Raw genomic sequence first — 57,671 nt, 5'->3', positions numbered from 1 at the left:
GGCACGCAGTTCACGGGCTCCTCGGTGAGCGGCGGAGCCGACCTCGGCGTGGTCGAGGGCTCGCACGTCATCGTCGTGACCGCGGGGGCGAAGCAGCAACCGGGGCAGTCCCGACTCGATCTCGCAGGTACGAACGTCCGCATCCTCGAGAACCTGCTGCCGGCGCTCCTCGAACGGGGCCCCGATGCGGTCATCGTGCTCGTCACGAATCCCGTCGACGTGCTGACGGTCGCCGCGCAGCGCATCACCGGCCTGCCGCCGCACCGCATCTTCGGCTCGGGCACCGTGCTCGACACGTCGCGCCTGCGCTGGCTGCTGGCCCGGCGAGCCGGGGTCACCACCTCGAGCGTGCACGCCGACATCGTGGGGGAGCACGGCGACACCGAGTTCCCGCTCTGGTCGAACGCCCGCATCGGGCCCGTGCCGATCCTCGAGTGGCGCGGCGCCGAGCCGTTCTCGGCGGCGGAGCTCGACGACATCGCGCACGAGGTGCGCGACTCGGCGTACACGGTCATCCGCGGCAAGGGGGCCACGAACTACGCCATCGGCCTCGCCGGGGCGCGCATCGTCGAGGCCGTGCTCCGCGACGAGCGGGCGGTGCTGCCGGTCTCGACGGTGCTCCGCGGCATCCGGGGTCTCGACGGCGTCGCGTTGTCGCTCCCGAGCGTCGTCGGCGGGGACGGCGCGGTACCGGTCGCCGAGACGCCGTTCTCGACCGAGGAGGAGCTGCTGCTCCGGGCCTCGGCCGATGCGATCACGGCGTCGGTCGCGACGCTCGGCATCTGAGGCCGGCGCTCGCCTCCCGAAACCACGAACGGCCGCCCCGAGGGCGGCCGTTCGATGTTCGAGTGTCGACGAAGGTCAGTCGCGCGCGATCGCGAGCATCCGCAGGATCTCGAGGTACAGCCAGATGACCGTGACCATGATGCCGAAGACGCCCGACCACTCGTACTTCTTCGGGGCGCGGTTGCGCACGCCCTGCTGGATGAAGTCGAAGTCGAGCACGAGCGAGTACGCGGCCATGATGACGACGAGGACGCCGATGATCAGACCGAGCGGGATGCCCATGAAGTCCACTCCGCGGAGCCCCCACGGGTCGTCGGTCGCGCCGAAGAGGATCAGACCCATGTTCACGAGCGAGAAGACCAGGTAGCCGACCATCGCGATGAGGAAGACCTTCGTCGCCTTCTTCGAGGCGCGGATCTTGCCCGAGGCGAAGAGGGCGAGGGTCACGCCCACGACGACGAGCGTCGCGATGACGGCCTGTGCGACGATGCCGCCGCCGTACGTCATCTCGTACCATGCCGAGATGCCGCCGACGAAAACGCCCTGAACGCCCGCATACGCGAGGATCAATGCCGGCGACGGCTCCTTCTTGAAGATGTTGACGAGCGCGAGCACGAAGCCGACGATGCCGGCGCCGATCCAGAGGAACGGCATCGACTCGGTCGTGACCCAGCCGAGGGCTGCGCCGACGAGGAGCAGGCCGAACGAGACGGCCGACTTCTGGACGGTGGTCTCCACCGACATGGTCTCGCCGGCGGGCGGCGTCGCGGGCTGGTTGTACATGTCCTGCAGCTGCTGGGCCGAGATGTCCTGCGCTGCGGCCACGCCCCCCTGCGCGGAGAACGCGGAGTTCCGCGAGAATGCGGGGTTGTCGAGAGCCATGGGTTTCCTCTGCTTTCGGCTGTGTTCGGGGGACGGGCGGCGGCCATGCGCGGCATCCGCTTGACAACCAACCTACCCGAGATATCCGTGACAACGCCTTGAGTTTCCGCGACATTCCCGGCTCGGCATGCCGGGCGCTGGCTACGCTGGGCGCATGCAGCACCACGACGTTCCGCGCCCGCTCGTGATCGGGCACCGCGGTGCACCCGGGTACCGGCCCGAGCACACGCGCTCGGCCTATGAACTCGCGTTCGCCCTCGGCGCCGATGCGGTCGAACCCGACATCGTCGCGACGCGCGACGGCGTGCTCGTGCTGCGCCATGAGAACGAGATCTCGGGCACGACGGATGTCGCAGCCCGCCCCGAGTTCGCCGGTCGCCGCACGACGCGCGAGATCGACGGCACCGCCCTCACCGGCTGGTTCACCGAGGACTTCACATGGGCGGAGCTCGCGACGCTGCGGGCGCGCGAACGCCTCGGCGCCCTGCGCCAGTCGAGCGCGAGCTTCGACGACCGGTTCCCGATCATCAGGCTGCGGGAGCTCTTCGAGATCATCGACGTCGCGTCCGACGAGCAGCGGCGGATGCTGCGCATGGTGGCCGAGTTCAAGCACGCCGCGCACTTCGACGCGCTCGGGCTGCCGCTCGACGAGCTGTTCCAGGCGGAACTGGATGCAGCCGGGTGGGGACGCGGCGATGAGCGGCTCATCATGGAGGCGTTCGAGCCGACACTGCTCGATCGGCTCGCCGCTCGCGGCATCCGGGGCAAGCGCGTCTTCCTCATCGAGGGCTCCGGTGCTCCGTGGGATCTCGCGCTCGAGCAGGGCCGGAGCGCGCCCGCGTACGACTCCTTCGTGACCGAGGCGGGACTGCTCCGGCTCGCAGGTCGTTTCGACGGCGTGAGCGTCGGAAAGGCGCGGCTCGTCGGCGGCGCGAAGGCGAAGCGAGCGGATGTCGCCGGCGCCCCGCTCTCGGGCGCCGAACTCGTCGACGCGGCGCACGCGGCCGACCTCGAGATCTACACCTGGACCCTCCGCCCCGAGAACAGCTTCCTCGCGGGCCGGTTCCGGCGCGGCACCGTGCGGGCCGCGTTCGGCGACTGGGCGGGCGAGTTCGGGGAGATCATCGCCATGGGCGTCGATGGCGTCTTCCTCGACCATCCCGACCTCGGGGTGGAGGCGCGTCGGGAGACCCCGGTCTCCTGAGGGAGCCCCCTCGGGTGCCTCACCAGGCGTCGACGAGTTCGATGCCCTCCGTCTCGATCGCCGTCCGGAACGCGTCGTCTCGAAGCAGCGCGAGCTCCCAGGCGCGGAGGATCCCATCGGGGCCCGAGACCGCGTGCTCGGGCGCCGGGTGCATGAAGATCTCGCTCGTGCCATCGGGGAGTGCTCCCAGGAGGCGCAGATACCCGTCGCGGAGCGAGCCGTAGCTTCCGAGCTGTGCGGCCGGCGTCCGGTTCGTGGCGATCGCGGCGGGGATCGGCACGCCGGCCGCGTCCGCGGCCGCGACGCCCGTCGCGTGGATCGACGCGGCCTCGACGGGGAGGGCTCCGCCGAGGTAGAGCGCCGGATCGCGGGGGAGCCGGAACCCCAGGCCGTGGCGCGCCGCGAGCTCGAGCGCCTCGGCGATGAACGGGCGCCCGGTGAGGCCGTAGAGGGTGCCGGCGTGCGAGTCGAGGGCGAGAGGGCGGATGCCCCAGCTCGTGAGGCGCTGCAACTGCGCGTCGAGTTCGGCGGCGACGTCCGCGGCATCCGCCCGGGCGCCCACCTCGGTGGGGTCGAACGGGAGTGTGCCGTCGGCCGAGACGAGCGAGGCGGCGGCTCGCACCGGCCGCCAGGCCGTGAGCCCGCGCTCGCTCGAGAGGGTCGCGTGCAGGCGCGGCACGATGCCGGCACGGGCGGCGGACGTCGCCGCGGCCTCGGCGCCGGGCGCGACGACGATGACCGTGGACGCCGTGATCGCGCCCTCGGCGGCGAGGCGTGCGATCTCGACCGACGTGCCCGGCTCGCGGCCGAGGTCGTCGGCCGTGAGCACGAGCCGACGGGTCATTGCGCGGTCTCGTCGTCGGCCGCGGTGCTGCGCACGGCGGCGAGCGTCATGCCGCCGTCGGCCTCGGCTTCGGAGAGGCCCTCGGGAACGCGGATGAATCGGGCGAGCACCGCCCCGATCGTGCAGAGGATGAACGGGTACACGCAGAGGTAGATGCGGAACGCGACATCCGGTTGACCGCCGGGATCGTCGCCGGAGTTGTAGCCGAAGAAGACGCCGAGCGAGGCGAGCGCGAGGCCGGTGATGATGCCGTTCAGGCGGCCGAAGAAGCCGAAGGCCGAGAGGAAGAGCCCCTCGCGGTGCTGGCCGTGACGCCGGGCGTCGTCGTCGAGCACGCGCGCCACGATCAGGTCGTTCGTGGCGAGCATGCCCGAGTAGCCGATGCCGACGAGGAGTCCGGCGAGCAGGGCGGTGACGAGGTCGGTGGCGAAGAAGAGCGGGACGAAGCTGAGCGCGAGGATCACGAAGGCGAGGCGCCAGGTGAAGGCCGCGCCCCTGCTCCGGATCACGCGGGTCCAGACGACGAGGCCGGCCGCGGAGCAGAGGATGACGGTGGCCTGCAGGTAGAGCGCGTTCGCGACGGGCAGGCCGAGGGAGTAGCGCACGTAGAGCTGGAGGCCCGCGAGCACGAGGGCCATGGCGCTCGCATAGCAGGCGCCCGCGACGCCGATCGACCAGAACTTCGGGTTGCGGATGATGGTGAGGAGTGTCGGGAAGAAGCGCGGCCGCGCACCCTCCGCGTAGCGGGGGTTCTCCTTCGCGCTGAATGCCATGAACAGGATGACCGCCGTGGCGATCGCGCCGTAGATGATCGCCGTCGTCGTGAAGCCGACCGTGGTGTCCTCGGTGCCGAACACCGAGGTCGTGAGCAGCGGGGTCAGCGCGAGCGAGATGACGAGGGCGACGAGCTGGAATCCCTGACGCAGCGAGTTCGCGACCGCCCGCTTCCGCTCCCGCGGGAAGAGTTCGGGAAGCAGTGCGCCGTAGTTGGCGTTGAGCATCGAGTCGAACGCCTCGCAGAGGATCGCGAAGATCGCGAACCAGAGCACGAGTCCGAGGCCCTCGAGCGAGTCGGGAGCGGAGAAGAAGGCGATCATGCTCGCGGCGAGGAGCGGAGCGCCGATGACGAGCCACGGCCGGCGTCGTCCCCAGCGGGTTCGGGTGCGGTCGGAGAGGAAGCCGAGCACCGGATTGTCGACGGCGTCGATGACGGCGTACACGATCATGACCCCCGCGTACACGCGCACGTCGAGCCCGAGGATGTCGACGTAGTACAGGATCATCGAGCCCTTGATCATGTTGATCGGGATCGAGGTGCCGAACATGCCGATGGCATATCGCCACGGGGCGGTGGCGCGGGCAGGGGTCGTCTCGGAGCGTTCGGTCATCGTCGTCCTTCGCTGGGGGTGCGCAAATGTTACGACATTCTGCGTTCGCCGTCGCGTTTCCGTCGAGATCGAAGCTCAGTGGCGGCCGCTTCGCCCGTTCGCGGCCTCAAGACGAGTGTCGGATGTCGCGCCTAGACTTGAAGGGATATGACGCTGATCCTCGACCCCGACGACCCGGCCGGCTGGCGCGAGGCGCCCCCCGCCGTCGGCACCGACGCTGCCGGCACCGGCGGCTCCCGACTGACCGATGGGCTGAACCCCGAGCAGCGCGAGGCGGTCGAGTATCGCGGCCCAGCGCTCCTCATCGTCGCGGGTGCCGGCTCGGGCAAGACGCGCGTGCTCACGCATCGCATCGCGAGCCTCATCGAGAGCCGTGAGGCGTGGCCGAGCCAGATCCTCGCGATCACGTTCACCAACAAGGCCGCCGCCGAGATGCGCGAGCGCGTCCAGGCGCTGCTCGGCGAGAGCGCCTCCGGCATGTGGATCTCGACGTTCCACTCGGCGTGCGTGCGCATCCTCCGCCGCGAGGCCGAGTCGATCGGGCTCTCGTCGACCTTCACGATCTACGACTCCGCCGACCAGCGCACGATCCTCAAGCGCATCATCAAGGAGCTCGACGCCGACACCATGGGCTTCACGCCCGCGAGCGCGCAGGCGAAGATCTCGAAGCTGAAGAACGAGCTCGCCGACGTCGAGACGCACGCGCGCAACGCGAACATGAACGACCCGCAAGAGGTCATGTTCCTCGAGATCTTCCGCCAGTACACGCGGCGGCTCCGAGCGGCGAGCGCGCTCGACTTCGACGACCTCATCGCCGAGACGGTCTACCTCTTCCGCGCCTTCCCGAAGGTCGCGGCGCTCTACCAGCGCCGATTCCGGCACATCCTCGTCGACGAGTATCAAGACACGAACCACGCCCAGTACTCGCTCATCCACGAGTTGACGAGGGCGGTGCCGCGCGAGGTCGTCGACGAGCTCGACGAGCACGGCATCCTCGTGCGGGGGCTCACCGATGCCTCCGGGGCGATCCCCGGCGCGAGCCTCACGGTCGTCGGCGACTCCGACCAGTCGATCTACGCATTCCGCGGCGCCGACATCCGCAACATCTCCGAGTTCGAGCGCGACTTCCCGGGCGCCAAGGTCGTGCTCCTCGAGCAGAACTACCGATCGACCCAGAACATCCTCTCCGCTGCGAACGCGGTCATCTCGAACAACTTCGACCGCAAAGAGAAGAAACTCTGGACGGCCGACGGCGATGGCGACAAGATCATCGGCTACACGGGGTACACCGCCCACGACGAGGCGCAGTTCATCGCCGACGAGATCGAGTCGCTGCACCGCGAGGGCGTCGCGTATCGCGACATCGCCGTCTTCTACCGCACCAACGCGCAGACCCGCGCGCTGGAGGAGATCTTCGTGCGCTCGGCGCTGCCGTACCGCGTCGTCGGCGGCACGAAGTTCTACGAGCGCGCCGAGATCAAGGACGCGATGGCCTATCTCATCGCGGTCGCGAACCCCGTCGACGAGCTCGCGCTCCGACGCATCCTGAACACGCCGAAGCGCGGCATCGGCCCGGCCACCGAGACGGCGCTCGCCTCGTTCGCCGAGCAGAACGAGCTCACCTTCCGCCAGGCGATGCGCGCCGCCGACGGGCTCGGACTCGGCCCCAAGGTGACGGGCGCGATCTCGGCGCTCGCGAACGTGCTCGACGAGGCGGCGGCGATGCTCGTGCCCTCGGCCGAGGGCCTCGCGGCCGGCACCAACGTGGGGGCCGCGAAGGTCTCCGACGTGCTGGTGTTCCTCGTCGAGCGCTCGGGCCTGCTCGACGCGCTCCGCAACAGCCGCGACCCGCAAGACGAGACCCGCGCAGAGAACGTCGAAGAGCTGGTCGCGCAGACCCGCGACTTCGATCGAGAGAACCCCGGTGCCACGCTCGTCGACTTCCTCACGCAGGTCTCGCTCGTGGCGGCGGCCGACGAGCTCGACGATGCATCCGGCACCGTCTCGCTCATGACGCTGCACACGGCCAAGGGCCTCGAGTACCACGCCGTCTTCCTCACCGGCATCGAGGAGGGGCTGCTGCCGCACCAGATGTCGGCCTCCGAGCCCGGCGGCCCCGCCGAGGAGCGCCGGCTCTTCTACGTCGGCATCACCCGCGCCCGCAAGCGGCTCTACCTCTCGCTCGCCATGAGCCGCGCGCAGTTCGGCGAGGTCGCCGTGGCGATGCCGTCGCGCTACCTGCAGGAGATCCCCGAGGGCCTTATCGACTGGCGCCAGTCGCCGGGCATGGCGACCTCACGCGGCGGCACGCAGCCGCGCGCGTTGAACGCCCGTCGCGGTGCGCCCGGCGGTGCGTGGGGCACGCGCGATCGCGACCTCGAACGGTTCAGCGTCACCCGCTCCGACAAGCCGAAGACCGAGTGGGCAAACCGCGTCACGGGCACGGTGCGCGACAACGGCGACCTCACGCTCGCGACCGGCGACCGCATCCGGCACACCGACTTCGGCGAGGGCAAGGTCACCCAGGTCACGGGCGAGGGCACCAAGCGCATCGCGCACGTCAGCTTCGACACCGCAGGCCAGAAGAAGCTCCTCATCAAGATCGCGCCCATCGAGAAGCTCTAACGATGGCCCGACCGCAGGGCGCACAGCGACCGGAGGGCCTCGTCGCGCGCCTCCGATCCTTGCGAGCGCTCGACCTCGAGGTGGCGCTGCGGGCCGCACTCGCCGCCGTCGTGCCGCTCACGGTGCTCGTCGTGCTGGGCCGAGTCGACCTCGCGGCCTACGCGGCGTTCGGCGGCATGACGGCGATCTTCGGTCGAAGCGAGCCGTATCGCACGAGACTGCGCACGGTCACCGCCGCCGGTGCGGTGCAGTTCGGCTCGATCGGCGCCGGCATCCTGCTCTCCGTCGTGCATGCCCCGCTGATCGTGGAGGCCGGCGTGCTGGCGCTCGTGATCGCGGTCGTGATCCTCGTCTACAACACGCTCGGCGTCACGCCGTCGGGCCCGCTGTTCGCGGTCTTCGCGGTGCTCGTCTGCGCAGCCCAGCCCGTCGACGACGGCAGCGGATGGCTGCGCTGGGGTGTCGCGGCGGCCGCGACCGCGTTCGCGTGGCTGCTCGCGATGTCGGGATGGCTGCTGCGCCGCGCGGTGCGCACGCGCGAGCAGGCGATCTTCAAGACGCTGCCGCGGCAGGCGCCGGTGCGAGCGCGTGCGTACGCCGACGCCAGGGTCTGGCTGAACATCGCGCAGAACGTGCTCGCGGCGCTCGCTGCCGGGGGAGTCGCGATCGCGTTCGGCATCGGCCATCCGTACTGGGCGGTGGTCAGCGCGGTCGCCGTGATTCCGCCGGCCCGAGCCGCTCACACCGTGCAACGCGCCTGGCACCGCGTCGTCGGCACGGCCGTGGGCGTGGGCGTCACTGCACTCGTGCTGTGGCCCGAGCCGCCGATCTGGGCGCTCATCGCGGTGATCGCGGTGTGCCAGTTCGCCGCCGAGATCCTCGTCGGCCGCCACTACGGCGCTGCGCTCGTCTTCGTCACGCCGCTCGCCCTCACGGTCGCGCACCTCGCTGCGCCGACGCCGATTCCCGTGCTGCTCGGCGATCGACTCATCGAGACCGTCGTCGGCGCGGCGCTCGGCGTCGCCGCGGTGCTGCTCGCCCGTCGGTTCGTCGAGTACGTGCCGATGCCGCCGCCGACGATGGCCACCCCGAGCATTCCACCAGAGGAGCGACCATGACCTGGCCCACACGCGAACGCCGCACCGTGTACGAGAACCAGTGGATCACCGTCACCGAAGACGACGTCGTGCGGCCAGATGGCACCGAGGGCGTCTACGGCGTCGTCGAGCTCCGCAACGACGCCGTCTTCGTCGTCGCGATGACCGACGACGACGAGGTGCTGCTCGTCACGATCGATCGGCACACCGTCGGCACCTCGATCGAGGTGCCCGCCGGCGGCACCGACGGCGAGGACCCGCTCGTCGCCGCACGGCGGGAGCTGCTCGAGGAGACGGGGCACGAGGCGGCCGAGTGGCGCGAGATCGGCCGCATGACCGCCCTCAACGGCATCTGTCGCGCCGCGGAGACGGTGTACCTCGCGACGGGCCTGCGCCACGTGGCATCCGTCGCCGGTTCGCAGGCCGAAGAGGGCATCAGTGCGGTGCGGGCGGTGCCCTTCGGCGAGGTCGTCCGCATGGTGGCCGCGGGGGAGATCACCGACGGCGAGACGATCGCCGCGGTGTTCTACGCGGCCGCAGCGCTCGGTCGCATCGGCTGACGCCGCCCCGCGATCGGCGCCCGTCGATCGGTACGGACCGATCAGACGGCGACGCCGAGGAGTGCGCCGACCACCCACGTCGCGGCAAGTGCGAGCGCGCCGCCGATCGTGACGCGCAGCACGGCGCGCGGCTTCGGGCTGCCACCGATCCACGCGCTCAACCAGCCGGTGATCGCCAGCGCCACGATCACGGCGGCGAATGTCGTCGGGATCCGCCATTCGGCCGGCGGCAGGAGGATCGCGAGCATCGGCAGCATCGCGCCGACCACGAACGACAGAGCGGATGCCCCGGCCGCATGCCAGGGGTTCGCGACGTCGTCCTGATCGATGTGCAGCTCCACCTCGAGGTGGGCGGCGAGCGCGTCGTGGGCCGTGAGCTCTCGGGCGACGGTCTCGGCGGTCGCAGCTGAGAGGCCCTTCGCTCGATAGAGCCCCGCCAGCTCGGCGAGCTCCTGCTGGGGCATGGTCTCGAGTTCCCATCGTTCCTTCGCGATGAGCGCGCGCTCGGTGTCCCGCTGGCTCGACACCGACACGTACTCGCCGAGGCCCATCGAGATCGCACCGGCGATCACGGAGGCCACGCCCGCGACGAGGATCGCGCCGAGGTCGTTCGCAGCGGCCGCCGCGACACCGACGACGAGAGCGGCGACCGAGACGATGCCGTCGTTCGCCCCGAGCACGCCCGCCCGGAGCCAGTTGAGTTTCGCGTGCACCGAACCGTCGTGCGGATCGGTCCGGTGGAGCGGTTCGTCCGTGTGCGTCATCGCGCCACTCTCGCATTCGGTCGGAACGGCCGCCAGCCTGCCGAGCCTCACCTCACTCGAGCGTTCTCCGAGGTCGTGATCGGCTCCCGGCATCGGCCCCCGCCCTCGGTTCGGTCGCGCGGAACGGGAGGAGTAGCATGGAACTTGGCCCAACTTATCTTGACGTCGAGATTCTTCGGCGGGTCGGGCCGACACCCACCAGCCCCTGTGCGCTCTCGCGCGTGCGGATCGATTGGAAGTAGAGCGTGGATCTTTACGAGTACCAGGCCAGAGACCTGTTCGAGCAGTACGGGGTCCCCGTGCTCCCGGGCATCGTCGCCGACACCGCCGATGAGGTGCGCGCGGCCGCCGAGAAGCTCGGCGGCGTCGTGGTCGTCAAGGCCCAGGTGAAGACGGGCGGCCGCGGCAAGGCCGGCGGCGTCAAGGTCGCGAAGAACCCCGACGAGGCGTACGAGGCCGCGAAGGCGATCCTCGGCCTCGACATCAAGGGCCACGTCGTCAAGCGCGTCATGGTCGCCGGCGGCGCACGCATCGCGCAGGAGTTCTACTTCTCGGTGCTGCTCGACCGGGCCAACCGCTCCTACCTCTCGCTCACGAGCGTCGAGGGCGGCATGGAGATCGAGCAGCTCGCCGTCGAGAAGCCCGAGGCGCTCGCGCGCATCGAGGTCGACCCGATCGCCGGCATCGACGCCGCGAAGGCCCGCGAGATCGCGGTCGCCGCGAACTTCCCGGCCGAGCTCGTCGACAAGGTCGCCGACGTGTTCGTGAAGCTCTACGAGGTCTACAAGGGCGAAGACGCGACGCTCGTCGAGGTCAACCCGCTGATCCTCGACGAAGACGGCAACGTCATCGCCCTCGACGGCAAGGTCACGCTCGACGAGAACGCCGAGTTCCGTCACGCGAACCACGCCCTCCTCGAGGACAAGGACGCCGCAGACCCCCTCGAGGCCGCTGCCAAGGAACTCGACCTCAACTACGTCAAGCTCGACGGCGAGGTCGGCATCATCGGCAACGGCGCGGGCCTCGTCATGTCGACGCTCGACGTCGTCGCCTACGCCGGCGAGAACCACGGCGGCGTCAAGCCCGCCAACTTCCTCGACATCGGCGGCGGAGCCTCGGCCGAGGTCATGGCCAACGGCCTCGGCATCATCCTCGGCGACCCGCAGGTCAAGAGCGTGTTCGTGAACGTCTTCGGCGGCATCACGGCGTGCGACCAGGTCGCCAAGGGCATCGTGGGCGCGCTCGCCGAGCTCGGCTCGGCCGCGAACAAGCCCCTCGTCGTGCGCCTCGACGGCAACAACGTCGTCGAGGGCCGTCGCATCCTCGAGGAGGCCGCGCACCCGCTCGTCACCCTCGCCGAGAACATGGACCAGGGCGCCGACAAGGCCGCCGAGCTGGCGAACGCGTAAGGGGCGCACAAGAAATGACGATCTTCCTCAACAAGGACTCCAAGGTCATCGTCCAGGGCATCACCGGTGGCGAGGGCTCGAAGCACACGGCGCGCATGCTCGCAGCCGGCACCCAGGTGGTCGGCGGCGTCAACGCGCGCAAGGCCGGCACCACGGTGCTGCACAACGACGCAGCAGGCAACCCGGTCGAGCTGCCGGTGTTCGCCTCGGTCGCCGAGGCGATGGCCGAGACGGGGGCGGATGTCTCCATCGCCTTCGTTCCGCCGGCCTTCACGAAGGACGCCGTGGTCGAGGCCATCGACGCGTCGATCCCGCTCCTCGTGATCATCACCGAGGGCGTGCCCGTGCAGGACTCCGCGGAGTTCTGGGCCTACGCGAAGGAGAAGGGCGACGCGACGCGCATCATCGGCCCGAACTGCCCCGGCATCATCAGCCCCGGTGAGGCGCTCGTCGGCATCACCCCGGCGAACATCACGGGCAAGGGCCCGATCGGCCTCGTCTCGAAGTCGGGCACGCTCACGTACCAGATGATGTACGAGCTGCGCGACCTCGGCTTCTCGACCGCCATCGGCATCGGCGGCGACCCGATCATCGGCACGACGCACATCGACGCGCTCGCGGCGTTCGAGGCCGACCCCGAGACCAAGGCGATCGTGATGATCGGCGAGATCGGCGGCGACGCGGAAGAGCGCGCGGCCGACTTCATCAAGGCGAACGTCACGAAGCCGGTCGTCGGGTACGTCGCCGGCTTCACCGCTCCCGAAGGCAAGACCATGGGCCACGCCGGCGCCATCGTCTCGGGCTCGGCGGGCACCGCGCAGGCGAAGAAGGAGGCCCTCGAGGCCGCCGGTGTCAAGGTCGGCAAGACGCCGTCCGAGACCGCGCAGCTGCTGCGCGAGGTCTACGCCGCGCTGTAGCGCGAATCTCGTCGAACGGCCCCGCAGGCTTCGCCTGCGGGGCCGTTCCGCGTCTGCGGGACTCGTGCCAGAGTGGAGGGATGAGCGAGCAGCAGTCGTCGGCGAAGGGCCTGAGCCAGGCTCACCGGATCGTGCGGGCCACCTTCGTGACCGAGGAGTCGGTCTACGGCGTGCTGCTCGTGTCGGGCATGATCGTCGCCTCGGGCGGGCACGGCGAGACCTCGTGGCGCGTGTTCTGGAGCGTCGCGGTCACCGTCGTAGTCTTCTGGGCCGCACACGTGTACGCCGGCACCGTCGCCCACCACGGACTCGACCACGACCGGGTCGTCGGGCTGAAGGAGTCGTTCGGGATCGCGTTGCTGCGCTCGCGCGGGCTCCTGCTCTCGGCGACCATCCCACTCGTCATCCTGCTCCTCGGCGCGACCCGGGCGATCCCTGACAACGTCGCCATCTGGGTGGCCCTCTGGGCGGGCGTCGTGGTGCTCGCGGTGCTGGGGTTCATCGCGTTCCACCGACGGGGCGCGCCGTGGCCCATCCAGGTGCTCGGATCGATCACCACCGCCGGGTTCGGCATCGCCCTGATCGTGGCGAAGGCCGTCATCCACTGAGCTGCACGACACGACGCGTCCACCGGCATGGGACCGATGTGCGCGGGCGCGACGCGCGCTAGGGTCGTGGCAGGGGTGCCTCATGGCCAAGAACGGTGACGACCAGCTCGAGGCGCGGATCGCCGCGCTCGAGTCCGAGAACGCAGCGCTTCGCGCGGGCCTCGAGCAGGGCGTGGCGGATGCCGCGGCATCCGCTGCGCCGAGGGCCAGGCGCCGCTGGGGCCGGAGCCTCACGGCCGTCGTGCTCATCGTCGTCGGGCTCCTGCTCGCGCCGGTCGCCGTGATCACCGCGTGGGCCCGCCTCGAGCTCGCCGACACCAACCGCTTCGTGGCGACCTTCGCGCCCATCATCGAGCAGCCGGCCGTCCAGGCCTACCTCGGAGACGAGGTGACGGCGGCGATCGAGGAACAGGTCGACATCCCGGCGCTGACCTCCGACGTGTTCGACGGCATCCGCTCGCTCGGGCTGCCTCCGAAGGCCGACGCGGCCCTCGGGCTGCTCGAGGGGCCGGCGACGCAGGGGATCCAATCGCTCGTCTCCGACGTCGTCGACCGGTTGATCACCTCTCCCGCCTTCGCCGACATCTGGGCGAACACCCTGCGCATCACGCACACGCAGTTCGTCGCCGCGATGGAGGGCGACCCCGATGCCGCGCTCGCGGTCGGCAGCGACGGCACGATCTCGGTGCAGCTCGGACCCATCGTCGAATCGGTGAAGCAGCGGCTCATCGACCAGGGCGTCGGATTCGCGCAGGCGATCCCGGCAGTCGACCGGAGCGTCGTCATCGCGCAGGACGACGCCTTCGCACTCATCCAGACCGTCTACGCGCTCGCCGTCGGCGTGGGCACGTGGCTGCCGTGGATCATGCTGGCGTTCCTCGTCATCGGCGTCGTCGTCGCCCGGAATCGCATCAGGGCGCTCGTCTGGACGGCGGGCGGCTTCGCCCTCTCGATGGCGCTCCTCGCGAGCGGTGTCGGCATCGGGCGCTGGTACTTCGTCGGAGCGGTGAGTCCCGAGGTCATGCCGGCGAACGCGGCGGAGGCGATCTACTCTGGGCTGATCGAGATCATGATGTCGACCGTCGTCGCCCTCCTCGTGCTCGGCGTGCTCGTGGCCGTCGTGGCCTGGTTCTCGGGCCCATGGCGCCCGGCGCGGGCGCTCCGCGGATTCGCCGAGTCGGGGTTCTCGACCGTGCGCAGAGCCGCGGCATCGCACGGTGTCACGACGGGCCGGTTCGGCATCTGGCTCGATCGCTGGCGGGTCATCGCCTACATCGTGATCGCGGTCGTCGCCTCGCTCGTCGTGCTGTTCTCGCGCCCCGTCTCGGCGGGCTTCGTCATCGGGACCGTGCTGCTCGCGCTGTTGGCGCTGCTCATCGTCGAACTCCTCCGGCGACCGGAATCCGAGGTGGAGGGCGCCGGCGACGAGTCGACGGCCGAGGTCGACGAGGTCGTCGAGGTCGAGGAGGCGGTGCTCGTCACGGTCGGTGCTGATGGCGAGGCCGTCGAGACGGTGGTCGACGAGGTCGACATCGAGTCGCCGAGTCGACCCGACACCGCACGTCCTGCCGACTGAGCGGCGCGCGGCGGGATAAGCTCCCGGTGGAATGAGACGCACGACGATCGCCCTGCTCGCCGGCCTCGAGGCATCCGTCGCCGCCCTCATCGGCCTCGGCATCGCGCTCGTGCCGCTCATGCTGCTGTGGGCCGTGCACTTCGGGCTCGCGGTCGACGTGACGCTGTTCCTTCGCGCCGCAGCCGACGTGTGGCTGCTCGGTCACGGCGTCGACCTGGTGCTGCAACTCGACCCCGTGACCGCGGAGCAGACGGGCCTGCCGGGAGCAGGCGACCCGTTCCCGATCACGATCGCGCTGCTCGGCTTCGCCCTCATCTCGGTGGCCTTCGCCCGTCGTATCGGGCGACGGTCGGCCGCCGAGGGGCATTCGTTCACGGGCGGCATCGCCGCCGTGTCGGTCTATGCGGTCGTCGGATTCGTGCTGGCATCCCTGGCGGGCATCGACGGCGCGCGGTCCTCGCTCTGGCAGGCGGCGCTGCTTCCGGCGTTCGTGATGGCCGTCGGCGTCGTGATCGGGGCGGTCGTCGAATCGCTTCGCGACGATCCGATGACGGATGCCGCGGGCGGCTTCGTGCGCCGCCGGGTCGCCGAGCTGCCCCCGGTGCTGGTCGACACCGCACGCATCGTGGTGCGCATCGGCGCCGGTGCGGCGTTCGGGCTCCTCGCCGTCGCCGGCGTGCTCGTCGCGGCGCTCATCGCGGTCGACTACGCGACGATCGCGGGGCTCTACCAGTCGCTCGGGAGCGGAATCGACGGGGGCATCGCCCTGACCGTCGCCGAGCTCTCGCTCATCCCGAACCTCGTCATCTGGGGCGCGGCGTGGCTCCTCGGCCCCGGGTTCGCGATCGGCTCCGGCTCCTCCGTGGCTCCGACCGGCACACTGCTCGGACCGGTGCCCGGCATCCCGCTGCTCGGAGCGTTGCCGAACGAGACGCATCCGTTCGGCGCCATCTGGCTCGTGGTGCCGGTGCTGCTCGGCTTCCTCGGCGCCTGGCTCGTCGGGACGGCGTGGAGCACGCGGGGCGGTCGTGATGACGTGCGCACCGCCTGGTGGTTCCCCGCCCTGATCGGCGTCGGGTCCGGCGCGGTCGCCGGACTCGTGCTCGGGCTGCTCTCGTGGTGGTCGGGCGGTGCCGTCGGTCCGGGCAGGCTCGCCGAGGTCGGGCCCGACCCGTGGGCCGTGGCGGGAGTGGCCGTGCTCACGGTGGGGATCGGTGCGATCGTCGGCGCCTATTCGGTGCGGACGCGCGAGCGCAGCGTCGACGAGGGCGGCGATCTCCTCGACCGCGCGGCGTTCGAGACCCGGGCGCACTGACGCTCGAGGGATGCCGGCGTCCGTGCGCCGGTGCTATTCTTCGCGTGTCCGCATGATCGAGGAGGATCAGTGTCGGCATCGAACGATCTCGTCCGCCCTCGAAGCGAAGGCAAGGGGCTCGCAGCGGGCACGCTGGGCCTGTGGGGCTCGACCGTCATCGGGCTCGCCTCCACCGCGCCGGTCTACTCGCTCGCAGCGACGCTCGGCTTCGTCGTGCTCACCGTCGGCGAGCAGGCTCCGATCGCATTCGTCATCGCCTTCATCCCGATGCTGCTCATCGCCTTCGCCTATCGCGAGCTGAACAACGAGGTGCCCGACTGCGGCACGACGTTCACATGGGCCACCAAGGCGTTCGGTCCCTGGGTGGGGTGGATGGGCGGCTGGGGCGTGGCGGTCGCAGGCACCGTCGTGCTGGCGAACCTCGCACAGATCGGCGGCATCTACTTCTGGCTGCTCGTGGCGCCCGACCTCGCCGAGAACGTGTTCGTCGTGACCCTCACGGGTGTGGTCTTCATCGCGCTGATGAGCTGGATCAGCTGGCGCGGCCTCGAGATCGGCGAGCGCATGCAGAACGTGCTGCTCGGAGTGCAGTACCTCGCGCTCGTGCTCTTCGTGGTCTTCGCCGTCTGGCACGTCGTCGACGGCACCGCCCCGGGGTCCACGACACCCGAGCTCAGCTGGTTCGACCCGTTCGCGTTCGGCTCGTTCGACGCCTTCGTGGAGTCGGTGCTGCTCGCGCTGTTCATCTACTGGGGCTGGGACACCTGCCTCGCCCTGAACGAGGAGACACGCGACCCGAAGCGCATCCCCGGCCGCGCAGCGGTGCTCACGACGCTCATCCTGCTCGTCACCTACGTCGGCGTCACCGTCGCGGCGATGTCGTACGCCGGCCTCGGCGATGCCGGAACGGGGCTCGGCAACGAGGGCAACGCAGATGACGTCTTCTTCGCGCTGAAGGATGCGCTGTTCGGTCCATGGGCGTGGCTGCTCGTCGTCGCCGTGATGATCTCGGCGATCTCGTCGACGCAGACGACGATTCTCCCCACGGCTCGCGGGACCCTCGCGATGGCGGTCTACAAGGCGCTGCCGAAGCGGTTCGCCACGGTGCATCCGCGCTACAAGACCCCGTCGTTCTCGACGCTGCTCATGGGCTTCGTGGCCATCGTGTTCTACGTCGGCATGACGCTGATCAGCGACAACATCCTGCAGGACACCGTGCTCTCGCTCGGCCTCGCGATCGCGTTCTACTACGCGATCACCGGGTTCGCGTGCGTCTGGTACTTCCGCTCCACCCTCTTCACGTCGTGGCGCAACTTCTGGAACCGATTGGTGTTCCCGGTCGTCGGGGCGGTGCTGCTCACCGGCGCCTTCATCTACTCGGCGATCGACATGCTCGATCCCGACTACGGGTACACCGTGCTGCTGGGGGTCGGCGGCGTCTTCGTCGTGGGTGTGGGTTCGCTCGCGCTCGGCGCGGTGCTGATGGTCGTGTGGTCGTTCTTCGCCGATTCGAAGCCGTTCTTCCGAGGCGAGTCGCTCAACCGCGAGACCGAGGTGCTGGTGCCCGATGACGAGCTGCCGATCCTTCGCTCGATCGACGGCGGAATCTGAGCGTCGAGGGCGTCTGAGCAGTCGACGGCCCGCGCTGTGCGCATCTGCGCAGCCGGTAGGCTCGAGGGGTGCTGAAGCTCGTCGTCCTCATCTCGGGCACCGGATCGAACCTTCGTGCCCTGCTCGACGCCTCCGCCGACGCGGAGTTCCCGGCCCGCGTCGTGGCGATCGGCGCCGACCGCGACGCCGAGGGGCTCGCGCTCGGCGAGGAGTACGGCGTGCCGACCTTCTCCGTACCCTTCACGGCGTATCCCGACCGTGACGCCTGGGGCGACGCGCTCATCGCCGAGGTGGCGCGATGGGAGCCCGACGTGGTCGTGCTCTCGGGCCTCATGCGGCTCGTGCCGCCGGCCGTCGTCGACGCGTTCTCGCCGCACCTCATCAACACCCACCCGGCCTATCTGCCCGAGTTCCCCGGCGCGCACGGGGTGCGCGACGCGCTCGCCGCGGGTGTCACGCAGACCGGCGCGAGCCTCATCGTCGTCGACAACTCCGTCGACGGCGGCCCCATCATCGCGCAGGAGCGCATCCCGGTGCTGCCGGGCGACACCGAGTCGAGCCTCCACGACCGCATCAAGCCCGTCGAACGACGCCTGCTCATCCAGGCCGTGCTCGACATCGCCAATCAGCACCTCGACCTGAAGGAACTCGCACGATCATGAGCGGCCACGCCATCGACCCCAGCCTGTACCGCGAACGCGACCTCGTGCCGGTTCGCCGAGCGCTCATCGCCGTGAGTGACAAGCGGGGCCTGGTCGAGCTCGCCACGTCGCTCGTGGGCGCCGGCGTCGAGATCGTCTCGACGGGCGGCACGGGCAAGGCCATCGCCGAAGCGGGCCTGCCCGTCACGCAGGTCGCCGATGTCACCGGCTACCCCGAGCACCTCGACGGCCGCGTGCGCACCCTCCACCCCGCTGTGCACTCGGGCCTGCTCGCCGATCTGCGGCTCGAGCACCACGAGGCCGAGCTCGCGGGCCTCGGCATCGAGCCCTACGAACTCGTCGTCGTGAACCTCTACCCGTTCGCCGAGACCGTCGCAGCGGGCGCCGCCCCCGACGCCGTCATCGAGCAGATCGACATCGGAGGGCCCGCCATGGTGCGCGCCTCCGCCAAGAACCACGCGAACGTCGCCGTGGTCGTCTCGCCCGACCGCTACGACGAGATCGGCGCCGCGGTCGCCGCAGGCGGCACGACCCTCGCCCAGCGCACCGAGCTCGCTCGCGAGGCGTTCCGCCACACGGCGTCGTACGACGTCGCCGTCGCCTCCTGGCTCGGCAGCGTCGTCGCCCCCGACCAGCCCGCCGAGGAGTCGCCGTTCCCGGCCTGGGTCGGCGGCACCTGGACGAAGGACGCCGACCTCCGCTACGGCGAGAACTCGCACCAGAAGGGTGCGCTCTACGCCTCGAACGGCGGGCGGCCCGGCATCGCGCAGGCCGTGCAGCTGCACGGCAAGGAGATGTCGTACAACAACTACGTCGACGCCGATTCGGCGGTGCGCGCGGCCTTCGACTTCGACGAGCCGGCCGTGGCGATCATCAAGCACGCGAACCCGTGCGGCATCGCCGTGGCATCGGCCGGGGCATCCGACCCCATCGCCGACGCCCACCGCAGGGCGCACGAGTGCGACCCCGTGTCGGCATACGGCGGCGTCATCGCCGCGAACCGCACCGTGACCCTCGAGATGGCCGAGACGGTCTCCGGCATCTTCACCGAGGTGCTCATCGCGCCGGCCTTCGAGGGCGAGGCGCTCGAACTGCTCTCCCAGAAGAAGAACATCCGACTGCTGACGCTCCCCGAGGGCTTCACGCCGACGGCGGTCGAACTGCGTCAGGTCTCGGGCGGCATGCTGCTGCAGCAGGCCGACCGGCACTTCGCTCCCGCATCGGAGTGGACCCTCGCCGCGGGCGAGCCCGCCGATGAGGCGACCCTCGCCGACCTCGAGTTCGCCTGGACGGCGTGCCGTGCGGTGAAGTCCAACGCGATCCTGCTCGCCTCGGGCGGTGCCTCGGTCGGCGTCGGCATGGGCCAGGTCAACCGGGTCGACTCGTGCAAGCTCGCAGTCGAGCGTGCAGGGGAGCGGGCTGCGGGCTCCGTCGCGGCATCCGACGCGTTCTTCCCCTTCGCCGACGGGCTGCAGATCCTCCTCGACGGCGGCGTGCGCGCGGTCGTGCAGCCGGGTGGCTCGGTGCGCGACGACGAGGTGATCGCGGCGGCACGCGAGGCCGGCGTCACGATGTACTTCACGGGCGAGCGCCACTTCTTCCACTGAGTCGGCCCGCTTCGATCCGCCGCGCGGTCGAACGGCTGCCGCGGCATCCGTTCGACCGCGACGGCGGTACCCTTGAATCGAACCCGTGCTCATGAGGCGCCGGGTCAGGTTCCGCCCACGAAGCGGATGATTCAAGGAGAACGATCGATGACGATCACCCACGCACCGGCGACCCCCTCGACCGGCGCAAGCGCAGCACTGCCGACGGAGGCACCCGACCACGAACGGGTGCTCATCACCCGCGGCGCCCGTTCCGGGCTCACGATCATCGTGGCCGTGCACTCGACCCGTCTCGGGCAGGCGCTCGGCGGTGCCCGGCTCTGGCACTACGGCCGATGGACCGACGGTCTCGCCGACGCGCTCCGCCTCTCGCAGGCGATGACGATGAAGAACGCGGCCGCGGGCCTCGCGCGCGGCGGCGGCAAGTCGGTCATCGCGATCCCGGCCGGCACGACGATCGACGCCGCGACGACCCACGACGCCATGCTCGACCTCGGCGACGCGATCGAGTCGCTCGGCGGCGCCTACATGACCGCCGAAGACGTCGGCACGAGCGCCGAGCTCATGGCCGTCGTGCACGAGCGCACCGAGCACGTCTGCGGCCTCCCGCCCGAGCAGGGCGGCGTCGGCGAGCCGGCGGATGCCACGGCAGCGGGCGTGCACGCCTCCATCCTCGCGACGCTCGCCGAGGTCTTCGGCTCGAACGACCCCGCCGGCCGGCACTTCGTGATCTCGGGCCTCGGGCAGGTCGGCGGCCGCTTGGCACGCAGCCTCGCCGCGGCCGGCGCCCGCCTCACCGTGACGGATGTCGCGGAGGGCAAGCGGGCGCTCGCCGACGAGCTCGGCGCGGCCTGGGTCGACCCGGCTGAGGCCCACCTCGTCGAGGCCGACGTCTTCGTGCCGTGCGGACTCGGTGGCGTGCTCACGCCCGAGGTGGTGCGCGACCTCCGCGTCGCCGCGGTCGTCGGCGCCGCGAACAACCAGCTCGCCTCGCGCGACGTCGCCGCCCTGCTGCAGGAGCGCGGCATCGTGTGGGCTCCCGACTTCGTGGTGAACGCGGGCGGGGTCATCTACCTCGACGTCGCGAGCGTGCCCGGTGCCGACCAGGCTGCGCTCGACGCCCGCATCGAGGGCATCGGCGACACCGTGGCATCCGTGCTGCGCAGTGCCCGTGCCGACGGCACGACCACGCTCGAAGCGGCGGAGCGGCTCGCACGCACGCGGCTCGACGCCGGGCGCTGAGTCGTGCGGAGGCGGCATCCCGGGCTCCCGGGGTGCCGCTTCTGCGACCGTGCCGGCATGCCGGCCGGGCCCGCTCCGAGCATCGGAGCGCGCGAGCGGAGTGCGCGTGCGCCAGTAGGCTCGTGCCATGACGTCCCCCGCCATGCCGCCGACCGCCCCTGCCCGGTTCACGCCGGCGATCACCCCGGGGCGGCGGGTGGCGGCGGTACTCGCGTCGTCGGCCGCCGTCGCGCTCGCCGCGATGTTCGTCTCGCTGCTCGCGTTCTTCATCGGCAGCGGACAGTCGCCCCAGGTGCTCGGTCAGGTGTTCGGCCACTTCGCGCTCGCCGCCTTCGTCGCATGGGTGCTGCTCTCGGTCGCGAACGCGGTCGGGGCGACGCGAGCATGGTTCCTGACGCTCATCACGGGCTTCACGTCGGGCTGCCTCGCAGCGCTCATCGCGATGACGGTGACGGCCAGTGCCGCGGGCAACCCGTTCTCGGGGGCGATCTTCCTGTTCGTGGTCGGCTCGCTCGTGAGCCTGAACCTGATCTTCATCCTCTCGGTCATCGTCGGCGAGATGCTGCTCGCTCCGATCGTGTTCCGCGGCATCCTCGCCTATGCGCCCGAGGCGGTCGACCGGCGCATCGCGCTCGTGCGCATCCCCGCGTCGAACCTCGACGAGGCCGTCCTCACGCACCGCGACCGGCAGCCCATCGACCAGGCTCTCGCCGACCAGCAGTGGGACAACTACTGCGCAGCCCTCGTGGCGGAGGGCTGGGAGACCATCGAGGTCGACGCGGCGCCCGAGCTCGCCGACTCGGTCTTCGTCGAGGACATGGTCGTGATGTTCGGCGACCTCGCCGTGCTCGCGAGCCCGGGCGCCGAGTCCCGCCGCGCAGAGGTCGAGGCGGTCGAGCGCGCGGTGCGCAACGTGCCCGGACTCACGGTCACTCGCATCGAGCTGCCGGGCACCCTCGACGGCGGCGACGTGCTGAAGGTCGGCTCGACGGTCTACGTCGGTGCGTCGGATCGCACGAACGCCGAGGGAATCAGGCAGCTGCGCACGCTGCTCACGCCGCACCGCTACACCGTCGTCGCCGTGCCGATCACGAAGGCGCTGCACCTGAAGAGCGCCGTCACGGCACTGCCCGACGGCACGATCATCGGCGACCCGGCGCTGCTCGACGTCACGACCCTCTTCCCGCGCTTCCTGCCGGTGTTCGAGCCCGAAGGCGTCGCCGTGGTGGAGCTGTCGCGCGAGTCGTTGCTCATGTCGTCGTCGGCGCCGCAGACCGCCGCGATGATCGCGAGCCTCGGCTACCGGGTCGTGACGGTCGACATCGGCGAGTTCGAGAAGCTCGAGGGCTGCGTCACCTGCCTGTCGGTACGGGTGCGCTGAGCGAGACCGCTCGGCCGTCGTGCAGTTCGAGCACGCGGTCGGCACGGCCGACGAGGGCCGGGTCGTGGGTCGTGACGACGGCGGCGACGCCGCGTGAGTGCACGAGTTCGCCGATGAGGTCCATGACGGTCGCGGCGGTACCGCTGTCGAGCTGACCCGTCGGCTCGTCGGCGAGCAGCAGTTGGGGGCGCGCCGCGAGGGCGCGCGCGATGCCGACGCGCTGCTGCTGGCCGCCCGAGAGCTCATACGGGCGCTGGGCCGAATGCCCGGCGAGCCCGACGAGTTCGAGCGACTCGGACACGCGGGCATCGCGATCGGCAGGGTCCATGCGCTGGAGGCGCAGCGGCACTTCGACGTTCTCGGCCGCCGAGAGCACGGGGATGAGTCCGAACGACTGGAAGATGTACCCGAGGCGGTCGCGCCGCACGGCCGCGAGCTCGTCGTCGCCGAGGGCCGAGAGCTCGTCGTCGCCGAGCAGCACGCGCCCGCTCGTCGGCTTGTCGAGGCCGCCGAGCAGGTTCAGCAGGGTGGTCTTGCCCGCGCCCGACGGGCCGGTCACGACGAGCAGTTCACCGGGCCGCACCTCGAGCGAGACGTCGGCCACCGCGTGCACCGCCCCGGCCTTCGATTCGAAGACGCGGCTGATCGATTCGGCGCGCAGCGTGCTCATCGCCCCTCCTCGGGTGCGTCGGTGACGGATGCCTCGGCCGCGCGCTCCTCGGCGCGTCGGGCGCGCCGGGTCGCGGGGGCGGCGGCCTCTGGGCCGGCGGGAGCCTCGGGATCGGCGGTGGATTCGGGCGCAGCGGGCGTCGCCGGCCGATCGGACGGCGACGGCGCGACATCCGCTCGCCCTTCGTCACCCGGCCACACGCCGACGTGATCGGCCTCGAGCGCGAGTCGCACGCGGTCGCGCAGCTCGAGGCTCTGCATGAAGTCGTGCGGCAGCTGCAGGCGCCCGACCCGGTCGAGCACCGCGAACTCCTCGGCGATGTGCTGCTCCTCGCCGTGCTCGTCGACGCGGGTCGACCGCAGCACCTCGGTGGAGGTGCGGCCGTCGCGGATCTGCACCGTGCGGCGCACATGGCCCGACACCGTCGGGTCGTGCGTGACGATGAGGGTGGTGACGCCGAGCTCCTCGTTGACGCCGCGCATCGCCTCGAGCACCGCGGCCGACGTGGATTCGTCGAGTTCGCCGGTCGGCTCGTCGGCGAGCAGCACCTCGGGGGAGTTCGCGAGGGCCACGGCGATCGCGACGCGCTGCTGCTGTCCGCCCGAGAGCTCACCGGGGCGCCGGTCGTGCAGCTCGCCGACGTCGAGCAGCTCGAGGAGCTCTGCGACGCGGCTCGCCCGTGCCGCGCCGCGGAGGGTGCCGGCGACGTTCATCGCGAGCGCGACGTTCTCGGCCGCGGTGAGGTAGGGCAGGAGGTTGCGCGACGTCTGCTGCCAGACGAACCCGACCGTGTGCCGCTGGTAGGCGACGCGCTCGCGTGCGCCCATCGACAGCAGGTCGTGGCCGGCGACCCGCGCGACACCGGCGGTGGCGGTGTCGAGCCCGGAGAGGATCGTCAGGAGCGTGGACTTGCCCGATCCCGAGGCGCCGACGACGGCGACCATCTCTCCCGGGTCGACGCGCAGGTTCAGTCCCTGGAGGGCCTGCACCTCGACCCCGTCGGCGCTGAAGATGCGCACGAGGTCGGTGCAGAGGACGTGGGGCTCCGCCGCGGCACCGGGGGAGGCATGGTGCTGCGGTGTCGATGCCGGGGCCTGCTGATCGGTGCGGGTCACGGGGTCATCCTTCCTCTTCCTTGCGCATCGCGCGAGCGGCGTTGACGCTGCCGTCGATGCGGGATGCCACGGCGGCCGCGGCGATCGTTACGAGCACGCTGCCCGCGAGCACCGCGGTGATGAGCCAGGGGTCGAGCGTCACGGCCGGCTGGGCGTCGCCGTCGGTGAACGCCCGCAGGTCGATGCCCGCGAGCACGACGAAGGGCAGCGCGGCGCCGAGCAGCGCACCGGCGGCGAGCGCGATGAGGGCGACCGGGCCGATCTCCCACACGACGAGCGCCCGCTCGCCGCGGCGGCCGAGGCCGAGTGTCGAGAGCAGCGGCAGCAGGCGGTCGCGGGCCGGACGGCCGACGACGAGGGTGAGCACGATCGCGAGCGCAGTGAGCAGGCTCGCCAGCACGATCGCGACGATGAGCGAGATCACGAGGCCCTGCGTCGTCGGCCGCTCGCGCAGCTCGGAGAGCACGTCGTCGGCGGTGACGACCGCGGCATCGTCGCCCGCGATCTCGGCGAGGGCGGTGGTGATCTCATCGGCCCCGGCGGCCGATGTCCCCTCGTCGAAGCGCACGAGCACGGTTCGCGGAACGAGGGTCGCGGTGAACGGCTTCGCGTTGTCGACGTCCATGAGCACCCAATTCGAGCGAGGCGAGAACGCGGTGCGACCGTCGACGGCGCCGAGTGCGTCGAAGTCCTCGCCGTCGAGCTCGGCGGAGTCCGCGTCCGAGACGAAGTCCGACACCGTCTTCGAGAGCAGCACCGGCACGTCGTCGGCGTCGCTCGCGTCGAGGCCGGCGGGGAGCGGCGTCGACGAGTCACGACCCTGCTGCACCTGCCGCATCTCCTCCGCGTCGATCACGATGAGCGTCGAGGTGCGCGAGCGCCCGTCGGCGGTGATCTTGGTCGGCTTCGCCGAGTACACGGGCGCGATCGCCGCGACGCCCGGCACAGCCTCGAACTCGTCGAGCTGTTCGAGGGTGAACGGTGTGCCGCCGACTGACGCGTCGGCGCCGACCTGCGCGTCGGCGGCTCGTTCGACGCCCGACTGCACCGTGCCGAGCAGCACCGAGGAGAACACGGCGACCGAGACGCCGACGACGACGGCGAGCACGGGCACGAGTCCTGCCGACGGGTCGCGGAGCGCTCGGGCCGACCCGAGGAACGGCACGAGACCGGCTCGGCGCGCGGTGTTGCGCACGAGCGCGGCGAGGGGGAGCGGGTACACCCGCAGCACGACGAGGCACGCGAGCAGCGAGAGGAGGAGCGGCACGGCGGCGAGCAGCGGATCGACCCCGGTCGACGCGGTGGAGGTGGCGAGGCCGCGGCGGTAGAGCAGCACGACGGCGGTGACGGCGAGCACCGCGACGAGCACCTCGGCCATCCAACGGAAGCGCCCGGTGTTCGGCTTGCCGAGATCGGCCCTGGCCCTGCGGAGCGGGCTGAGGCCCGGCTCCGCCGCGACGAGCAGCACCGCCGGGGTGAGTGCGAACAGCGCCGCGATCGCCCACCCTCCCGCGCCGCCGTCGGCGGGGACGAGCAGCGTGCCGAGCAGGCCCCCGACGATCGCGGCGGGCACGCCGATGGCGAGCCCTTCGAGTGCGAGGATGCCGCGGAGCTGCCCTGGCGAGGCCCCACGGGCGGCAGCGAGCTCGAGTCCCGTGCGACGCCGCTCGAAGACGACGCGGGCCCCGAGCACGAGCACCGCGACCATCACGCCGATCGGGCCCGAGGCGATCGTGGCGAGCACGGCGTCGCTCGCGCTCGCCGCGACCGCTGCCTCGTTCAGCGCGTCGGTGAGGCCGCTCGTGAACGCCACCTCGCCGACGGTCGCGAACCAGTACTCCCACGAACCGCCGCCGAGCACGAACACCTGACTCGTGAACTCGCCGAGCTGCGTGACGAGCTCGGCCGAGTCGGCGGCGCGGATGCGATCGGGCAGCGTCGGGAACCAGGCGTCCATCGTCGTCGGCAGGTTCGACTCCTGCAGCGCCGACCACGAGACGGGGTCGGCGAACCCGAGGCCCGTGACCTCGATGTACCCGCCGGGGGTGTACGCGACCGACGGTTCGAGCGCCACTTGCGGCACATGCGACCAGAAGCCGTCGTCGGGGTCGATCGCCGAGAAGGTGCCGACGAGTCGCACGTCCTGCGGTTCCGTGCCGATCGGGATCGAACGGTCGTCGCCGAGCGCCCACTCCATCTCCTCGGCGACGGCGTCGGCGAGGACGATCTCGAGGGGCGTGCCTCCCGGCACCGGTCCGGTCAGGGTCGCGGGCCAGTCGCCGCCGGTGAGCGCGATGTGCTCGCGGATCCTGGGGTCGAACGTCGTGAAGAGCTGGTACGAGGTGGAATCCGCCGAGGCGCCGGGCACGCCGGCCTTGGCCGGGCCGGCGACGAGCGCGGTGAGCGGGTCGCCCGTGACGCGGGCCAGCAGTTCGGGCATGCCGGCACGGATGTCGAGCAGGCGCTGCTCCTGCGCGCCCCAGACGGCGTCGATCTCGGGGTCGAGGGTCGTGTCGCCGCTCGAGGCGCCGAGCTCGGGCAGGTTGCGGCTCGAGGTGACGACGTCGATCTCGCGCGCCGCGAACTGGTCGAGCGAGTCCTCGAGCGCCGCCGTGTGCATCGCGGCGACCGCGCGAGGCACGCCGGCGGCGAGCAGCGCGCCGGCGAGCACGAGCAGCGCGAGCATGATCGACGCGAGCGGCCCGGCGAAGAACTGGCGTCGCAGGAGGCCCGGGGTGCTGAGCCGCGAACGGTGGCCGGCGGTCATCCTTCCTCCTGCCTGAGCCCCGGGCGCGCGGCGATGCGCCGAACGGATGCCGCGGCGCCCGCTGCGATCGCCGCGGCGAGCCCGAGGAACGCGGCGATGCCGAGGAGCCATGGCGCCAGGGCGACGCCGAACTCGACGGGCACGACGGCCGGGACGCCGGCGACGGCGGCTCTCGCGAGTTCGCGCGAGGTGAGCAGCGCCGTCGCGACGCCGACGACCGCACCGATCACGACCGCCGAGCCGAGCGCCACGGCGAGTTCCGCGAGGCGTGCTCGCGATTGCGTGCGCGCCGGCACGCCCAGCGCGCGCAGCACGACGATCTCGCCCATGCGACTGCCGCGGAGCGCCGCGACGAGGGCGACGATCGCGATGAGGGCGAAGAGGAGCGCGCCGGCGGCGCCGATCCAGAGGACGACGATCGCCGGGGCGATGAACGGAGCCGACGACGACGCCGACCTCGCGTCGGCGATGACGGTCGATCCGTGTTCGCGGTCGAGATCGGCGGCGAGTCGGTCGGGCTCGTCGGTCGCGATCCATCGCTCCCCGAACGCCGGCACACCCGCGCCGGCGTCGAACGCGTACCGCTCGAATGCCCCGAGGTCGGCGAGCACGCCGTCGTCGCCGGCCGTCGGCACCACGGGGAGCACCCCGGCCACGACGGCGTCGACCTCGGCGCTGCCGGTGAGCACGCGGAACGCGAACACGTCGCCGACCCGGGCCGAGATGCGCTCGGCGAGGTCGGCGCCGAGCACGACGGGCAGCGGATCGCCGCCCTCGGTGAGCGTCGCACGGGAGGCGGGCGCCTTCGAGGTGAGCAGGTGCTCGCGCTCGACCTCGAATCCGGGGCCGGCGACGCTCGAACCGTCGAGGGAGATCGCGCCGAACGAGACGAGGACGTCGGCGCCCGCCGCGCCGGACAGCGAGGCGTCGAGGCCGATGAAGCGCAGCCCCTCGGCGTCGGGCACGTCGAGGCGCACGGTGCCGCCGCCGGCCGCGACGTCGACGGGCACCGCTGCCACCGGCGTCGCGGCACCGCTCGCGGTGAGGAACCACGCGGCGACGTCGACGGCGCCGTTCGTGCCCGCGGGGGCATCGAGTTCGACGGCGACGTCGAGCGTCGTGGTGCCAGCGGGAAGCGCGGTGCCGGCCGCGCCGGCCGATTCCTCGAGGGCCGAGAAGCCGCTCGCCACGCCCGTGCCGGGCGCGATGCCCGTGTCACCGACGGGCAGCGCCACCACGATCGCGCGGTCGGAACCGATCCGCACCTCGCCGCGGAAGACCGGTCCCTCCGCCGTGACGCCCTCGACGCCGTCGAGGCCGCTCTCGAGCGCCAGCGGATCAGGGCCCTGCACGACCTCGCGGCCCGAGTACGACACGCGCACCTCGCCGCCGGTCGCGAGTGCGGAGGCGGTGCGATCGATGCCCTGCCATGACCCCGCGAACGCTGCGGACAGCGTGAGTCCGGAGACCGCGAGCATCGTGACGAGCGACGCGGCGGAGTACAGCGACGCGCGTCGTGCGAGCTGGCGCATCGGCAGCGACGGCACCAATCCGGGGCGGGCCGCCGCGAACCGTTCGAGCAGGGCGTCGATCGGACGCGTCAGCCAGAGCGCCGCGAGGGCGAGGGCGACGAGCACGAGCATCGGTGCGAGCACGGCGATCGGATCGACCTCCACGCCGCCCGACGCGCTCGCCACGAGCGGCGAGCCGTAGAGCCGGAACTGCCAGAATGCGACGGCGGCGAGCACGACGAGGAGCACGCCGCCGCCGGTCGCGAGGCCGCGCGCCACCCGTCCGACCTCATCGCCCGCGCCTCGGACGACGGGCCGCCGTGCGTCGAGCCAGGCGCGGCCCGCGACGACGAACAGTGCGCTGCCGAGCACGACGGAGGCCACGACGGCTCCTGCGCCCCAGTCGCGGGCCTCGCCCGGCCGAGCAGCCGAGAGCACCGCCTCAGCCGCCGCAGCCCCGATGATCGCGGCCGGCACTCCGAGCACGAGCACCTCGAGCGCGGTATCGCGGGCGAGGCGCCCGGCGGAGGCGCCGCGAGCGCGGAGCAGCAGCGTCTCACCGCGTCGGGCCGCACCGAGCAGCGTCGCGAGTCGCGTCAGGGCCGCGAATCCGGTGAAGGCGAGCAGCAGGATCGGCAGGGGGGCGATGGCCCGCACCGCGCCGAGGCTCGCGAGGAGTCGCGAGAGCGTCGCCTCGAGGCCGCCGAGCGCGCTCAGGCCATCGGTGCCGATCGCCGGCTCCGCGCGAAGGGCCGGCTCGACGTCGGGCAGTTCGGCACGGAGCAGCCGTGCCGAATCGGGGGTCACCGCGGCGGAGTCGACGACAACCGTCCAGCGCACGACGACCGCGGCCGGAAGGTCGAGGGCGGACGCCTCGGCGACGAGGAACGGGCCCGCGCCGTCGGCAGTCGCTCCGGTGGCCACGACGCCCTCTCCGAACCACGCCGGGTCGCTCGGCTCGAGCGGCAGCCACGTGCCGACGACGAGGAGTCGACGTGCCGACTCGCCGGCGAGTTCGACGAGGTCGCCCGGTGCGAGACCGAGCGCTTCGGCGGCTGCCGCGTGGAGGGTCGCGGGCACGGCGGCCTCGGCGGTCGCCGCGGCGACCGCCGCCGGATCCTCCGGCCAGGCTCCCTCGACGAGTTCGGAGCGCTCCTGCGCCCCGGGGTCGGCGAGTAGCACGGCGCCGAACGTCGCATCACCGCTCGTCGCATCGACCGGCGCGGTCTCGACGCTGCGGCTCCAGGACGCGTCGAGCGGCGTGAGCATGCGATCGAGCACGGATGCCGCGGCATCCGCCTGGGCCTCGGGATCGTGCGCCACGCGGATCTGCCAGCGCGCGGCGCCCGCCGTGCCCTGCGCCGAGGCGAGGCCGCTGCGGAGTCCGCTCGCCGAGGACCCGGCGAGGGAGTCGATGACGGCGGTGGACAGGCCGGAGAGCAGGAGGACGACCGCGGCGATCGCGGCGAGCACACCGGCACGGGCGTTCGCGCGGGCGAACGCAGTCCGTGCCGCTCCCACGCGCGCTCCTCGTCGGTCGGGTCGTGTGCGCGGCGGTAGAGGGCCGGATCGGACGGGTCGGGTCGGGTCGCACCGTCGTCAACCGCACAGCGACGAATCCGCATAGCCTATCCCCGTGGTGGGTCTTGCGCGCCACCCGTCCGAGCCCATATTCTGTAGGGCTGGCCGAGGAACGAGTTCCGACCGGCCTCGAGGGTTCGAGACGATGACGCAGGAGGACACCATGCAGACAGACACCGACGCCCGCACGATTGCGGACTCCGGCTCTGCCCGCCCGGCGTACCTCTTCGGGCTCGCCGGGTAGACCGCCCGTAGTTCGCTACCGAACACATCGCGCAGGCTCCGCCTGCTCCGCGGTTTCACGCGTTCTCGCGATCCGCGGCTTCCTCCACTCCTTCCCTTTCGCCGACCGGCCCTTCCATGGGCGCTCGGCGCTCCCAATCCCGATTGGAAACCGGCTGTGTCCGTCACCCTGCAAACGCCGACCGCACCCGACGCGCCAGAACCCGCGTCGCAGCCCCCTCGCCTCAGCACCGTTCGTGCGCTCTGGCGACTGCGCGAGTACGCCGGTCCCGCCATGCCGGCGTTCGCCGGCAGCATGGCCGCGGCACTCGTCGCCCAACTCATCGCGCTCGCGATCCCGCAGGTACTGCAGCAGATCGTCGACGGGCCGCTCGCGAACCGCGAGCCCGACGCGGTCATCCCGCTCGCGCTGCTCGTCTTCGTGCTCGGCGCCGTCGAGGCGATCCTCTTCGCGGTCCGCCGCTGGCTCGTGGTCGGCCCGGGCACCAGGGTCGAGGCGCGCATGCGCAACGCCCTGTACGCGAAGCTGCAGGACCTCCCCGTCAGCTTCCACGACCGCTGGCCGAGCGGCCAGCTGCTCTCGCGCGCGGTCAGCGACCTCGGGCTGATCCGTCGCTGGTTGTCGTTCGGCCTCGTGCTGACCGGCGCCAACGTCGTGATCATCGTGGTCGGCGTCGGCATCCTGATGTCGATGAACTGGTTCCTCGGGCTCATCTTCCTCGTCTGCTCGCTGCCGTTGTGGTGGGCGGGCTGGCGCTTCGAGGGCCGCTACTCCGAGATGTCGCGGCTCAGCCAGGACCAGGCCGGCGACCTCGCGACCGCGGTCGAGGAGTCGGTGCACGGCATCCGCGTGCTGAAGGCGTTCGGGCGCGGAAAGCACGCGCTCTCCACCTTCCGCGCGCAGGCCGAGTCGCTGCGCAGCACCGAGATCGAGAAGGCGCGCCTCGACGCGAACATCTGGGTGTGGATCATGGTGGTGCCCGCGATCGCACTGTCGCTCTGCCTCGTGGTGGGTGTCTGGCTCGCCTCGCAGGGGCAGCTCAGCGTCGGCGAACTCGTCGCGTTCTTCGCGACCGCGACCGTGCTCGCCTGGCCGATCGAGTCGATCGGCTTCATGCTCGCATTCGCCCTCGATGCCCGCACCGCGACCGACCGGTTCTTCGACATCCTCGACAGCGAGAACACGATCGTCGATCCTGCCGAGCCGCGCTCGCTCGATCGTCCGCGCGGTGAGCTCTCGTTCCGCGACGTGCACTTCCGCTACCAGGACTCGCCCGAGCGGTTCGGCGACCTGCTCGACGGAGTCGACCTCGTGCTCGAGCCCGGCGAGACGATGGCCCTCGTCGGCCTCACCGGCTGCGGCAAGACGACGATGACCGCCCTCACGACGCGTCTCTACGACGTGACGGCCGGTTCCGTCATGCTCGACGGCGTCGACGTGCGCGCGTTCAGCCGCGACGAGCTGCGCACCCACATCGCGATGGCGTTCGAGGACGCGACGCTCTTCAGCGCCTCGGTGCGCGACAACGTGCTGCTCGGTCGGCCCGAGCTCGCGGGCGACGACCCCGCGGTGCGCGCCGAGGCCGATCGGGTGCTCGGCGAGGCGCTGCGCATCGCCCAGGCCGGGTTCGCCTTCGAGCTGCCCGACGGTCTCGACACGAAGGTCGGCGAAGAGGGCATGAGCCTCTCCGGCGGCCAGCGGCAGCGGCTCGCGCTCGCGCGCGCCGTCGCGGCCAAACCGGCAGTGCTCGTGCTCGACGACCCGCTCTCGGCGCTCGACGTCGCGACCGAGGCGCGGGTCGAGGCCGAGCTCCGATCGGTGCTCGCCTCGACCACGGCGCTCATCGTGGCGCACCGGCCCTCGACGGTCATGCTCGCCGACCGGGTCGCGCTGCTCGAGCACGGGCGGATCACCGCCGTCGGCACGCACTCCGAGCTGCTGCGGGAGAGCGAGCACTACCGCTTCGTCATCACGAGCCTCGAGGACGAGGAGCGCAGAAGCACGGGCGTCGATGCCGTCGACGCCCCGACCACGATCCGAGAGGAGGCGGCATCATGAGCGTCACCGGTGTACAGGGCGAAGAACGCCAGGACTACTCGAAGGCGGAGTCCGCGCAGATCCGAGCACGGTCGCGGCGTCTGCTCGGCTCGCTCCTCGCCCCGCTGAGAGGCAAGCTGTGGCTGACGGCGGCGGCGATCGTCGTCTCGTCCGCCGCGCAGGTCGCCGGCCCCGCGCTCATCGCGTACGGCATCGACCAGGGCATCCCCGCGCTCATGAAGCAGGACTGGTTCCCCGTCGCGTTCGCCGGCGTCGCCTACCTGCTGACCGGGCTCGTCGGGGCGTTCCTCATCTCGGTGTACATCCGGATGTCGGCGCGCATCAGCCAGGCCGTGCTCATCGATCTCCGCACCCGGGTGTTCCTGCACACGCAGAAGCTCTCGCTCGAGTTCCACGAGTCGTACACCTCCGGCCGCATCATCTCGCGGCAGACGAGCGACCTCGACGCCATCCGCGAACTCATGGACGAGGGGCTGACGCTCCTCGTGCGCGGCCTCATGTACATGGTGTTCACCGGCGTCATGCTCGTGATCGTCGATGCTCCGTCGGCGCTCGTGCTGCTCGTCGCGCTGATCCCGCTCGGCATCCTCACGCGGTGGTTCCAGGTGCAGTCGCAGTCGCTGTTCCGGCGCTCGCGCGTGGCGTCGGCGAAGCTCATCGTGCAGTTCGTCGAGACCATGACGGGCATCCGCGCGGTGCAGGCCTTCCGCAAGCAGCGGCGCAACGAGGCGGAGTTCGGCGGACTCGTCGAGGACTACCGCGACGTGAACGCGAAGGTGCTCGGCCTCTTCGCGGTCTACAATCCGGGGCTCGCCCTCATCGGCAACACCGCGGTGGCGGCCACCATCGTGATCGGCGGCTTCCGCGTCGTCGACGGTGCACTCGGAGTCGGCGTGCTGCTCGCGACCGTGCTCTACACGAAGCGGTTCTTCGACCCGATGGAGGACATGGCGATGTTCTACAACGGGTACCAGTCGGCCTCGTCGGCGCTCGAGAAGATCTCGGGCGTGCTCGAGGAGGAGCCGAGCGTGCCCGATCCGGCCAAGCCGGTCGACCTGTGGAACGCGGAGGGGCGCGTTCGCTTCGACGGCGTCGAGTTCGCGTACACGAAGGACCGTGTGATCCTTCCGCGCTTCGATCTCGACATCCCCGCGGGGCAGACGATCGCCCTCGTCGGATCGACGGGTGCCGGCAAGTCGACGCTCGCGAAGCTCATCGCGCGCTTCTACGACCCGAGCGACGGCGCGGTCACGCTCGACGGCGTCTCGCTCACCGACCTGCACCCGAAGGACCTGCGGCGCGCGATCGTCATGGTCACCCAGGAGGCGTACCTGTTCTCGGGTTCGGTGGCCGACAACATCGCGCTCGGCAAGCCCGACGCGTCGTTCGACGAGATCGTCCGCGCGGCGATGGCGGTCGGTGCGCACGAGTTCATCGAGGGGTTGCCGAACGGCTACGACACCGACGTGAACAAGCGCGGCGGCCGGGTGAGCGCCGGGCAGCGGCAGCTCATCTCCTTCGCGCGGGCGTTTCTCGCGAACCCGGCGGTGCTGATCCTCGACGAGGCGACCTCCTCGCTCGACATCCCGAGCGAGCGGCTCGTGCAGGAGGGCCTCACGAAGCTGCTCGCCGACCGCACGGCGGTGATCATCGCGCACCGCCTGTCGACGGTCGCGATCGCCGACCGGGTGCTCGTGATGGAGCACGGGCGCATCGTCGAAGACGGCTCGCCGGCCGAGCTCATCGCGGGCACGGGGCATTTCGCCGCGATGCACGCGGCCTGGCGGGACTCGCTCGTCTGAGCCGAATGTTCCAGCTTGACGGGGTACCCCGGCGACCGCCTCGGGGTACCCCCTGAACTGGGCGCGCGGCAAGGGCGTCGTGCACGGTACGCTCGCGGCAGGCGGACACACCGTCGTGGTCACGCCTGCCTTCGGATTGGAGGGGCTATGGAGACGCCCGAACGTCCCCTGCGAGTCGCGATCGCCGACGACGCGCTCCTCTTGCGCGAGGGCATCGCGAAGGTCCTCGTCGACGGCGGACTCGAGGTCGTCGCGTCGGTCGGCACGGGCGCAGAGCTGCTCGAGGTCGCCGCGCGCGGCGGACTCGACGCGGCCGTGCTCGACATCCGCATGCCCCCCAGCTACCGAGACGAGGGCATCCTCGCACTCGAGGAGATGCGCGCCCAGGGCTCGACGATCGGCGTGCTGCTGCTCTCGATGTACGCGACGCCCGAGTACGCGTTGCGGGTCATGGGCGCCGGCAGCGGCACCGGCTACCTGCTGAAGGAGCGCGTCTCCGAACCGCAGACCCTCGTGCGTGCGGTCGAGACCGTCGCCTCCGGCGGCTCCGTCGTCGACCCCGAGGTCGTCGAGCAGCTCGTGCAGCGCACGCGCGCCGACGATCCGCTCTCGCGCCTCACCGAACGCGAGCGCTCGGTGCTCGAGCTCATGGCGCAGGGCTACTCCAACGGGGGCATCGCGCAGACGCTCTTCCTCGGGCTGAAGACGGTCGAGACGCACGTCCGCTCCATCCTGCAGAAACTCGACCTCGAGGAGTCGCCCGAGCACCACCGTCGAGTGCTCGCGGTGCTGACGCTCCTCGGCGCGAGGTGATGGCCCCCGGCCGCAAGGGCCGGATCATCAGGCGCTCGATCGTCATCGCGCTCGTCGTCGCCGCGAGTCTCACGATGGAGATCACGGGGTTCGTCGCGACCCCCGCGGAGCTGCGCCGAGAGGTGTCGTGGACCACGCTGCACGCGATCGTCCCGCTCGTGTTCGCGGCGTGCGCCGGGGTGGCGTGGGCGATCGGTCCCTCACGGCTGCCGGCTCGCCTCATGGTCGCCTTCCCGCTCGTCTGGATCCCGCTCTCGTTCCTCCGCGTCATCGAGCACGTGGCCTGGCTCTGGCCCTTCGTCTACGGCGTGCACCTGTGGTGGGCGGTGCTCACCGGAATCCTCGTGCTGCTCTACCCGCGCGGACGGCTGATCGACGGCGTCGACCGCTGGATCGCCGGCATCGCGCTCGTCACCTCGGTCGGCTACCTGCTCGGCGTGCTGCTGCTCGGCCAGCCGTCGCCGGCGGTCTGCGACTGCACGGCCAACCCCTACCTCGTCGCCGACGCACCCGGCGTGTTCGCGGTCATCGACATCGGCTATCGGCTCGTCGGCGTGCTCCTCGCGATCGTCATCGCCGTGCGACTGCTCGTGCGGTGGGTGCGCGGCAGCGTGCCCGCCCGCACCGTGGCGTTCCTCATGCCGATCGCCCTGATCGCCTGGGTGATCACGCTCGCGACGCAGGCCGCGGCGTACGCGTCGGGCGGTGCCGACCTCGTGCTCGACACGGTCTCGCTCGTGGCGATCGCCTCGATCCCGGTCAGCTTCGTCGCGGGCATCTCCCATGCGCGCAACATGCGCGCCCGGGTCGCCGACCTCATGCGCATCACGCGCGAGGGCGCCGACCGCGGGCTCTGGGCGGAGTCGCTCGCGCGCACCCTGCGCGATGCCTCCGTGCGCGTCTACTGGTGGGACGAGGAGCGAGCCCGGTACGCGGATGCCTCGGGGGAGCCGCTCGACGGAGGGCCCGCCGCCCTTCGGAGCGACCACGGCCTGCTGCCCGTCTCCTCGCCGACCGGCATGCCGATCGCCGTCATCCGCCACGACCGGGTGCTGACCGACAACATGCGCCTGCTCGACGGTGTCTCGAGCGCCCTGCGCCTCTCGGTCGACAACGGCCGACTGCGATCCGAGATCGAACGCACCCTCGAACAGGTGCGCCAGTCGCGGAGCCGCATCCTCGAGGCGGGCGACGAGGCGAGGCGCCGCATCGAGCGCGACCTCCACGACGGGGCCCAGCAGCACCTCGTCTCCCTCGGCATGCGCCTGCGCCTCGCGGCGAATCAGGCCCGCGACCGTGGGGTCGAGCCGCTCGGAGTCGAACTCGACGGCACGATCCTGATGTTGAACCAGGCGCTCAAGGAGCTGCGGGAGCTCGCACACGGCATCCACCCCTCGCTGCTGTCGTCGGGCGGGCTCGCGCTCGCCGTGCCCGAGCTCGCGGGCCGCTGCCCCGTGCCGGTCGAGATCGACGTGCAACCCGAGGGGCGGCTCCCCGAGGTCGTCGAGTCGACGGCGTACTTCGTCGTCTCCGAGGCGCTCGCGAACGTCGCCAAGCACGCGCAGGCGACCCGGGGGTGGGTGCGCGCCGCACTCGTCGACGGCGAGCTCGAGCTCGTGGTGCGCGATAACGGGGTCGGCGGGGCCTCACCCGAGGGCAGCGGCATGCTCGGCATCGCCGACCGCGTCGATGCCGTCGGCGGGCGGTTCCGCATCGACAGCGAGCCGGGGGCCGGCACGACGATCACCGTCCGCATTCCGCTTGCGGGGTTCGTCGCGCACTGACCCGGGGCGAGCCGTCGTCAATCGCGCCAGCGGCAGGCCGCGAGGTCGATGCGATAGCCGTCGTCATCGTTCGAGGGCCGCAGCGGCGTGCCCTCGTCGAGGTAGTGCTGCCGGGCCCGCTCGGCGTGACCCGCCGGCGGGCGCCCGCCCGCCCGGACGACCCGCCACCACGGCACGTCCGCGCCGGCGCGCGCCATCACCTGCCCGACGGCGCGCGCGCCGCGCGAGCCGAGCAGCGCCGCGACATCGCCGTACGTCGCGACCTGTCCCGGGGGGATGTCGGCGACCACGACGAGCACGGCCTCGACGAAGCCCTCGGCGTGCTGCTGCGGCATCCGTTGCGCCGATCGCTCGGGGCGCGGGTCAGAGTTCGAGTGCGCCGATGACGTCGCCGTACGCGGTCTCGCCGACGTCGGTGAAGCCGATGCGGTGGAAGAACGCCTCGGGGCCCTCTTCGCCCGGCTCCCACAGCACGGTGATGCGGTCGAAGCCGCGGTGCTTGGCCTCTTCGGCGAGCGCCGTCGCGAGGAACCGGCCGACGCCCTTGCCCTGCACCTCTGCGTCGACGTTGATGCGCCAGATGCAGGCCCGGAACTCCTCGTGCTCGTTCTCGGGGTCGAAGTTGCCGTGGATGAAGCCGACGACGCGATCCTCGAGCAGCGCCACACGTTGCCAGGCGGTGGCCGGGTTCACGACCGAGGACTCGGCGGAGTAGGTGACCGGGGCGATGAACTGCTCCTGGCCGGGCTTCAGCGACAGTGAGTTCGCCGCCACGATGTTCGACGCCGACAGATCTTCCAGTCTCAGCTCAGCCATGCGCCAAGGCTAACGCGTGGGGCCGCAACGTCGGTAGCCGAGACGAAACAAAGGCGAACTGCCAACCGGGGTGCTGGGCCGCTGGTAGTCTCTCGCGGGTTGTCGTCGGAGGAAGCGGGAGATCATGCGTCGAGGGTTCACGTTGTCGGGTCTGGTGATCGCCTCGGCGATCCTGCTGAGCGGGTGCGCGTCGAGCGCCGGATCGGCGCCGGGTGCCGAGCCGACCGTCTCGGCGGTGCCCGCCGAGGACCGGCTGCCGACGTCGGAGGACCTGGGGGAGGCATGGATCGCACAGCCCGACGCCCCGACCGAGCCCAGCGACGCCGCAGACGACTCCGAGGCGTCCGACAGTTCCCGCGGGGTCTGCGGCGGCGACTTCTCGGGCGGCGTCTCCGTCGAGCCCGACGCGACGCGGATGTTCGAGCTCGACGGGATGCGGGCTCAGCTCTCCGTCTCGATCGTGCAGGAAGCCGACGAGGACTGGCAGGCACTCGTCGAGCAGATCGCCGAGGACGCGGCCGAGTGCGACGGAGGGGTGAGCCTCGCCGACCTCAGCGATCCCGAAGCGGGTGTCGTCGTGCTGCTCGTCGAGATGGGCGGGACGATGCCCGACTACTTCACCTACAGCCTCATCACCGACGGGGACGACCTGCTCATCGTCGGAACGAACTCGACGTGGCAGCTCCAGCGCATCGCGATCGACGAACTGCTCACGAACATCCGAGACAAGGCCGCGATCTGAGCGATCGCGAGTCGGAATTCTCTCGATGTCGAGATATTCGGGCGACGCGGTAAGCTGGCAGACGGCGTGTCCGACCGCCCGCACACTTCCCCGTTTCCCCCAGTAGATCCAAGGAGAGACCCTCTTGTCCAAGATCAAGGTTGAAGGCACCGTCGTCGAACTCGACGGCGACGAGATGACGCGCATCATCTGGCAGGCCATCAAAGACACGCTCATCCACCCGTACCTCGACGTGAACCTCGAGTACTACGACCTCTCGATCCAGAAGCGCGACGAGACCGACGACCAGATCACGATCGACGCGGCCCACGCCATCCAGAAGCACGGCGTCGGCGTCAAGTGCGCGACGATCACGCCCGATGAGGCGCGCGTCGAGGAGTTCGGCCTGAAGAAGATGTGGAAGTCGCCGAACGGCACGATCCGCAACATCCTCGGCGGCGTCATCTTCCGCGAGCCGATCATCATCTCGAACATCCCGCGCCTCGTGCCGGGCTGGAACAAGCCGATCATCATCGGCCGTCACGCCTTCGGCGACCAGTACCGCGCCACCGACTTCCTCTTCAAGGGCGAGGGCACCCTCACGGTCTCGTTCACCCCGAAGGACGGCGGCGAGGCGCAGCAGTTCGAGGTGTACCAGTCCCCGGGCGACGGCATCGCGCAGGTGCAGTACAACCTCGACGCCTCGATCCGCGACTTCGCGCGTGCCTCGCTGAACTACGGCCTCTCGCGCAACTACCCGGTCTACCTCTCGACGAAGAACACGATCCTGAAGGCCTACGACGGCCGCTTCAAGGACATCTTCCAGGAGATCTTCGACACCGAGTTCAAGGCGCAGTTCGACGCCGCCGGCCTCACCTACGAGCACCGCCTCATCGACGACATGGTCGCCTCGGCCATGAAGTGGGAGGGCGGCTACGTCTGGGCCTGCAAGAACTACGACGGCGACGTGCAGTCCGACACCGTGGCGCAGGGCTTCGGCTCGCTCGGCCTCATGACCTCGGTGCTCGCCACTCCCGACGGCAAGGTCGTCGAGGCTGAGGCCGCGCACGGCACCGTGACGCGTCACTACCGCCAGCACCAGGCCGGCAAGCCCACCTCGACGAACCCGATCGCCTCGATCTTCGCCTGGACGCGCGGCCTCGCGCACCGCGGCAAGCTCGACGGCAACCCCGAGCTCATCGAGTTCGCCGCAACCCTCGAAGACGTCGTCATCACGACCGTCGAGTCGGGCGCCATGACGAAGGACCTCGCGCTCCTCGTCGGCCCCGAGCAGGGCTACCAGACGACCGAGGAGTTCCTCGCGACGCTGGCCGACAACCTGAAGGCGCGCATCGCCGCGTAATCGACACGCCTCGAGACGGGGGTCGGATGCCACTGGCATCCGGCCCCCGTTCGCGTTTCCATCGTGCGTGCGCCGCGGGTTCGGGGAGGATGGACGCATGGCACGCCTTCTGAAGCTCGCCCGCAGATACTGGGTCGTCACCCTCACGCTCGGGATCGGCCTGCTGGGCATCGTGCTCGCGCTGACCGGCGCGGGCGCCGCCGTGCAGTGGATCTTCAGCGTCTACGCCCTCGGCGTCGCGGCGTGGCAGGCCGTCGGGATGGTGCGCGACATCCTGCGAGGGCACTGGGGTCTCGACATCCTCGCGGTGACCGCGATCGTGGCGACGGTGCTGGTGGGCGAGTACGTCGCCGCTCTGCTCGTCGTGCTCATGCTCACGGGCGGTGCCGCGCTCGAGGACTACGCGAACCGCCGCGCCAAGCGCGAGCTCGACGCGCTCCTGACGCGTTCGCCGCAGCACGCGCACCGCATGGAGGGCGAGTCGATCGTCGAGGTGCTCGCGAGCGACGTGCGGGTCGGCGACGTGCTGCTCGTGCGCCCGAGCGAGATCGTGCCCGTCGACTCGACCCTGCGCTCGATCGAGGCGAGCTTCGACGAGTCCTCGATCACGGGGGAGTCGGTGCCGGTCGAGAAGCACGCGGGCGACCTCGTGCTGAGCGGTTCGATCAACGGCCAGGCCGCGGTCGAGGTCGTCGCCGCGGCATCCGCCGCCGACAGCCAGTACCAGCAGATCGTCGCCCTCGTCACGGAGGCCGCCGACTCGAAGGCGCCCGTCGTGCGACTGGCCGATCGCTACGCGGTGCCGTTCACGGTCTTCTCGCTCGCGCTCGCCGCGGTGGCATGGTGGGCCTCGGGCGATCCCGCGCGCTTCGCCGAGGTGCTCGTGCTCGCCACGCCGTGCCCGCTCCTCATCGCGGCGCCGGTGGCATTCATCGGCGGCATGAGCCGTGCGGCGAGGAACGGCGTGATCGTGAAGGGCGGGGGAGTGCTCGAGCAGCTCGCCGCCGCGAAGACCGCCGTGTTCGACAAGACGGGCACGCTCACCTACGGCTCGCCGACGCTCGTCGCGATCCGCCCGGAACCGGGATTCGGGGAGGACGAGCTGCTCGCGGCGGTCGCTTCGGCCGAGCAGTACTCGTCGCACGTGCTCGCGACGTCGATGATCGAGGCGGCGAAGCACCGGGGCCTGCCGCTCGTGGAAGCCGAATGGGCGCGCGAGGCCGCGACGAACGGCGTGACGGCGAAGCTCGACGGGCGCGAGGTCGTCGTGGGCAAGTTCGCGTTCGTGCGGGAGCACGCGCACGAGGCGGAGCGCACCGCGATCGCGCCGGGGGAGCTCGCCGTCTACGTCGCCGTCGACGGGCGCTTCGCGGGGGCGATCCTCGCGAGCGACCGGCTGCGCGACAACGCGGCGGCCACGCTCGCGCGCCTGGGCGAACTCGGCGTGCACCAGACGATGGTGCTCACGGGCGACGCGAAGGCGACCGCCGATCACATCGCGGCGGAGCTCGGCATCACACGGGTGCGCGCCGACTGCCTGCCCGCCGACAAGGTCGCAGAGGTCGCGGCGATCGCCGAGCGACCGGTCATCATGGTCGGCGACGGCGTGAACGACGCGCCGGTGCTCGCAGCGGCCGACGTCGGCATCGCGATGGGTGCGAAGGGCGCGACGGCGGCGAGCGAATCGGCGGCGGCGGTGATCCTCGTCGACGACATCTCGCGCACGGCGAAGGCGGTCGAGATCGGTCGCGACACCGTGCGCATCGCGCTGCAGAGCATCTGGCTCGGCATCATCGTGAGCATCGGGCTCATGGTCATCGCGGCGTTCGGTGTGATCCCGGCGACGATCGGGGCGATCCTGCAGGAGGTCGTCGATCTCGTGACGATCCTCGCGGCGCTCCGTGCCATCGGCGGGCGGCTCGACGCGAAGGCCGACGCCGATGGCCGGGGCATCCGCTCCCTGGTCACAACTCGGTAACACCGGGAGGAAATCGGCGCGAACGGTTGCGGCGAGTTTGTTCGTAAGGTTTACTAACAAACGTGACTGCAATGGATGCGCAGCGAGGCCCGGTCACCACGGAGCCGACGCCCCCCACCTCCCCGGTGGCATCCGAGCTGCACGCCGCATCCGCTCCCGGCGCCGTCATCTTCGGCCGTTCCCGTGCCCTCCGGCCCACCGGCAAGGTGCTGCCCGAGCATGCCCGCACCCACAACCGCGCCCTCGTGCTGCAGACCCTCTACACGGCCGGCGCCCAGAGCCGAGCGGATGTCGCGCGCGAGACCGGTCTCACCAGGGTCACGATCTCCGACCTCGTCGCCGCCCTCATCACCGAGGGCCTCGTGATCGAGCTCGGCCAGCGCGAAGACGCCCGCCCCGGCAAGCCGGCCACGCTCATCGACGTCGACCGCGAGGCGTTCCACATCATCGGCGTCGACCTCTCGGAGCACGAGGTCTTCCGCGGTGCGGTCGTCGGGCTCGACGGCCAGATCATCCACCGCGACGAGGTCTGCCGCGACGGCGCGACCGGCGAAGCAGCCGAGCTGCTCGTCGAGCTGCTCGTCGAGCGGCTGCTCGCGAGCACCACGACCCCGGTGCTCGGCATCGGCATCGGCTCGCCCGGTGTCGTCGACCCGCACGGCGTCGTGCGCTCGGCTCCGAACCTCGGCTGGAGCGATGTCGCCCTGCAGGACCGCATCTCGGCCCGGTTCGTGCTGCCCGTGCACGTCGCGAACGACGCGAACGTCGCCGTGCTCGCCGAGCACGGCTCCTCGCACCACGACGACCTCCTGCTCGTCAAGGTCGGCCACGGTGTCGGCGCCGGTCTCATCATCGGCGGACGCCCCGTGGTCGGCGGCGGATTCGCAGCGGGCGAGATCGGCCACGTCGTCGTCGGCACCGACGGCGGCCCCCGCTGCGCCTGCGGCAAGGTCGGATGCCTCGAGACCTGGCTCGCCGTACCGCGGCTGACCGCCCGGCTCGCCGAGCAGGCCGAGCATGGCGACGCCGCGGCATCCGCTCGCGACGACATCCTGCGCGAGGCCGGTCGACGACTCGGCATCGTGCTCGCACCCGTGGTCGGGGCGCTGAACCTCTCCGAGGTCGTGCTCAGCGGCCCGGCCCAATTGCTTGACGGCCCGCTGCACGAGGCGACCGTCGACACGCTCCGGACCCGGACGATGGCGGAATTCAACCGTGATCTGAGGCTCCGGATGACCGAGCACGGGCAGGACATCGTTCTGCGCGGCGCGGCCGTCATGGTCCTATCCGGACAACTCGGAGTCTCGTGAGGGACTCCACGCACCAAGGGTGACAGCGAACCCCCGCTGCCTCCCCCACCCCATGAAAGGAAACGACAAATGAGGAAACTCGGCATTGTTGCGCTCGGCGCCGCTGCTGCCCTGACCCTCGCCGGTTGTAGCGCCGGTGGTGGAAGTGAGTCTGCCGACGGTGGCAAGATCACGGTCTGGGTCGTCGGAAGCGACACCCCCGACACCGCGCGCGCCTACCTCAAGGACACCTTCGAGGCTGAGAACGAAGGTTGGACCCTCACGGTCGAGGAGAAGACCTGGGCCGACGTGAGCGACACCTACGCAGCTGCGCTCCAGTCGAACGACTCGCCCGACGTCGTCGAGGTCGGCAACACCCAGACCGCGAGCTTCGCGGACCAGGGCCTGTTCCTGCCCCTCACCGACTTCGCGGCCGACGACTACCTGCCCGGCCTCGTCGAGTCCGCCACGTACGACGGCGAACTCTACGCAGCGCCGTATTACGCCGGTGGCCGCATCGTGTTCTACAGCGAGCAGATCCTCGGCGCCACGCCGGTTCCGACGACGCTCGACGAGTACGTCGCCACGGGCAAGGCGCTGAAGACCGACACCCGCTCGGGCATCTGGGCACCGGGTCGCGACTGGTACAACGCGCTTCCCTACGTCTGGGCTCACGACGGCTTCATCGCCGAGCAGGATGGCGACGAGTGGAAGGCCGGCTTCTCGAGCGAAGGCGGCATCGAGGGCCTGACTCAGCTGCAGGACGTCTACCTGAACGCGTCGAACGCGGCCAAGGACGGCGACGAGACCGACCCGCAGGTTCCCTTCTGCGCCGGTGAAGACGTCTTCCTCTCGGCTCCCGCGTGGGTGCAGTGGTCGATCACGGCTCCGGCCGACGCCGAGGCGCCGGGCTGCCCCGACACCTTCGGCTCCGACCTGCGCGCCTTCGCGCTGCCGGGTCTCGAGGCTGGCGAGACCGCTCCGATCTTCGCCGGCGGCTCGAACATCGCCGTCGCGACGAAGAGCGCCAACCCCGAGCAGGCTCGCGCCGCGCTCGACATCATGGCGGGCGAGGGCTACCAGACCCTTCTCGCCGAGGGCGGACTGACCCCGGGCCTCACGGCGTCGGCGGCTTCGCTGCCCGACACCGAGATCGCGAAGGCCCAGGCCGTCGCGCTCGAGAACTCGAAGGTGACCCCGACCACCCCGAAGTGGGCCGAGGTCGAGGCTGCGCAGATCATCCAGGAGGCGCTCGTGAAGATCGCCCAGGGTGGCGACGTCGCGGCGATCGCCGCCGACCTCGACGCGCAGATCGAGGAGATCCTCAACAGCTAGCCTGTTGAGCCCCTGCGCGGGGGGCGGAGTCCCACACAGCTCCGCCCCCCGTCCCACGTCATTCCTCCGGCCCGCCGCCGATGCCGCGCCCGAGACGTACCATCAGTCAAAACCGCGATCCCCCCGCGACACATTCGAGGAGCAGCCATGAGCGCAACCCTCACCGAGCCTGACGCATCGCCGCGCACGCCGAGCACCAAGCCACCCCGTCCCCCCAAGGGTTCCCCCGCAGGTCCCCGCAAGAAGAAGCCGCTGCCCTGGGCCCCCTGGCTGCTGCTCGCCCCGAGTATCGCGCTGCTCGTCGTCATGGTCGTCTACCCGACGATCGTGATGTTCGTGAACTCCTTCACGAACCTCGAGATCAAGAACAAGATGCTCGGCACGTCGCCCGACTTCGTGGGATTCGACAACTACATCGAGATCTTCACGAAGTCCGACTTCCCGGCGGTGCTCGCCCGCAGCCTCGGGCTCATGGTCGTGCTGACCGTGCTCATCGTCACCATCGGCATGCTCATCGCACTGCTCATGACGAAGCTCGGGAAGGCCTGGCGCCTCGCCGTCTCGGTCGGCCTGCTGCTGGCATGGGCGATGCCGCCGCTCTCGGCGACCGTCGTCTGGGGCTGGATCTTCGACACCGACTACGGCCTCGTCAACTGGGCCCTCAACACGATCACCGACAGCCAGGACTTCCGGGGCCACTCGTGGCTCATCAACCCGTGGTCGTTCATGATGGTGCTCGTCATCATCGTCGTGTGGCAGAGCCTGCCGTTCGCGGCGATCACGTTCTACGCCGGTCTCGGCCAGGTGCCCGACGAAGTGCTCGAGGCGTCCGCGCTCGACGGCGCGGGCCCGTGGCAGCGCTTCCGGCTCATCGTGATGCCGTACATGCGCAACGTGCTCACGGCCGTGATCGTGCTCGAGACGATCTGGAACCTCCGCATCTTCACGCAGGTCTATGCGCTGCAACAGCAGGGCGGTCTCGCGAGCGAGACCAACATCCTGCCCACCTACCTGTTCCGTCAAGGGCTCGGCGAGTTCGGCGTCACCGCCGCGATCGGCGTGTTCATGGTGGTCCTGCTCATGGGCATCTCCTACTTCAACGTCCGCAATTCCCTGAAGGAGGAGGAGCTGTGAGCACGCAGATCACCCCCGCCGTCCAAGTCGCCGAGCAGCCCACCCGCACCGACCTCGGCACGATCGACAAGCGAGCGCTGCGCGGGCGCCGTGGCAGCGGCAAGCAGCGTGTCGGACGCCTCGGATTCAACACCCTCGGCGCGGTCGTCGTGCTCTTCTCGATCTTCCCGGTCTACTGGATGGTGAACATGTCGTTCACCCCGCCGAACCAGATCATCAGCCGCAACCCGAGCTTCCTGCCCTTCGACTTCACGTGGAAGAACTACGTCACCGCGTGGACCCGTGAGGCGGCGCCCGGTCAGACCGACTTCCCGCACGCGCTCATGTCGAGCCTCGGGGTCGCCCTCGCGGTCGTCGTGGTCTGCGCGATCTTCGCCTTCCTCGCATCGATCGCGATCGCGCGCTTCGCCTTCCGCGGCCGCATCGTCTTCATCGTCAGCGTGCTCGTCGTGCAGATGGTGCCGGGCGAGGCCATGATGTTCACGATCTACAACATGATCGACGACTGGCGTCTCATGAACACGCTCGTCGGCCTGTTCATCGTGCACCTCGCCGGCGTCGTGCCGTTCACGATCTGGATGCTCCGCGGCTTCGTCAACGGCGTTCCCGTCGAGCTCGAGGAAGCCGCGATGATCGACGGCTGCACGAAGGCGCAGGCGTTCTGGCGGGTCACCTTCCCGCTGCTCGCGCCCGGTCTCGTCTCCACGGGCATCTTCGCCTTCATCCAGAGCTGGAACGAGTTCCTGATGGCGCTCCTCCTGCTCAAGGGCTACAACCTCACCCTGCCGCCGTGGCTGAACTCCTTCCAGTCGGCGACCGAGGCGACCAACTGGGGTGCGGTCATGGCCGGATCCACCCTCCTCACGCTGCCCGTCGTGATCTTCTTCCTGTTCGTGCAGCGTCGGATGGTCGGCGGACTCGTGAGCGGAGCGGTCAAGGGATGACCGGCACCGATTCGACCGGCGCGGGCACCGACCTCCGCCGGGACATCCTCACGACGTTGCTTCCGGGCTTCGACGGGCCGCAGGCGCCGGAGTGGGTGCTCGGGCTCCTCCGCGACGGGCTCGGCGGTGTCTGCCTCTTCGGGTCGAACGTCGAGACCCCCGAGCAGCTCCGCGCCCTGAACGCCGCACTCCGCGAGGCGAACCCGCTCGCCGTGATCGCGATCGACGAGGAGGGCGGCGACGTCACCCGGCTGTTCTACGACCGCGGCGCGCCGTTCCCCGGCAATGCCGTGCTCGGCCGCATCGACGACCTGGAGCTGACGGCTCGAGTCGCACGGGCCGTCGGCGAGGCGCTCGCCGCGACCGGATGCACCGTGACCTTCGCTCCCGACGTCGACGTGAACGCGAACCCCGACAATCCGGTCATCGGCGTGCGCAGCTTCGGCGCCGACCCCGAGCTCGTCGCCCGGCACTCGGCCGTGTGGACCACGGCGCTGCAGGAGACGGGCGTCGCCGCCAGCGCCAAGCACTTCCCGGGGCACGGCGACACCGCGACCGACTCGCATCTCGCGCTGCCCGTCGTCGACGTGCCGCTCGCGACCCTGCGCGAACGCGAGCTCGTGCCGTTCCGGGCCGCGATCGCGGCCGGCAGCCGCACGATCATGACCTCCCACATCCTGATTCCCGAGCTCGATCCCGAGAACCCGGCCACCCTCTCCCCGCAGATCCTCAACAGCCTGCTCCGCGGGGAGCTGGGGTTCGACGGCGTCATCGTCACCGACGCCCTCGACATGAAGGGGGCGAGCGGCGTGCACGGCATACCCGAAGCTGCTGTGCGCGCCCTCGCCGCCGGTTGCGACCTGCTCTGCATCGGTTCCGACAATTCGGCCGACGAGATGGCCGAGATCGTCGCGGCCGTCGAGACCGCGATCGCGACCGGCCGGCTCCCCGAGGAGCGCGTGCGCGAATCGGCGGCGCGGGTGCGCGCGCTCGCGGCCGGCTCGGTGCCGGTTCCTGCCGGGACGGCGCTGCCCGCGTCGATCGAGCCGCAACACGACGCCGAGGAGATCGGCCGGGTCATCGGCGCGTTCGAGGTGACGGATGTCGCGCGCGAGCGCCTCGCCCGGTCGCCTCGGGTCGGAACCGTCGTGCGCGTCGACACCGTCGCGAACATCGCCGTCGGTGTCGCTCCCTGGGGACCCTTCGCCGCAGAAGACGTCGCCGCGAGCCCGTCGTGGCTCGGCGACGCCGTGACGGTCCCGGTGTCGGCGGAGCACGGGCTCGTCGATCCGGCCGGGCTCGAGGGCACCGTGCTCGTCGTGGGCAAGGACCTGCACCGGCACGCGTTCGCCCGAGCGGCGATCGAGGCGCTGCGCGCCGTGCGCGACGATGTCGTGACGATCGACATGGGCTGGCCGTCGAACGATCGGGCCTACGCCGACGTGTCGACCTTCGGCGCATCGCGTCTCCTCGGCGAGGCGGTCATCGAGTTCGTCGACGACGCGCTCAGGGCTGCGGTGGCGACGCCGTGAGGCTCGGCATCGACATCGGAGGCACGAAGACGGCCGCGGTGGCGATCGATGCCGACGGAGAACTCAGCGACCAGGTGCGCATGCCCACGGGCTTCGGCGCCGAGGCGGTCGTCGCGACCGCCCTCCGCACCGTCGAGCGGATGAGCGAGGTCGCCGGGGTCCGCGCCGCGTCGTTCACCTCGATCGGCATCGGCATCCCCGGAGCCGTCGACAGCGCGACGGGTCGCGTAGAGCACGCGGTGAACCTCGGACTCGAGGGACTCGACCTCGGTCGCCGTCTCTCCGATCGCCTCGGCGTCGAGGTGCGCGTCGAGAACGACGTCAAGGCCGCGGCGTTGGGCGCCCACCACCTGCTGGGCTCGACCGGCGGCGGCGGCGGCGCTGCTGTGACGGGCGAACGCCGGACGACGTCGATGGCGTACCTGAACCTCGGCACCGGACTCGCCGCCGGCGTCGTGCTCGACGGGCGACTGCTCCGGGGCGGCCACGGCGTCGCCGGCGAGATCGGCCACATCCCGATCGACCCCGCCGGCGTCCTGTGCGGGTGCGGCCAGCGCGGATGCCTCGAGACCGTGGCGTCGGGCCTCGCGATCGCACGCACCTGGCCAACGGCATCCGAGCATCCGGCCCGCGAGCTCTTCGACGCGGCAGACGCCGGCGACGCGCGGGCCGTCGCGGTCCGCGAGGAGTTCTTCGCCGGGGTCGCGACGGCGGTCCGGCTGCTGGTCCTGACCGTCGACGTCGACGCCGTGGTGATCGGCGGCGGGCTCGCCGCGCTCGGCGAACCGCTCCTCGTCGGTATACGCCGTATCCTGAATCGGTGGGCGGCCGACTCGGCCTTCCTCGCATCGATCGACCTCGCCACTCGTGTGCAGGTCGTCCCACCCGGATTCCCAGCGGCCGCCGTCGGCGCCGCCCTCGTAGGAGAACACCCATGGCTGAAGTCGTCGTCGTAGAGAACGAAGACGCCGCAGGCGCACTCGTGGCCGACACGATCGTCTCGCTCATCCGCTCGAAGCCCGATGTCGTCCTCGGTCTCGCGACCGGCTCGACGCCGCTCGCGAGCTATCGGGCACTGGCGCGTCGCATCGCCGGCGACGCGATCGACGTGCGGGGCGTGCGCGGATTCGCGCTCGACGAGTACGTCGGACTGCCTGCCGGGCACCCCGAGAGCTACCGCGCGGTCATCGCGCGCGAGGTCGTCGAGCCGCTCGGCCTGACCCCCGAGCTCGTGCGCGTGCCGAACGGCGATCCCGCCTCGATCGAGCACGCAGGGGCCGACTACGAGGCGGCCATCACAGCGGCAGGCGGTGTCGACCTGCAGATCCTCGGTATCGGACGCACGGGGCACATCGGATTCAACGAGCCGGGCTCCTCGCTGGCCTCGCACACTCGCGTCAAGACCCTCACCGAAGCGACGCGTCAGGACAACGCCCGCTTCTTCGATTCGCCCGAGGACGTGCCGATGCACTGCATCACGCAGGGCATCGGAACGATCCTCCGCGCTCGTCATCTCGTGCTGCTCGCGTTCGGTTCCGCGAAGGCCCACGCCGTGGCAGCCGCCGTCGAGGGCCCCGTGTCGGCCAGCCAGCCGGGCTCGGCGATCCAGCTGCACCCGCACACGACGGTCATCGTCGACGAGGCCGCTGCGGCCGAGCTCGAGAACCTCGACTACTACCGGCACGCGTGGGCGAACAAGCCCGCGTGGCAGGGCATCTGAGCCGGTCGACACCCAAGGGGTGAGCGGATGCCGCGGCATCCGCTCACCCCTTCGTCGTCGGTGGGGGAGTGAGGACTCGTCGTCGTGGTTCAGTGGGGGAGGAGCTGTCTGACGCTCGCGAAGTAGGACTCGTCGTCGAAGTCGGGGAAGATCTGCCGCTGGATCATGAAGCCCTGTCCGAGCGCCAGCATGATCGGCACGAGCCGGGCGATCGTGGCGTCGATGTCGTCGCCGGCGTGCTCGGGGTGCGCCTCGAACCACGGGCGGACGGATGCGCCGAACGCCTCCGGCACGAAGGCGAGCGGCGCCCCGATGCTCTCGAGGATCACGGGGTCGGCGGCGGCGTCGGCCCAGAGCTGCACGAGCAGCCGGGTGTCGAAGGAGTCGCGCATGCCACGGAGGATCGTGGTGACGACCTCGCCGGGGGTGAGGAGACGGCCGTCTGCCTGCTGCGCCTCGACCTCGAGGCGTCGGCTCTGCAGGGTGCGAGCCGCGACGGCGGCGAACAGCTCCTTCTTGCCGGCGAAGTGGCCGTAGATGGCGCCCGCCGACAGGCCTGTCTCCGCGATGACGTCGGCCATCGAGGTGCCCTGGAACCCCTTCGCCGAGAAGGCGCGGAGAGCGGCGTCGATGATCTCGTCGCGACGGGCCTCGCGGTACGCGGCGGTGACCTTCGGCATGCTCGGCTTCTCCGTCGATGAGCGGGTGATCGTTCTTGACAAGCCTAGACGGCACGCGCAAGATTATAAAGAACGAACATTCGTTTTTCTTCGGAGGAGAGCATGACCAGCCACCCGGATGCCGCCAGCCGGCACACCCCCATCGGTCGCGTCATCGGCATCGCGCTCGCGCTCGCCGCGGTGGTCGCGGTCATCGTGCTCGCGTTCTCGTGGCCGTCGGTGACGGCCGATGCGAAGAACCTGCCGATCGCGATCACGGGACCCGCCGAGGCGATCTCGGCGGTCGAGGCCACGGTCGACGAGCAGTCGCCCGGCGCCATCGAGTTCGACGCGGTCGACGATCGGGATGCCGCCGTCGCCGCGATGGAATCCCGTGAGGTGTACGGCGCCATCGTGCTCGGGGCGGAGCCCGAGGTGCTCACCTCCTCGGCGTCGAGCCTCGTGGTCGCTCAGCTGCTCAGCGGCATCGCGAGCGGGCTCGAAGAGGGGGTCAATGCCCAGGCCGCAGCTGCCGCGGCCGCCGCCGGCGCCCCCACGGCTCCGCCGCACATCGAGGTCGTCGTCACCGACGTCGTGCCACTCTCCGACACCGACCCGCGGGGCACCGGGCTCACCGCGGCGCTCTTCCCGCTCGTGCTCGGCGGCATGCTCGGCGGCATCGCGATCTCGTTCGCCGTCATCGGCGCGATGCGTCGGGTGTTCGCGGTGGTGCTCTACTCGACCGCGGGCGGGCTCGTGCTCGCCGGCATCCTGCAGGGCTGGTTCGGGGCGCTGCAGGGCGACTACGTGCTGAACGCCGCCGCCATCGCGCTCGCGCTCGCGGCGATCGCCGCACCGATCACCGGGTTCGTGGCGCTCATCGGGCGGGCCGGCATCGCCGTCGGCCCGGTGGTCATGCTGCTGTTCGCCAACCCGATCTCGGGCGCCGCGGTGCCGAAGGAGTTCTACCCGGCACCCTGGGGCGACATCGGCCAGTGGTTCCCGCCGGGGGCGGCGGCGACCCTCGTGCGGGAGCTCTCGTACTTCCCGTCGGCCGACATGACCTTCCCGTGGCTCGTGCTCGGGGCGTGGGCCGTCGGCGGACTGCTGCTCTCGGTCGTCGGACACCTCCGCACCGCGGGCGGCGCGGAGTCCGACGCCGAGGCGGCCGCCGCGGTCTGAGTCGCGGGCGGCGAGGGCGGCCCCGCTCGTGCCGGGTCGCCGTGGGTCAGCCCGCGAGCTCCTTGCGGCCGTTGATGATGCCGCTCACGGCCGCGACGACCGCGAAGACGACGGCGACGATGGGCTGGCCGAGGGTCCACCACCCGATCGCGGCGGCCGAGAAGACGGCGATCTCCACGATCGCCTTGCCGAACGCATCGACGCGGAAGACCGCCTTCGGCGACACGAAGAGCGCCCACGCGAGGATCGCGAGGAGTGGCGCGCCGATGCCGATGGCGACGCCCGGCCACGGCAGCGGGAAGGCCAGGAAGCCCCAGACGCCGAGCGACACGAACGCGAAGAGTTCGAGGAAGAACCGCAGGATGTCGTTCGGTCCGATCTTCGGCTGCTGCTCGTGCTGTTGTGCGTCGCTCACAACCCTCGAGTCTACCCGCGACCTCAGCGGAAGATGATCGTGCGGACGCCGTCGAGGAGCACCCGGCGCTCGGCGAACCACTTGACCGCCTGGCTGAGGGTGCGGCTCTCCTCATCCTGACCGATCGCGACGAGTTCGCCCGGGCTGCGCGAATGGTCGACGCGCACGACGTTCTGCTCGATGATCGGCCCCTCGTCGAGGTCGCTCGTCACGAAGTGCGCGGTCGCGCCGATGAGCTTCACGCCGCGCGAGTGCGCCTGCCGGTACGGGTTCGCGCCCTTGAAACCGGGCAGGAACGAGTGGTGGATGTTGATGCACCGGCCCTCGAGGGCTGCGCAGAGCTCAGGGGAGAGGATCTGCATGTACCGGGCGAGCACGACGAGCTCGATGTCGTGCTCGTCGACGGCGTCGAGCACTCGACCTTCGAAGGCGGCCTTCGACGCGGTATCGGTCACCGCGAGGGATTCGAACGGCACACCGTAGAAGTCGACGAGGTCGCGCAGCGTGCCGTGGTTCGAGAGCACGAGCGGGATCTCGACGGGCAGTTGCCCGGCGCGCTGTCGGAAGAGCAGGTCGTTCACGCAGTGGCCGGCGGTCGAGGCGAGCACGAGGGTGCGCAGCGGCCGGCCGACCTCGTCGAGGTGCCACTGCATGTTCCACCGCTCGGTCACCGGTGCGAGCGCCGCCTCGAACTCGTCCCGGCCCGCCGAAGACTTGACCTGCAGGCGCATGAAGAAGTTGCCGGTGTCGATACTCGCGAACTGCTGGCTCTCGGTGATGTTGCCGCGTGCCGCCACGATCGCTCCGCTGATGGCGTGCACGATGCCGGGGCCGTCGGTGCAGCTGAGCGTGACGACCCAGTGGTGGAGGTGTTCGGGGGCGGCGCCTGGGACGTGCTCGGTCATCCCGCCAGACTAGCGGGGTCGGGCGCAGGGGCGGTCGCGGATGAGGCCTCGGCAGTCCACCAGCGGATGTCCGCCGGAGCGGACGGGCCGAACCGGCCGCCGCTCGTGTACCGCACCGTGTATTCGACACTGCGGTCGACCTCGTACACCCCGGGGAGTGTCAGGCCACCGGTCGCATCGAGCACCTCGCGTCGGCGCTCCTCGCCGTCGCCGAGCACCTGGACGGTGGCGTCGGCCTTACCGGCGAACGAGACGCGCCAGCCCCACCAGCCGCCGTTCCAGACGGGCCGCAGCTGCATGGACGGGCTCGACAGGACGACCTCGATCGGCGCGCTCGGTTCGGATCGGTTGCCGGCCACGTCGGTCTGGGTGACGGAGAGCAGGTGGGTGCCGGCCGGAAGGCCCGAGTACACGAGGGTCCAATTGCCGGACTCGTCTGCCAGGGCGTCGGGCGCCGTCGCTTCGGATGCCGCGGCCGCCGCCGCGGGCGACTGCACCGAGACGAAGATGCTCGCGCCGGGCTCGGCCGTTCCCGACAGGATGGGGTCGACGAGACCGCCGGACGTGTCGGCCGGCATCGCCACGGGGGGCAGCGCCTCAGCGTCGACGGGTTCGGGTTCGGGTTCCGGTTCGGGGTCGGGCTTCGGAGCCGGAGGCGTCGGGGCCGGAGCGGGGCTCGGCGCGACGACTGGAACCTCGGGCTCGGCCGACTCCTCGACGGAATCGGGGGCCGGCTCGACCACGGGGATCGGGGGCGCTGGATCGGGCTGAGTCGTCGTCGGGGACTCATCGGTCGTGTTCGCAACCTCGGGATCCGAGGGCGCCGCAGCGACGACGGCCTGCGGCGCAGGCTCTGCCGGATTCACGATGCCCGGCACGATGATCACGGCGGCGACGGCCGCGGCGGCGACGAGCGCTCCGGCCCCGACTCCGATCACGAGGCCGGAGCCGCCGAGGGCGCCGAGCCCCGTTGCGGAGGCAGCGCCCCCGGCAGCGCCTGCGGTGCCGGCACCGCCTGCGCTCGCGCCAGCGGTGGAGCTCGCTCCAGCGGCCGAACCGGCGGCGCTCGATGCACCGGCGGTGTGGCCGATGATGACGGCGGGCATCGCGGCGGCGCCCATCGCGACCTCGGCGACCGGCGCACCCTGCGAGAGCCAGGCCGAGTACGCCGTCGCGCCGCCGATTCCGGCGGTGAGCGGCAGCAGCACGAGCGCGAGCCGGGAGCCGACCTCGCGCGCCTCGGCGGCGACGATCGTGCAGCGGGCGCAGTCGTCGAGGTGTGCTTCGAGGCGCGTGGTCTCACGGGCGCGGAGCTTGCCCCGGGTGTACGTGCCGAGTCGGTCGATGCTCCACTGGCACTCGGGCGCATTGGCGGGGTTGCGCAGGTGCACGCGGATCCACGACTGGCGAAGGCCCTCGCGTGCACGGTAGGCGAGCGCCGCCGTGCTGTTGGCGCTCATGCCGAGGAGCGGTGCGATCTGCTGCGGGGTCATGTTCTCGACCTCGGAGTACCAGAGCACCTCCTGCCACCGGGTCGGCAGGGCGCGGAAGGCCTGCGCGGTGGCGCTGCGATCGAGCGCATCGAGGGTGGCGGACTCGCTCGTCGCGGGGTCCTCGAACGACTCGAGCGTCTCGAGCGTCGTCTCGTGGCGTGCACGGCCCCACCCGGCAGCGGTGTTGCGGATCGTCGTGAAGAGGTACGGGCGGAAGGCGCCGGTTGGCCCGCCGCCGGCCAGGATCGCGCTGTAGATCTTCGTGAACGACTCGGCCACGAGGTCGTCGGGGTCGAGCGAGCTGTACGACCGCGCGACGGTGCGCGCCGAGGCGGCGTGTCGCTCCCACAGCTCGGCGTACGCGGAGCCGTCGCCCTTGCGCGTGCGCTCGATGAGCGCGGCGTCGGCCGATCGGTCGGTGCGCAGCGGCGGCACGACGGCTCCTTCGGGTAACAGGTGGACGAGCAGGTCTTGAACGGGCCCACCGAAGAGACGCGTCGAGGGGGCGATCATGACGCGGGAGATTCGGGTGCCCCTATTCCAGCAGAAATCCCTGAGAAACGGGTGCGGAAAAGAATCTCCGGAGGTCGCGTCATAAATGCGCCGTACCGACGTCTCTCAGGTGGAAGGCACCCAACCGCCTTCCGAACAACCGCCGTCTCAGGCGACCCGAACCCCCGAGACGGATGCCGGCCCGGCCGGCGAATGAGCGGAGTGCATCGGGGGAAACGATGCGCTCCACTCGAACGGGCGAGGGTCTCGGAGGCGAAGGGGAACACGCCTCCGGGCCCCGTCTCGAACCCGCAGCCCATCATGCGCGCGCCGGTGCAGATGCGGCCAGGCGCGTGCCGGTGCGGATCAGGCCAGGCGCGCGCCGGCACCCCAGACGGCCTGCACGCCGAGATCCGCGTCGAGGAGCACCGCGTCCGCCGCGAACCCGGCGTCGAGTCGACCGAGATCGCCGGCTCGGCCGATCGCGGCGGCCGGCGTCACGGTGAGCGCACCGACCGCCTCGTCGAGCGGGATGCCGCAGTCGAGGACCGCGCGGCGGAGCGCGTCGTCCTGCGTGAGCGTCGAACCGGCGATGGAGCCCCCCTCGCGGAGGCGTGCGACGCCGTCGGTGACGACGACCTCGAGCGACCCCAGCACGTAGACGCCGTCGGCGGATCCCGTCGCCGCCATCGCGTCGGTGATGAGCGCGACGCGGCCCGGTGCGCCGGCGAAGGCGAGCTTGACGACATCGCTGTGCACGTGCACGCCGTCGTTGATGATCTCGAGGGTGACGTGATCGGCGCGCATCGCCGCCACCACGGGGCCGGGAGCACGGTGGTGGATGCCGCGCATGCCGTTGAACGCATGGGTGAGGATCGAGGCACCGGCGTCGAAGGCCGCGAGCGCGGTCTCGAAATCGGCTCCCGTGTGACCGACGGCCACCCGCACGTCGGCGGCGACGAACCGCGCGATCGCCTCGAGCGCGCCGTCGTGCTCCGGGGCGATCGTGATCTGCCGCAGCGTACCGGCCGCGGCATCGAGCAGCAGTTCGACGGATGCCTCGTCGGCACCGCGCAGCAGGCCGGGGTCGTGGGCTCCGCGGAACTCGGTGTCGAGGAAGGGGCCTTCGAGATGAGCGCCGAGCACGCGCGGGTCCCGTTCGGCGAACCGGGCGATCGTCGAGAGATCGTGGGCCAGTCGGTCGATCGACGAGGTCACGAGCGAGAGCACGGAACGCGTCGTGCCGTGGGCGTTGTGCACCGCGAGCACCTGCTCGATCGCCGCGTCGCCCTCGTCGGCGGCCGCGCCGCCGGCGCCGTGGCAGTGGACGTCGATGAATCCGGGGGTCAGGAAGCCCCCCGCGGCATCCGTCACCGTCGCCGACTCGACCGCGAGCCCGTCGCGCCAGCCGTCGCCGATGCCGCGCGCGGTCACCTGGTCGCCGTCGAACCGCACCCACGCGTCGGTGACGGTGTCGGCGCCGCTCACGAGGCGCGCGGAGTGGATGACGACGGGTGGAGTGCTCACCTAAGCAACGATAACGTCGTAGCCCGCGTCGGACAGCCGCTCGAGCTGCTCCTGTGTGGCTCCGGCGTCGGTGATGACGGTCGAGAACAGGCGCCGCGGCCCGATCGCCGCGAACGCCCGCTTGTCGATCTTCGACGAGTCGGCCACCAGCACCGCCTGCGTGGCGCGCGCGGCCATGAGCGCGTTGACCGCGGCCTCGCGTTCGTCGTGCGAGGTCGGTCCGACGACGGGGTCGATGCCGTTGACGCCGATGAACGCGAGGTCGAGCGTGATGCTGCCGAGCACGGCGTCGGTGTAGGCGCCGACGAGCTCGTAGGAGCGCGCGTGCACGACTCCCCCCGTCACGACGGTCTTGATCTGCGGGCGCATCGCGAGCTGCATGGCGATGTTGATCGCGTTCGTGACGACGGTCAGGCTCGGGTCGGGCGCCGGCTCCATGATGTCGGCGCGCGACATGAGGGCGTCGGCGATCGCGGTCGACGTCGTGCCGCCGCAGAGGCCGATGACGGCGCCGCGCGGCACGAGCGCGCTCGCCGCATGGGCGATCGCCGCCTTCGCGTTCGGGTTCTGCTGGTTCTTGTACCGGATCGGCAGGTCATAGGCGACCGAGTGCGCGACGGCCCCGCCGCGCGTGCGGGTCAGCAGCTGCTGACGGGCGAGGGCGTCGAGGTCGCGCCGCGCCGTCGCCGGCGACACCTCGAGGCGGTCGACGATCTGGTCGACGTCGACCTGACCGCCCTCGGCGAGGAGATCGAGGACGGCGCTCAACCTTTCGGCACGATTCATCCGTTGGGGTCCTTCCCGGCGAACAGGCGGAGGAGGCGGGCCGCCTCTGCTTCGATGGCGTCGCGCCCGGCGGCGAGGTACTTGCGCGAGTCTACGACCGTCGGATGCTCGTCGAGGAACCGACGGATCGCACCGGTGAACTGCGCGTTCAGGTGGGTCGAGACGTTGATCTTGACGAGCCCGGCGCGGATGCCCGCGACGATCGTCTCATCGGGCACGCCCGACGACCCGTGCAGCACGAGGGGAACGGGCACCGCCGCGCGGAGGCGGGCGATGAGCTCGAGATCGAGCGGCGCGACGCGTTCGGTCATCGCGTGCGACGATCCGACCGCGACGGCGAGGGCTTCGACACCGGTCTCGGCCACGAACTGCGCGGCCTCGGCCGGGTCGGTGCGAACGCCGGGGGCGTGTGCGCCGTCCTTCCCGCCGATCTCGCCGAGCTCGGCCTCGACGAGCACGCCGGTCGTCGAGGCATGCGCGACGACCCTGCGTGTCGTCTCGACGTTGTCGGCGAAGTCGAGCTTGGCGCCGTCGTACATGACCGAACCGAAGCCGTG

Annotated in this window: 46 protein-coding genes and 1 pseudogene (2 of these 47 cut by a window edge); 30 read left to right on the top strand and 17 right to left on the bottom strand. The window is 71.0% G+C overall.

Annotated elements, in window-relative coordinates; genetic code table 11:
• Positions 1-786, top strand: the 3' portion of a protein-coding gene (locus ACFCVM_RS06030) for an L-lactate dehydrogenase (protein ID WP_375835098.1). The gene continues 159 nt to the left of window position 1, outside the view; only the last 786 of its 945 coding nucleotides appear in the window; its start codon lies off the left edge, out of view; its stop codon occupies positions 784-786.
• A gap of 75 nt (positions 787-861) precedes the next feature.
• Here the strand turns inward: ACFCVM_RS06030 and ACFCVM_RS06025 are convergent, their stop codons facing one another.
• Positions 862-1,668, bottom strand: a complete 807-nt coding sequence (locus ACFCVM_RS06025) for a Bax inhibitor-1/YccA family protein (RefSeq protein WP_375835096.1) — start codon at positions 1,666-1,668, stop codon at positions 862-864.
• Between the two features lie 154 nt (positions 1,669-1,822).
• Between ACFCVM_RS06025 and ACFCVM_RS06020 the strand changes: the two genes are divergently transcribed.
• Positions 1,823-2,872: a glycerophosphodiester phosphodiesterase family protein gene (locus tag ACFCVM_RS06020; RefSeq protein ID WP_375835094.1), complete on the top strand. Its 1,050-nt coding sequence runs from the start codon at positions 1,823-1,825 to the stop codon at positions 2,870-2,872.
• Between the two features lie 19 nt (positions 2,873-2,891).
• Here ACFCVM_RS06020 and ACFCVM_RS06015 read toward each other — a convergent pair whose 3' ends face one another.
• Together ACFCVM_RS06015 and ACFCVM_RS06010 are read right to left on the bottom strand one after the other, a co-directional pair.
• On the bottom strand, positions 2,892-3,716 hold the full coding sequence (locus tag ACFCVM_RS06015; protein WP_375835092.1) for a ChbG/HpnK family deacetylase: 825 nt from the start codon (positions 3,714-3,716) through the stop codon (positions 2,892-2,894).
• On the bottom strand, positions 3,713-5,104 hold the full coding sequence (locus tag ACFCVM_RS06010; protein ID WP_375835089.1) for an MFS transporter: 1,392 nt from the start codon (positions 5,102-5,104) through the stop codon (positions 3,713-3,715). Before ACFCVM_RS06010 ends, ACFCVM_RS06015 begins: the two co-directional genes overlap by 4 nt.
• A gap of 147 nt (positions 5,105-5,251) precedes the next feature.
• On the opposite strand from ACFCVM_RS06010, the gene ACFCVM_RS06005 reads away from it, so the two are divergent.
• Genes ACFCVM_RS06005 through ACFCVM_RS05995 form a run of 3 tightly spaced genes read left to right on the top strand, consistent with a single transcriptional unit; the run spans position 5,252 to position 9,386 of the window.
• On the top strand, positions 5,252-7,729 hold the full coding sequence (locus tag ACFCVM_RS06005; RefSeq protein WP_375835086.1) for an ATP-dependent helicase: 2,478 nt from the start codon (positions 5,252-5,254) through the stop codon (positions 7,727-7,729).
• A 2-nt stretch (positions 7,730-7,731) separates the two neighbouring features.
• Positions 7,732-8,847, top strand: coding sequence for an FUSC family protein (locus ACFCVM_RS06000; RefSeq protein ID WP_375835084.1), 1,116 nt, complete (start codon positions 7,732-7,734; stop codon positions 8,845-8,847).
• Positions 8,844-9,386 carry an NUDIX domain-containing protein gene (locus ACFCVM_RS05995; protein WP_375835082.1) on the top strand — a complete coding sequence of 181 codons (543 nt, stop codon included), beginning with the start codon at positions 8,844-8,846 and terminating at the stop codon, positions 9,384-9,386. Before ACFCVM_RS06000 ends, ACFCVM_RS05995 begins: the two co-directional genes overlap by 4 nt.
• A gap of 41 nt (positions 9,387-9,427) precedes the next feature.
• Here the strand turns inward: ACFCVM_RS05995 and ACFCVM_RS05990 are convergent, their stop codons facing one another.
• A complete protein-coding gene (locus ACFCVM_RS05990) occupies positions 9,428-10,150 on the bottom strand; it encodes a VIT family protein (RefSeq protein ID WP_375835079.1) in 723 nt (240 codons plus the stop codon).
• Positions 10,151-10,395: 245 nt separating this feature from the next.
• Between ACFCVM_RS05990 and sucC the strand changes: the two genes are divergently transcribed.
• From sucC to ddaH, 10 genes are all read left to right on the top strand, one after another.
• Positions 10,396-11,559 (top strand): ADP-forming succinate--CoA ligase subunit beta, encoded by a 1,164-nt coding sequence (gene sucC, locus ACFCVM_RS05985; RefSeq protein WP_375835076.1) that lies wholly within the window; start codon positions 10,396-10,398, stop codon positions 11,557-11,559.
• Between the two features lie 14 nt (positions 11,560-11,573).
• Entirely contained in the window at positions 11,574-12,476 is a 903-nt protein-coding gene (gene sucD / locus ACFCVM_RS05980; RefSeq protein ID WP_375835074.1) for a succinate--CoA ligase subunit alpha, read from the top strand.
• 80 nt (positions 12,477-12,556) lie between these two features.
• On the top strand, positions 12,557-13,084 hold the full coding sequence (locus ACFCVM_RS05975; RefSeq protein ID WP_375835072.1) for a hypothetical protein: 528 nt from the start codon (positions 12,557-12,559) through the stop codon (positions 13,082-13,084).
• An 82-nt stretch (positions 13,085-13,166) separates the two neighbouring features.
• A complete protein-coding gene (locus ACFCVM_RS05970) occupies positions 13,167-14,660 on the top strand; it encodes a hypothetical protein (RefSeq protein ID WP_375835069.1) in 1,494 nt (497 codons plus the stop codon).
• A 31-nt stretch (positions 14,661-14,691) separates the two neighbouring features.
• Positions 14,692-15,975: a DUF6350 family protein gene (locus ACFCVM_RS05965; RefSeq protein ID WP_375835067.1), complete on the top strand. Its 1,284-nt coding sequence runs from the start codon at positions 14,692-14,694 to the stop codon at positions 15,973-15,975.
• Between the two features lie 69 nt (positions 15,976-16,044).
• Positions 16,045-17,586 carry an APC family permease gene (locus tag ACFCVM_RS05960; RefSeq protein WP_375835064.1) on the top strand — a complete coding sequence of 514 codons (1,542 nt, stop codon included), beginning with the start codon at positions 16,045-16,047 and terminating at the stop codon, positions 17,584-17,586.
• 68 nt (positions 17,587-17,654) lie between these two features.
• Positions 17,655-18,248 (top strand): phosphoribosylglycinamide formyltransferase, encoded by a 594-nt coding sequence (gene purN / locus ACFCVM_RS05955; protein ID WP_074260168.1) that lies wholly within the window; start codon positions 17,655-17,657, stop codon positions 18,246-18,248.
• A complete protein-coding gene (gene purH / locus ACFCVM_RS05950; RefSeq protein ID WP_375835060.1) occupies positions 18,245-19,855 on the top strand; it encodes a bifunctional phosphoribosylaminoimidazolecarboxamide formyltransferase/IMP cyclohydrolase in 1,611 nt (536 codons plus the stop codon). Before purN ends, purH begins: the two co-directional genes overlap by 4 nt.
• Before the next feature lie 147 nt (positions 19,856-20,002).
• Positions 20,003-21,097 (top strand): Glu/Leu/Phe/Val dehydrogenase dimerization domain-containing protein, encoded by a 1,095-nt coding sequence (locus ACFCVM_RS05945; RefSeq protein ID WP_375835057.1) that lies wholly within the window; start codon positions 20,003-20,005, stop codon positions 21,095-21,097.
• Positions 21,098-21,224: 127 nt separating this feature from the next.
• Complete coding sequence (ddaH, locus tag ACFCVM_RS05940; protein ID WP_375835054.1) at positions 21,225-22,478, top strand: dimethylargininase; 1,254 nt, start codon at positions 21,225-21,227, stop codon at positions 22,476-22,478.
• Positions 22,479-22,695: 217 nt separating this feature from the next.
• Here ddaH and ACFCVM_RS05935 read toward each other — a convergent pair.
• The 4 genes and pseudogenes from ACFCVM_RS05935 to ACFCVM_RS05920 form a co-directional block, all read right to left on the bottom strand.
• A pseudogene (locus ACFCVM_RS05935) lies at positions 22,696-23,148 on the bottom strand (ABC transporter ATP-binding protein); the annotation flags it as partial.
• Complete coding sequence (locus ACFCVM_RS05930) at positions 23,145-24,167, bottom strand: ABC transporter ATP-binding protein (protein WP_375836670.1); 1,023 nt, start codon at positions 24,165-24,167, stop codon at positions 23,145-23,147. The pseudogene ACFCVM_RS05935 and the gene ACFCVM_RS05930, both read right to left, overlap by 4 nt.
• A 100-nt stretch (positions 24,168-24,267) precedes the next feature.
• Positions 24,268-27,030: an FtsX-like permease family protein gene (locus ACFCVM_RS05925; RefSeq protein ID WP_375835052.1), complete on the bottom strand. Its 2,763-nt coding sequence runs from the start codon at positions 27,028-27,030 to the stop codon at positions 24,268-24,270.
• A complete protein-coding gene (locus ACFCVM_RS05920) occupies positions 27,027-30,062 on the bottom strand; it encodes a hypothetical protein (protein ID WP_375835049.1) in 3,036 nt (1,011 codons plus the stop codon). Before ACFCVM_RS05920 ends, ACFCVM_RS05925 begins: the two co-directional genes overlap by 4 nt.
• Before the next feature lie 577 nt (positions 30,063-30,639).
• Between ACFCVM_RS05920 and ACFCVM_RS05915 the strand changes: the two genes are divergently transcribed.
• The 4 genes from ACFCVM_RS05915 to ACFCVM_RS05900 all read left to right on the top strand — a co-directional run bounded on the left by ACFCVM_RS05915 (position 30,640) and on the right by ACFCVM_RS05900 (position 36,823).
• Entirely contained in the window at positions 30,640-32,424 is a 1,785-nt protein-coding gene (locus ACFCVM_RS05915) for an ABC transporter ATP-binding protein (RefSeq protein ID WP_375836669.1), read from the top strand.
• Positions 32,421-34,226 (top strand): ABC transporter ATP-binding protein, encoded by a 1,806-nt coding sequence (locus tag ACFCVM_RS05910; protein ID WP_375835047.1) that lies wholly within the window; start codon positions 32,421-32,423, stop codon positions 34,224-34,226. The genes ACFCVM_RS05915 and ACFCVM_RS05910 overlap by 4 nt, the downstream gene beginning before the upstream one ends.
• A 147-nt stretch (positions 34,227-34,373) precedes the next feature.
• Positions 34,374-35,039 carry a LuxR C-terminal-related transcriptional regulator gene (locus ACFCVM_RS05905; RefSeq protein WP_375835044.1) on the top strand — a complete coding sequence of 222 codons (666 nt, stop codon included), beginning with the start codon at positions 34,374-34,376 and terminating at the stop codon, positions 35,037-35,039.
• Positions 35,039-36,823 carry a sensor histidine kinase gene (locus ACFCVM_RS05900; protein WP_375835041.1) on the top strand — a complete coding sequence of 595 codons (1,785 nt, stop codon included), beginning with the start codon at positions 35,039-35,041 and terminating at the stop codon, positions 36,821-36,823. The genes ACFCVM_RS05905 and ACFCVM_RS05900 overlap by 1 nt, the downstream gene beginning before the upstream one ends.
• A 17-nt stretch (positions 36,824-36,840) precedes the next feature.
• Here ACFCVM_RS05900 and ACFCVM_RS05895 read toward each other — a convergent pair whose 3' ends face one another.
• Together ACFCVM_RS05895 and ACFCVM_RS05890 are read right to left on the bottom strand one after the other, a co-directional pair.
• Positions 36,841-37,158 (bottom strand): MGMT family protein, encoded by a 318-nt coding sequence (locus tag ACFCVM_RS05895; RefSeq protein WP_375835038.1) that lies wholly within the window; start codon positions 37,156-37,158, stop codon positions 36,841-36,843.
• Positions 37,159-37,186: 28 nt separating this feature from the next.
• On the bottom strand, positions 37,187-37,639 hold the full coding sequence (locus tag ACFCVM_RS05890; protein WP_375835036.1) for a GNAT family N-acetyltransferase: 453 nt from the start codon (positions 37,637-37,639) through the stop codon (positions 37,187-37,189).
• Positions 37,640-37,763: 124 nt separating this feature from the next.
• Here ACFCVM_RS05890 and ACFCVM_RS05885 point away from each other — a divergent pair, with 124 nt between their 5' ends.
• From ACFCVM_RS05885 to nagB, 10 genes are all read left to right on the top strand, one after another.
• Positions 37,764-38,381, top strand: coding sequence for a hypothetical protein (locus ACFCVM_RS05885; RefSeq protein WP_375835033.1), 618 nt, complete (start codon positions 37,764-37,766; stop codon positions 38,379-38,381).
• A 124-nt stretch (positions 38,382-38,505) separates the two neighbouring features.
• Positions 38,506-39,723 (top strand): NADP-dependent isocitrate dehydrogenase, encoded by a 1,218-nt coding sequence (locus ACFCVM_RS05880; RefSeq protein ID WP_375835031.1) that lies wholly within the window; start codon positions 38,506-38,508, stop codon positions 39,721-39,723.
• Between the two features lie 97 nt (positions 39,724-39,820).
• Positions 39,821-41,701, top strand: a complete 1,881-nt coding sequence (locus tag ACFCVM_RS05875) for a heavy metal translocating P-type ATPase (protein ID WP_375835028.1) — start codon at positions 39,821-39,823, stop codon at positions 41,699-41,701.
• Between the two features lie 71 nt (positions 41,702-41,772).
• A complete protein-coding gene (locus tag ACFCVM_RS05870) occupies positions 41,773-43,011 on the top strand; it encodes an ROK family protein (protein WP_375835025.1) in 1,239 nt (412 codons plus the stop codon).
• A 69-nt stretch (positions 43,012-43,080) separates the two neighbouring features.
• Positions 43,081-44,325, top strand: a complete 1,245-nt coding sequence (locus ACFCVM_RS05865; protein ID WP_375835022.1) for an extracellular solute-binding protein — start codon at positions 43,081-43,083, stop codon at positions 44,323-44,325.
• A gap of 147 nt (positions 44,326-44,472) precedes the next feature.
• The gene (locus tag ACFCVM_RS05860; protein ID WP_375835019.1) at positions 44,473-45,459 is read left to right on the top strand and encodes a carbohydrate ABC transporter permease; all 987 of its coding nucleotides are present in this window, start codon (positions 44,473-44,475) and stop codon (positions 45,457-45,459) included.
• Positions 45,456-46,403 carry a carbohydrate ABC transporter permease gene (locus tag ACFCVM_RS05855; protein ID WP_375835017.1) on the top strand — a complete coding sequence of 316 codons (948 nt, stop codon included), beginning with the start codon at positions 45,456-45,458 and terminating at the stop codon, positions 46,401-46,403. Before ACFCVM_RS05860 ends, ACFCVM_RS05855 begins: the two co-directional genes overlap by 4 nt.
• Positions 46,400-47,935 (top strand): glycoside hydrolase family 3 protein, encoded by a 1,536-nt coding sequence (locus ACFCVM_RS05850; protein WP_375835014.1) that lies wholly within the window; start codon positions 46,400-46,402, stop codon positions 47,933-47,935. The genes ACFCVM_RS05855 and ACFCVM_RS05850 overlap by 4 nt, the downstream gene beginning before the upstream one ends.
• A complete protein-coding gene (locus tag ACFCVM_RS05845) occupies positions 47,932-48,891 on the top strand; it encodes an ROK family protein (protein ID WP_375835012.1) in 960 nt (319 codons plus the stop codon). Before ACFCVM_RS05850 ends, ACFCVM_RS05845 begins: the two co-directional genes overlap by 4 nt.
• On the top strand, positions 48,870-49,655 hold the full coding sequence (gene nagB, locus ACFCVM_RS05840) for a glucosamine-6-phosphate deaminase (RefSeq protein WP_375835009.1): 786 nt from the start codon (positions 48,870-48,872) through the stop codon (positions 49,653-49,655). Before ACFCVM_RS05845 ends, nagB begins: the two co-directional genes overlap by 22 nt.
• A gap of 89 nt (positions 49,656-49,744) precedes the next feature.
• Here the strand turns inward: nagB and ACFCVM_RS05835 are convergent, their stop codons facing one another.
• A complete protein-coding gene (locus ACFCVM_RS05835) occupies positions 49,745-50,335 on the bottom strand; it encodes a TetR/AcrR family transcriptional regulator (RefSeq protein WP_375835007.1) in 591 nt (196 codons plus the stop codon).
• Between the two features lie 102 nt (positions 50,336-50,437).
• Here ACFCVM_RS05835 and ACFCVM_RS05830 point away from each other — a divergent pair, with 102 nt between their 5' ends.
• Positions 50,438-51,496 (top strand): hypothetical protein, encoded by a 1,059-nt coding sequence (locus ACFCVM_RS05830; RefSeq protein WP_375835005.1) that lies wholly within the window; start codon positions 50,438-50,440, stop codon positions 51,494-51,496.
• 46 nt (positions 51,497-51,542) lie between these two features.
• Here ACFCVM_RS05830 and ACFCVM_RS05825 read toward each other — a convergent pair whose 3' ends face one another.
• The 6 genes from ACFCVM_RS05825 to ACFCVM_RS05800 form a co-directional block, all read right to left on the bottom strand.
• A complete protein-coding gene (locus ACFCVM_RS05825; protein WP_375835003.1) occupies positions 51,543-51,911 on the bottom strand; it encodes a YrdB family protein in 369 nt (122 codons plus the stop codon).
• A 23-nt stretch (positions 51,912-51,934) separates the two neighbouring features.
• Positions 51,935-52,816 (bottom strand): formyltetrahydrofolate deformylase, encoded by an 882-nt coding sequence (purU, locus tag ACFCVM_RS05820; protein ID WP_375835000.1) that lies wholly within the window; start codon positions 52,814-52,816, stop codon positions 51,935-51,937.
• Positions 52,813-54,822: a sigma-70 family RNA polymerase sigma factor gene (locus ACFCVM_RS05815; protein WP_375834997.1), complete on the bottom strand. Its 2,010-nt coding sequence runs from the start codon at positions 54,820-54,822 to the stop codon at positions 52,813-52,815. Before ACFCVM_RS05815 ends, purU begins: the two co-directional genes overlap by 4 nt.
• 345 nt (positions 54,823-55,167) lie before the next feature.
• Positions 55,168-56,328 carry an N-acetylglucosamine-6-phosphate deacetylase gene (gene nagA, locus ACFCVM_RS05810; protein WP_375834995.1) on the bottom strand — a complete coding sequence of 387 codons (1,161 nt, stop codon included), beginning with the start codon at positions 56,326-56,328 and terminating at the stop codon, positions 55,168-55,170.
• Entirely contained in the window at positions 56,329-57,114 is a 786-nt protein-coding gene (locus ACFCVM_RS05805; RefSeq protein ID WP_375834992.1) for a DeoR/GlpR family DNA-binding transcription regulator, read from the bottom strand.
• Positions 57,111-57,671, bottom strand: partial view of a ketose-bisphosphate aldolase gene (locus ACFCVM_RS05800; protein ID WP_375834990.1) — the 3' portion only. It continues 288 nt past the right edge of the window; the window shows 561 of its 849 coding nt (coding positions 289-849); its start codon lies beyond the right edge, outside the window; the stop codon is at positions 57,111-57,113. Before ACFCVM_RS05800 ends, ACFCVM_RS05805 begins: the two co-directional genes overlap by 4 nt.

This window comes from Agromyces sp. NPDC056389 (assembly GCF_042262385.1).
Classification (GTDB): domain Bacteria; phylum Actinomycetota; class Actinomycetes; order Actinomycetales; family Microbacteriaceae; genus Agromyces.
Note: the sequence above shows the minus strand (reverse complement) of the source record. Positions and strands in the feature narration are given on the sequence as shown.

Coding starts and splice junctions, on each gene's coding strand:
- ACFCVM_RS06025 (WP_375835096.1), bottom strand. CDS start 1,668: ATGGCTCTCGACAACCCCGCATTCTCGCGGAACTCCGCGTTCTCCGCG.
- ACFCVM_RS06020 (WP_375835094.1), top strand. CDS start 1,823: ATGCAGCACCACGACGTTCCGCGCCCGCTCGTGATCGGGCACCGCGGT.
- ACFCVM_RS06015 (WP_375835092.1), bottom strand. CDS start 3,716: ATGACCCGTCGGCTCGTGCTCACGGCCGACGACCTCGGCCGCGAGCCG.
- ACFCVM_RS06010 (WP_375835089.1), bottom strand. CDS start 5,104: ATGACCGAACGCTCCGAGACGACCCCTGCCCGCGCCACCGCCCCGTGG.
- ACFCVM_RS06005 (WP_375835086.1), top strand. CDS start 5,252: ATGACGCTGATCCTCGACCCCGACGACCCGGCCGGCTGGCGCGAGGCG.
- ACFCVM_RS06000 (WP_375835084.1), top strand. CDS start 7,732: ATGGCCCGACCGCAGGGCGCACAGCGACCGGAGGGCCTCGTCGCGCGC.
- ACFCVM_RS05995 (WP_375835082.1), top strand. CDS start 8,844: ATGACCTGGCCCACACGCGAACGCCGCACCGTGTACGAGAACCAGTGG.
- ACFCVM_RS05990 (WP_375835079.1), bottom strand. CDS start 10,150: ATGACGCACACGGACGAACCGCTCCACCGGACCGATCCGCACGACGGT.
- sucD (WP_375835074.1), top strand. CDS start 11,574: ATGACGATCTTCCTCAACAAGGACTCCAAGGTCATCGTCCAGGGCATC.
- ACFCVM_RS05975 (WP_375835072.1), top strand. CDS start 12,557: ATGAGCGAGCAGCAGTCGTCGGCGAAGGGCCTGAGCCAGGCTCACCGG.
- ACFCVM_RS05970 (WP_375835069.1), top strand. CDS start 13,167: ATGGCCAAGAACGGTGACGACCAGCTCGAGGCGCGGATCGCCGCGCTC.
- ACFCVM_RS05965 (WP_375835067.1), top strand. CDS start 14,692: ATGAGACGCACGACGATCGCCCTGCTCGCCGGCCTCGAGGCATCCGTC.
- purH (WP_375835060.1), top strand. CDS start 18,245: ATGAGCGGCCACGCCATCGACCCCAGCCTGTACCGCGAACGCGACCTC.
- ACFCVM_RS05945 (WP_375835057.1), top strand. CDS start 20,003: ATGACGATCACCCACGCACCGGCGACCCCCTCGACCGGCGCAAGCGCA.
- ddaH (WP_375835054.1), top strand. CDS start 21,225: ATGACGTCCCCCGCCATGCCGCCGACCGCCCCTGCCCGGTTCACGCCG.
- ACFCVM_RS05925 (WP_375835052.1), bottom strand. CDS start 27,030: ATGACCGCCGGCCACCGTTCGCGGCTCAGCACCCCGGGCCTCCTGCGA.
- ACFCVM_RS05915 (WP_375836669.1), top strand. CDS start 30,640: ATGCCGGCGTTCGCCGGCAGCATGGCCGCGGCACTCGTCGCCCAACTC.
- ACFCVM_RS05910 (WP_375835047.1), top strand. CDS start 32,421: ATGAGCGTCACCGGTGTACAGGGCGAAGAACGCCAGGACTACTCGAAG.
- ACFCVM_RS05905 (WP_375835044.1), top strand. CDS start 34,374: ATGGAGACGCCCGAACGTCCCCTGCGAGTCGCGATCGCCGACGACGCG.
- ACFCVM_RS05900 (WP_375835041.1), top strand. CDS start 35,039: ATGGCCCCCGGCCGCAAGGGCCGGATCATCAGGCGCTCGATCGTCATC.
- ACFCVM_RS05895 (WP_375835038.1), bottom strand. CDS start 37,158: ATGCCGCAGCAGCACGCCGAGGGCTTCGTCGAGGCCGTGCTCGTCGTG.
- ACFCVM_RS05890 (WP_375835036.1), bottom strand. CDS start 37,639: ATGGCTGAGCTGAGACTGGAAGATCTGTCGGCGTCGAACATCGTGGCG.
- ACFCVM_RS05885 (WP_375835033.1), top strand. CDS start 37,764: ATGCGTCGAGGGTTCACGTTGTCGGGTCTGGTGATCGCCTCGGCGATC.
- ACFCVM_RS05875 (WP_375835028.1), top strand. CDS start 39,821: ATGGCACGCCTTCTGAAGCTCGCCCGCAGATACTGGGTCGTCACCCTC.
- ACFCVM_RS05870 (WP_375835025.1), top strand. CDS start 41,773: ATGGATGCGCAGCGAGGCCCGGTCACCACGGAGCCGACGCCCCCCACC.
- ACFCVM_RS05865 (WP_375835022.1), top strand. CDS start 43,081: ATGAGGAAACTCGGCATTGTTGCGCTCGGCGCCGCTGCTGCCCTGACC.
- ACFCVM_RS05860 (WP_375835019.1), top strand. CDS start 44,473: ATGAGCGCAACCCTCACCGAGCCTGACGCATCGCCGCGCACGCCGAGC.
- ACFCVM_RS05850 (WP_375835014.1), top strand. CDS start 46,400: ATGACCGGCACCGATTCGACCGGCGCGGGCACCGACCTCCGCCGGGAC.
- nagB (WP_375835009.1), top strand. CDS start 48,870: ATGGCTGAAGTCGTCGTCGTAGAGAACGAAGACGCCGCAGGCGCACTC.
- ACFCVM_RS05835 (WP_375835007.1), bottom strand. CDS start 50,335: ATGCCGAAGGTCACCGCCGCGTACCGCGAGGCCCGTCGCGACGAGATC.
- ACFCVM_RS05830 (WP_375835005.1), top strand. CDS start 50,438: ATGACCAGCCACCCGGATGCCGCCAGCCGGCACACCCCCATCGGTCGC.
- purU (WP_375835000.1), bottom strand. CDS start 52,816: ATGACCGAGCACGTCCCAGGCGCCGCCCCCGAACACCTCCACCACTGG.
- ACFCVM_RS05815 (WP_375834997.1), bottom strand. CDS start 54,822: ATGATCGCCCCCTCGACGCGTCTCTTCGGTGGGCCCGTTCAAGACCTG.
- ACFCVM_RS05805 (WP_375834992.1), bottom strand. CDS start 57,114: ATGAATCGTGCCGAAAGGTTGAGCGCCGTCCTCGATCTCCTCGCCGAG.